The organism is Paenibacillus sp. P32E (assembly GCF_001909085.1).
Taxonomy (GTDB): domain Bacteria; phylum Bacillota; class Bacilli; order Paenibacillales; family Paenibacillaceae; genus Paenibacillus_AQ; species Paenibacillus_AQ helianthi.
In genome coordinates, this window is record NZ_LVYY01000019.1 from 1 (window position 1) to 57,671 (window position 57,671).

Below are 57,671 nucleotides of genomic sequence, written 5' to 3' on the forward strand. Positions count from 1 at the left end.
ATACAAATGATCATATATATGGACTAGCAGTTTACTCTAGTTTAGATCTTTTTCTTGAAAAGGTAGAAAGTTTACAGAATAACATCGATATTCGGCTGTTTCATTTAATATGGGAGCACAAGAGAAATATGAATTTCAGAGTGGAATTCCTCATTAATAATAAAAATTATGATTTTGATAAAATCTTGTTAGATAAATTGAATAAAATTGAGAATGATGCCCTTATAATTAGGAATTTAGTATTAAAATATAATAATACTAATAATAAGAGCATTATTACAAATATAAGAGAGAGACTCAAGCTTCTAGTGTATGAGGAAGCAGAGGTCTATAATGAGTTATTATGCTTTTTATGAATGAAAATGGATAATTCATATTTTGATTCCGTTTTTTTGATTTGATCATAATTGGGGAAATTAGTAAATAATCAAGTGAAAATGAATTACTTTCCGTAATTTTTTTCCGAGATTCATGTGTTCATCCCAACCTTGCTCTCTAACTTCCATTCTAGTGGGGCTGAGAGTTCACACAATATATTTTACAGACTCGTTTCATTTCCGGACCTTTTGGTAGCTCATTGAATTTAAAAATGCTTATTCCATCTGTGGGGATCTTCATGCTTATTCACCAAACATTAATTAAATCGAACGACAGCCGTTGAATAGCATATTCATTTAGGATTCTTAATAAAAAGCTTACAACAACATTAACCATCTCTATGCTCAGAGCGATGAGGTCAGGGGTTCGAGCCCCTGAGAGTCCATCCTAAAGAAACGGCAGAAATGCCGTTTTTTTGCTTTTTCGGGAAGCGGGAGGATGAAGCAGAAGTGGGGAACACAGATCTGTTTAAAACCACTGGTCTACTTCTTCTTAGAATAGAACGTTCATTATTTCACAAAACGTTTGTTTCATGAACAGTTGAGACAATCCATTTTTCATACCACTTGTGTCTTTCAACTTTCATATGTGAGGATTCCAAATTATATTTTCTTCACCCTCCTTAATAGCTTGTTGATAATAATTAACTTTTTTTCGTAGCAACATTATTTGCTGTGTGACTTCTTGAAGGTAATCTTCTGCCAATACTTGTTGATCTCTTATGATGTTATAGCGTTCTTCCACGGTATCTGATCCCTGTTCGCATAAATCGATGTATTGTTTGATATTCTCAAGCGACATACCTGTCATGCGCAGTGCTTTGACGATTTCAACATATTCCACGTCCTTTGAGGAAAAAAGACGTACATTCTGATGATTTCTGATTATATTTGGAAATAGCTCTTTTTTAGCATAGAACCTTACCGTATGGGGAGATAACCCTGTGAAATTTGCTACCTCATTAATGGTGTACATGATATGCTCCTTTCTCTTGACTGAGAGTAACTCTCAGGTTGTATATTTATCATAACTTATAAATGCTTGATAGAGAAAGGATAATGATTGGTGGAAAATAAGGTATGGTTTGTTACGGGAGCTTCGACTGGACTAGGGAAAGCCATAGTTTTAGAGCTAATAGCTAAAAAGTGCAAAGTAGTAGCAACATCGCGTAATCCGCTAGACATAGAACATTACCTGCCTGGCGCACTGGAGAATGACAATCTTTTGGTTTTACCGTTAGACGTCACAAACAGTCAGCACATTAAAAGTGTTGTTGAAGCAACCAAGCAAAAGTTTGGCGGAATTGATGTTCTTGTTAATAACGCAGGTTATGCCTACTTCTCACCTGTTGAAAATGCTGATGATCAGCAAATTGAAAATATGTTTGCTGTTAATTTCTGGGGAGTCAAGCACATGATAGATCATGTGCTACCAATTATGAGAGAGCAAAAGAGCGGAACTATTTTAAATATATCTTCTCTAGGCGGTTTACGTGCATTTGCAGGTTTCGGATACTATCATGCCACTAAGTTCGCTTTAGAAGGCTTTTCCGAAAGTTTAAGTCAAGAAGTTAAGCCTCTAGGAATTAATATTTCCTTGGTAGAACCAGGGGATTTTAACACGGATTTTGCAAGCAGATCTGCAACTGAAAATGTAAATATTATAGAAGCATATCAAGCAACGGCAGGTGAAAATATCAAAAGCCTTAGAAAATTATCTGGACACCAGCCGGGAGACCCTAACAAAGCTGCCAAGGTAATATATGATCTGGTGAATCGTGGTGATGTTCCTTTGCGAATTCTTTTAGGGAGTGATGCCTATCAGCGGGCAATGGAAAAGTTAACGGGAATGCAAAAAACATTTTCGACCTACCATGATATAACAATTAGCACCGATTATTAAAAGTAATGGGGGATTTCCTAAAGCCATGAATGGCTGGTTGGAATATCCTCTTTTTTTAACAGGATTGACGTAAGCGCTTGGTGTGGACGCTCCGCGAACGGACCGGTGTTCCAATCGCTGATTGAACGAGACTGTCAAACGCAATTGAAAATTCAGCATATGCTGTGCTGGATCAGCAGCTTACGGCGTTCTCTCGAATTCGTTAGTGAGGAGCTTGCAACCGTCCAGATACAACTGCTGTGCCAAGCCTTCTTTATTGACAAACAAGCTGTAATTGAATTTTGTCGAGCAATTCATTATTGGTTGCCGCAGCATCAACAACGAGCTTGTGGAGATTTTCAGTATTTTGCATGCGAGCTTCTTGGTAGGTTTTCAACTTCGTGTGTTCGTATTGGAGGAGGCATCTTAGCAGGAATTGTATACAGTTGTCCTTCACTAGTCTATAAAACGATGGAGGCTCAAAGATCATATTGACTTTCTAAAATCAGGTGGGTACAATGATACCGATAGGAAACATCGTTACCGTAAATGCGCGGTACTTAACTTTCATGAGAATCGAAAATTACTTTCGAGCAACGGTAACGGTGTTTCTATATTGCAACATAGTAATCTTATCTTGCAGGGAGGACAATACGATGAAAGCTGTACAACTGACAAACGGCTTCGGCTTTGAGGAATTAACCATGACGGAACTCGACAAACCAACGCCAGGTCCTAAGGAGGTGCTGATCCGCATGAGGGCAGCTTCTCTCAATTATCGGGATCTAGTGGTCCTCGGCGGATTAATGCCGATCGAAGTCAAATTTCCCTTCATTCCATTATCAGACGGAGCGGGAGAAATTGTAGCCATTGGCCCAGGAGTAACCAGATTTCAGGTCGGACAACGAGTAGCAGGTAATTTTCAACAGCGCTTCATTGGCGGCAACCCAAGACCAGGGGTGTTAGAAGAAAGTCTGGGAGGTCCGTTGAATGGAGTAGCGGCCGAGTATGTCGTGCTACATGAAGACGGAGTCGTCCCTATTCCCGATCACCTCACTTATGAGGAGGCCTCCACCCTGCCGATCGCGGCATTAACCGCATGGAGCATGCTAATCGAATACGGTGGTTTGCAAGCGGGTGATACTGTGCTGCTGCAAGGAACAGGCGGTGTCTCCATCTTCGGGCTACAATTCTCGCTTATGGCCGGAGCACGAGTCATCATCACGTCGAGCAGCAACGACAAGCTGGAACGAGCAAAAGCTCTTGGCGCATGGCAAACGATCAACTATTCGGAGGTTCCTGATTGGGATAAGGCAGCGTTAGAGTTGACTGGCGGCGTCGACCATGTTCTGGATGTTGGAGGAGCGGCAACGATGGGGAAATCCATAAATGCACTTCGAACAGGTGGGACCGTGAGTATGGTCGGGTTCTTATCGGGCTTGACCATTGCGGAATACGATGTCTCCAGTATCTTGCATAAAGCCGCAACGGTTCGCGGCAGTCAAGTCGGCAACCGGGATCACTTTGAAAAGATGAATCGAGCGATTGCCCATCATCGTTTACATCCCGTCATCGACCGTGTATTCCCTCTAAATCGAATAGGAGAAGCGCTCGCGCTCTTGGCTGAAGGAAAGCAATATTTTGGTAAAATCGTAGTCCAAATCTAAAGTCTCTCAAAAATGACATTGGAGGCGCAAGCTCACCGGCGAAGCATGGGCTTGCTGCGGAGTTCAGTCCGCAGGGAGAGTTTATCGGAAGCTAGCATGATCAGGAAGGCAAACTGTATGGCGTAACTACGGCTACAAGCCATAATGGATATTTATATATAGGAACGGCACCCGGAGGCAGCAAGGGCGTTCATCGTGTGCTTTTAACAAAATAAGGTTGGAATCTGGGAGGGTGCGAAATGAATCTGGATGATTTGGAGCTATCTTGGAATGAGAAGGAGAGTCTGTCCGGCAAAGTGGCCTTGGTGACAGGCGCTAGCAGCGGAATCGGGGCATCGATCGCCAGAAAACTGGTAAAGCACGGCGCCCATGTGACTGTAGTGGCACGTCGACGGGATCGATTGGATGAGCTGGTACAGGAATTGCAAAAAGAGGGATTGTACGAGGTTATGGCGGTACCTGCTGATATTCAAAAGGCTGAAGAAGTACAGCATGTGGTCAATGAAACGATTAATCGCTGGGGCCGTCTTGATATTATAGTTGCCAATGCCGGATTCGGGTATCGAAGTCCTTTGGTAGAAGTGGATCTGGAAAGATGGGAGGAGCTGTACAGGACGAATGTACACGGTCTAATGTTGACGCTGCACTACGGGCTTCCGCCAATGCTGGGTCAGGGCAAGGGAGATGTCATCATCATCTCCTCCATTGCCGGCAAGGAAGTGATTGCCGGAGGAGGTCCATACAGCGCTACCAAATACGGCGTTAACGCCATAGCGTCTGCATTACGTTTGGAGACAATCGATCAGGGGATTCGCGTTACGACGATTCAGCCCGGGGCGGTGGCAACCGAATTTTCTCAGGTGGCCGGGTATTCCGAGGATGAAATACGCGCGTTTGCTTCGAAAGTCCTGCCGTTACATCCCGATGATGTTGCAGAGGCGGCACTCTATGCATTGGAGCAGCCTGAGCATGTCAGTATTCCGGAACTAACCATCATGCCCTCAAGGCAAGCCCAGCGGTTCAAATAAAACGATGTCCAAATAGTAACAAAAGGTCCGTCCAGATTTGGCAACGGATCTTTTGTTTTTCCTACGCCGATGATTTTATCCAGAAGCTCCCGTGCGACTGCGATACCCTATTGAACGAGGGTGCTGAATCACATGGACTCTTAGCTCAGATGGTAGAGCAGTAGACTCTTAAGCTATTTGTCCAGGGTTCGAGCCCCTGAGAGTCCATCGGCAGAGATGCCGTTATTTTGCAGTTTCGGGAAGCGGGATGGTTATGCAGTGAATGGAGTGGAGTGGGGAGATTACAGACCTGCAACCGTCAACGACAATCGTCAACGGCAACTAATACGGCTACCGCCCACTGTTGCCGCCAACTGCTACCGGCAATTGCTACCGTCCAATGAGGACGCTCAATAATGGAACTGACACCGCCAACCCCAACCCCATGCGAACCATACCGTGCGGAGGAACTCAACTGTTCCGTGACCTAAGCCTTTGCCAAGTAATTCTCTGCGCCTGTGGTTGCTCTCATTCTCGAGATTGCTTCTTAACCATTCTCCGTACTGCTGCTCAAATCGCGACATACCGAACTCCTTCTTAATTCATAAACCCAAATTTAAGGTATCCCACAAAAAAACCGCCCCAAAACAATACCTCCTGAAGTATTATTCAGGCATGCATTGTATAAGAGCGGCGTGTGCTTCACAACCTACGTCTTGTAACGCGAACATTTTTAATGAATTCAATTTAAAATAAAAAGAATCGCTATTTGCTGCCGGCTTCCCATCTCAGATTCCAGTTATAATACTGATCCAATTCCTGGTGCCCGGCGAAATATTCTACGAGTCTCTCCACGCTGAAGGTCTCATCCTTCTGATTACGGATCATAGCGATGGCACACATCCCCTTATGATTGTTATGCTCATCCAGCCGGACCTCGATTTCCGGTCCGCCTTGCTGCTTGATGGTTACAATGGCGTCAGCCTCAGACCAGTTCGTGATGCCTTCATAGATAAAAGCAAAGATCACAATTCTGCTGATTTCGGAAAGATAATGGCCATTGATCCGCAGATTCTCGCCCGTGGCTATGGATCCGGTGCGGTCATCCCCGTCCAGGGAGATGTAAGGCGGCCTGTTCAAGCTTCCGAAGGATTCACCGAGTGCTTGGACAGAGCCCTTAATGCCATTTTTTAATTCAAACAGACAACCAAGGTCAAGGTCGATTCCTTTACTTCCGAACCATCCCGATGATTTTTTTTGATACCAGTTGAGATTGATCAGGATCTCGCCCAGGGATTCAGTCCCTTTCTGGAGATTGATCACCTCCCCGCGTTTCTTAAGCAGGATGGTATTGAGATTTAAAGGAGCGGCTGAAGGTGATGCTGGTGAAGAGGGGGGCAAATGGCCCGCCGTCTTAGGCCGTGACCGCAGCTCTGGGAGAGAGAGGGGGGACTGCTGCGATTGAATTACTGGGCTGGCGGGTTGAACTGACGGGAGGATGTTGTTGACCTGTATCCCATAACTTTTACATAAGGCAGCTAAGCCTCCTGCATATCCGGAACCCACAGCGCTGAACTTCCATTCATTATGATATCTATAGATTTCTCCTACGACAATAGCGGTCTCTACCGAAAAGGTTTTACCAAGCCTGTAGCGCAAAAGTTCCATTCCATCAGCAGCGTTGACGATCCGTAAATACACATCGCCCAATAGCGAGAAGTTTTGCAGCCGTTTCTCACCTTCATATATCGTTAGGGCAAATGCAATCCGTTCGTAGTCTGTAGGGATTTGACTGAGCTCGACAGCGATCTGTGTGTTATCGGCTAACCCCGAGCAGACTCTTTGATCGGACGGCAATATAGCTACGGATTGGTTCGGAGTAGAAGGATTACCATAATAAATAAGGTCCTCATCTTTAGAGACAGTCTGGGACGGCGTAAGCAAAAACACAGAAAAATCAACCTCAACCTCAGATCTTGTATTGTGCCAGCCCATTCCTACTATAATACGGGTAAGGAGTGGATCGTCTTTTGTTAAGTTGCATTTTTGTCCCTTTATTAGCTCAAATGTCATTAGAACCAGCCTTTCAAAAGATTAGTAGAACCTGGACAAAACCTGGAGAGGCTATTATCTGCCGCGTCTTCCGGCGTCGAGATTCGGACCATTCAGACTGGATAACATATCCAAGGACTGTTCGTAAATACGGACAATATCCTGTACCTTTTGGAATTCAGGATCCGAGGGACCCAAATTGTCCATGAACATCCGCTGCAGGATTTCTCTATAAAAGGAGATGCGGCTTCCGATAAGGCTACATTCGTAATCAATGACCTCTTCAACCGAATGCTGCTGAACAAATTCCATCAGGTCATCAGCCGGGTTAGCGTTATCGTTATCGTAAGGCTCCCGCTCATTGCGTGCGGCAATCGGAGTGTTCACATTATCAAGGTTAACCGTGGAACGTATATCAGTGAAGAGAATACCTTCTTTCGCCAGCATGACCTGAAAAGGCTTGTGCTTGAACAACTCTTGTGCGACAAGAGCACACATCGCCTGATTCCTCAGGAGGATACCGTCAAAGGGGTGAAGAACCCATCCTCTGTCATCCCGATACAGGCTGAACGTGAAGTATTCGCCTCCATACTCATATTTCAGATTGATATTCGTCTCTGAAGTAAGCTCATATTGAAATGCATCCATTCAGAATTCCGCCTCCTGCTTCTTCTATGTGATTATATTAGCATAGCAGAATATGGGGAATCTTGGGAGAGAGGATTTGTAATTTAGTAATGACAAACACTATACTCACTTTACAAAATATACATAATCTATGCGTTCACCCATAATATTTGCAACATTCTGATTCTCTCTTTTTTGATCTTTTACGAATCCGACACGCTCATACATTCGTTGAGCTGGGATTAGGTCATCATTCGTGAATAAAATAATTTTTCTCACATCATGTTGGAGAATTCTATTGACCGCTTCTTGAAGCTGCATGTTACCATAACCCTTGCCTTTGTGTTTTGACGCAATGCAATTATGACCAATTTCCGCATACTGAGGCATATTTCTCGGGTCCCATGAAACAAAGCCAATCGCTTCATCATTTAATGTTGTGATAAGCCCATATGTATCTGCAATTTCTAAATGGTCAAAGAAAAAATTATCAAAATCCTGCCAATCAGAAGAATAGCGTTGTTCATATCTGCGATCCAATGAGTACGCATCTGTCAATAATTCAAAGAGTATTCCCCGGCTAAAGTCGCTCACTTTTTTAAATATAACACTCATGGCTAATAACCCCCTGCATTCTCATAAATATTCATAACCACCTGCTGGATCGGCAGTTCCTTGACCGAAATATCGGAGAACCGGTGCTTCCGGGAGATATCTTCTAGGAAATCGCTGATTGAAATATAGGCCGTATCCACTTCAAGCGTAATCTGAAAGCCGGAAGGCCTATCGATTACCCTGGTATAGGCATTGTCGAAGACGGTATCCTGTACGGACTCTGCAAAAGTAAAACTGACTCGTTTCTTCTCCCCCAAAAAAAGCTTGAGTTGCTGAAGTGAATCATCAAATACCTTTTCCCCGTGGTTAATGACAATGACCCGGTGCGCGAGCTCCTCCACATCCTCAAGATCATGAGTGGTCAGGATACATGTCATATTCTGCTTTTTGTTCATCTGGTGAACGAATTCGCGGATTTTGACCTTGGCAATCACATCCAGCCCGATGGTAGGCTCATCGAGGAACAAAATATCCGGCTGGTGCAGCATAGCCATGACGAATTCGCATTTCATGCGTTCGCCAAGAGACAGCACTCGAGTGGGCTTTTCGATCACATGGGCAATATCCAGCAGCTCCGTTAGCTCTTCCAGACGGCTTTTAAAATCCGGAGTGGCGATCCCGTAGATTGCTCTGTTCATGTTAAAGCTGTCGATAGGGGGAATATCCCAGATAAGCTGGGATTTCTGACCGAATACGGCTCCAATTTTGCCGACATAGCGCTTTCTGTCCCGGGCAGGCGAATAACCCAGCACCTGAATTTCCCCGCTTGTAGGATACAGTGCTCCGCAGAGCATTTTGATTGCCGTTGATTTCCCTGCCCCGTTGGGTCCCAGAATGCCGCAAATTTCTCCCTGCTCAATAGCAAAGCTGATATCGTTGACCGCGTGGACCATGACTTCTTCGCGCTGGAAGAAGCTCTTGAAGGTCTGTCCCATACCTGCGCCACGCTTGTAGGTTTTATAAGTTTTGGTTAAATGCTTCACATCAATAACCGGCATCATCCGCCTACCCCCTCGTACAATCTGATCATATGCCGATAAATCCATACTCCCGCCGCCAGGAATAAGAAGCACGGCAGAATAGCCGCGAAATCGCTGGCCTGCGCCCGTCCAAGAAGAGCAGAGGCAGGGAAGAAGCCTATCATCCCCACCGGAATGATCATCGAGGCTACCGCCTGCACAGCCTTCGGGAAAATGGGCAATGGATATTTTCCAATGTGCAGCACACTGTCGGCAAGCTCGGAGATTCTCGAATTGCCTACCCATTTGAAGGACATAGCGGCCATCATTAGGGATAATCCTGCCAGGACAGCTGTCCCTGCGATGAATAATCCGGCGAACTGCAGCCAGTACAAGGCCGAAATAGCGCCTGCATGCGCAGCAGAGAATATAAATAGAGATATCCCGCCCAGTAACAAGCCGATACTGTCGGTAGAAAATGTAGTCGCAACAATATAAAACAGCGGATTTAGCGGCTTAAGAAGAATAACCTCGAAGCTTCCCTCACGGACATGCGACATGGTAGTCCATAGAACGCCGCCAAAAATAACACTTGAAAGCCCGCTGGACATGGTGAATACAGATTGGATTAGCAACACCTCATACAAGCTCCAGCCGGGAAAGCTGGTTCCCGCCCGGTAAATAAGCAGGGTCACCAGCGGAAACAGTATGTTGCCGACTAGTGTGATCAGGCTGCTGACGATAAAATTCATGCGATAGGCCACAGCGGATTGCGCAGCTGAATACATACACTGCTTGTAAACATCCAGATAGCGTTTCATGGTAAGAACTGTCCTTTCATGGGGTCATTCACGCACCGACAGCGGTAAACTGCTTCATAGCCTGGCGGCGAACGAGCTCGTTCAATCCGAACGTAATAAGCACTGCTATGGCCTGCATGCCTACAGCTTGCTGTATGGATAGCTCAAGGCCTCCAAGAGAATAATGGCCGGTGAACACCATAGCCGGCAGGTAAGCCATGTACTGAAACGGCAGGAAGAACTGGATCACCTGCAGCGAGTGCGGAAAGAAATCAAGCGGAATAAGCGCACCCGAAAAAATACCCGACACCAGCATAAACGCGCTTCGTATTCCGCTCGACTGTACAAGCCAAAATGAAGTCAGGCCAATCATGTAGTTCACATAAAAATTCATTAGAAAGGCAAGCAGCACCGACAGAAAAGTCCATGGAAGGCTTGCCGGACGCATATCTACTCCAAAAATAAAAATAAAGATCAGAAGGCACGGCAAAAATTCAAACAGGAAGCCTAAAGACCGATGGCCGAGTTTCTGAAATAATGCGAACGAACGGTGATGAATCGGGCGCAAATGAAAGGTGAGAAATTTACCGGTGCGGACAAGCATGGATAAGTTCCAGTCGGCAAAATCCATGATCAGGTAACCGATAAGCGCAGTAGCCCCAAAGTAGCGGATCATCTCGGGGAGTGCCATGCCGCCGAGCGAAGAATGATCTCCATATACCGCCGTCCAGATGAAATATTGCACCATAAAATATACAGGGCCGACGATAACGGACACCATAGAATGAGTGCGGTACGCACTCCACTCTTTGTAGGTCACGCCCGCTACCGTCCGGCAAATCAGCCAATTGTGCTTCAAGCTGTTCATTAGATCAGTCCTGACCAAATGATATTGGTTACATTGAACAAGCCTTCCGCGTACCAATTATCACCGACAAAAGGCACAAACCATACGGCAGCGAGCTGTTCTGTAGGGTCAATGACCATGCAGCAGGCTCCCGCACCTTCATGGAAATAGCTGGTCTCTGAGTAGAGGAAGGCAGGGCCTCTTCTCATATCGAGACCAATGCCGTAGCTCCGGTCTTTGACATCGTTACCCCAGCAGTAATCGGGAACCCCGTGCAGGGTGCGGGTTGTGATTTTTTCGACTGCTTTGCGGCCGACAATACGGGTATCGCCCAGGGTTCCCATGCCCAGGAGCATGTTGGCGAACCGGATGAGGTCAGCGGGTGTAGAGGCCAGGCCTCCCCCGGTTTTGGAAACCGTATCCCACAGCTGTTCCATTTGCGAGTCTTCAGGCTGATTACCGTTGATTCGATCGTTCAGCCGCTTTTCATGTCTTTCATTTCTTATAATAGCGCGTTTGGCCAATTCGGGCGTCAGTTCCCAAACCGTGTCCTTCATACCCAGAGGCTTCAGGATTTGCTCTTCTATGTACTGCTCAGCGGTTACACCGGTCACTTTTTTAATAATTTCTCCGAGCAGGCAGAAGCCGAAGGAGCAATATTGCCATTCTTCGCCTAATTTTTTATTGACCCCGCAGCTCAGCGCGGCTGTGATCCAGTCGGGATCACCGTCCTCAGGGGTATATTTTTCGAAATACTCTTCAATGAGCTGCCAATAAGACTTATGATAGGGGATGCTCCCTGCACAGTCGGGAAACAGGCCCGAGGTATGGGTCAGAAGGCTATAGATATCGATTTTATCAAACGGGGCCACATTCAACGGTTCAAGTATGGCGCCAACCGGGATGTCAAACCGAAGAATACCGTCCTCCACAAGCTTGGCGATAGCAACTGAGGTAATGGCTTTAGTAATGGACGCGATATTATGAACGGTTGTTGGTAAAAGCGGATCCGCCCTATCTTCCCGGAAAGAGAGCGGTCCCATAGCCCCGTGCATAAATGTCTTTCCATACCTGGAGACGCAGTAAGATGCGGCCTGGATCTTTTTTTGATCGATCAGGGTCTGGAAATGGGCATTCAAAACCTCAATTCTTGAAGTGTCGTAACCTGCCTCTGCCGGTGAGCAGTCGGTAACCCCTGGTGTAAATAGCATATGATATATGCCTCCTTATCTATTTTTACGTATGCGAAGTGGACCGCTCTAACTAAAGCGCTCTCAAAATAACTACGTTAAGTATATTTCCAAGGAATGGATGTTACAACAGAGAGTTTGTTTTATAACCAAACTTGCCCGGGGGATTATTCATCCTATAGGTGATAACGTATAGGAATTCATGATTTTATCGGGGAGATTTACTTCGTTGAAATGCTTTTTGAAATGGAAGGAAAAGGTTATATTAGATCTATGAGAGAATGCAGCCAAAGAGAGGGTGGAGCGGCTACATGGATTAATGTCCATAGCTCCTGTCAGGTAAACGCCATGCTGTTACGCACTTATATTCCACAAGCTCCTTTGTCAGGTTTTGTGGATTTTTTTTGGTATTTCGAAGGCTATACCTCACCGTATTCGCAGGAACTTACGCTGCCGGATGGTTCGATTGAACTTGTGTTCAACTTGAGTGGGGGGAAGATTAACCTATTAGACCGGGAAAATAAAGGCCTGGTGAGGGCATATGGCAGCTCTGTTATTTGTGGGCCGCATTCGAAGTCTTTCATCATTGATACTTCTGTGAAGTCTACAGTTTTGGGAGTACACTTCAAACCAGGCGGTGTTTATCCATTTCTTAAAATGCCAGTGGATGAAGTACATAATATTCATGTATCCCTGGATGCATTGTGGGGAGTACAAGCCCATGTTATGCATGAGAAGTTACTGTTAACCAAAACGGTGGATGATAAGTTCCAGCAGTTGGAGAAAAGCCTTATTAAGCTGGCTTCACAACCTCTGATACAGCATCCGGCAGTTCACTTTGCGCTTAACGAATTTCTGAGCTTGCCTTTAAAAAGACCCCTCTCGGATGTGATTGGACAAATTGGTATAAGCCATAGGAGATTTATTCAGATTTTTAAAGAAGAAGTGGGGTTGACTCCTAAGCTCTTCTGTCGTCTTCGCCGTTTTCAGGAGGTATTAAACCAAATAGACCAGGCTAAGAACGTCAATTGGCTAGATGTCGCTATGGCTTGCGGATATTATGATCAGATGCATTTTATTAAAGATTTTCAAGCGTTCTCCAGCCTCAATCCAACAGATTATTTCTCAAGACAAGACAGGCATCATAATCATGTTGGGATACTTAGCTAATAGGGGAAGGTCGGTCAATCATTAAATAAAGGTTCAATTTTTTACTATACGCATATGGGGAGGTCCGTTAGGATATTCATTGAGATGGATTAGTTACATATTTAGAGAAAAGGAAGGTGTCAATAATGAATACAGCAACTCCATTCCTATGGATTAAGAATACTGCTGAGGCGATTGGATTCTATAAGGAAGCTTTTGGTGCAGTGGAGCATTATCGCTTGACGGAGCCGGGAGGTAAAGTGGCTCATGCTGAAATTACAATCGGCGGTGCTAAAATATCCCTTGCAGGGGAATATCCTGAATATGGCATTCTCGGTCCGGAAACTATGGGGAACACAACGGTGGGTATCCAACTGCAGGTCGACGATGCGGATACGGTGTTTCAACAGGCGGTTGCGGCTGGAGCGATTATTGTTAATCCGATGACAGATCAATTCTATGGTGATCGAGCGGGAAGTGTAAAGGATCCGTTCGGACATTATTGGATGATCTACACTACTATTGAAGTCGTAAACCCGGAAGAAATGCAGAAACGGTTCGAAGCCTTATTTGAGAGTTAACACAATGAGTAGTGCTAAACCGCTTGAAAAAAACGATAGCAAGGCGTAGTGTTTTTATATCGCTTACTTGGAAAAAGACCGCACTTCATGGTGAAGGCAGTCTTTTTCTTTTTGAGTGCAATGGAAATCAATAAGTAAAGGGCCGCTGCTCTAGATGTGCTCCGCTAGTTGTACCTCGAAGCCGTCCGGATCAAGAACATACAAGAACCTTAGGTAAGGGTTAGGCATGATCGGTCCGCGTGCTAACGGGATGCCCTGGCTCGTCAAATGATCGATTGCCTCATCCAGCGACGCCACCTCGAAACCAACAGAGACACCGCACTCGGGCTTCAGAACTGTCTCATCCCCCTGAATCAGCTCGATCTTCGGCTGTCCCTCTCCTGTACCTAACATGACAATTTGTCTTCCTCTGCTCTCAAACCTGCGTTCAACCGGAAGCCCCAGAATCCTGTGATAGAAATCAAGGGAAGCTTCCAGATCGCGTACCCTAAGCGTAATCCAATTCAGGCTCAATTTCATAGATTTATATTCCCCCTTCATTTCAACCAGATTCGTATAAGGATGTTGATCTCTTGAACATAGGTTCAATCATAAGTTGATTTGGCTGGTTTGTAAAATTGTATGTTGACGGTAAGAATACTGGAGTTTATTTTTATATCCAAGACCCGGGTCAAATACAATCCGTCAACGATATAGATTGCTTGAAGCAAAGGAGCTATAAGAAATGATTGATTTTGAGTGGTACAGGAGCTTTTGCATGATTTATAAGTACAACTCTGTGTCCGAAGCAGCAAAAGTGCGGATGATGACGCAACCGGCAATGAGCCAGCACTTGGCCTCCTTGGAAGCTGAGGTGGGTGAAGTGTTATTCAATAGAACTTCGAGGAAAATAGTTCCAACGGAACGGGGGAAGCAGTTATATTCACAGCTGGCTCCGCTTATCGAATCGCTCGAGGAGACCACGATGAATTTTAAAATGGCTTCCTTACCTACGCTCACCTTTATTAAATTAGGGACGGCACATGAATTTTATACTGAAAAAGTACTTCCTCAGCTGCATAAATCCAATAGTTCGGTCATTTCAAATTTGGGAACCGCTGATCAACTGCTGGAGCTGCTGAAGGAAGATAAATTAGACCTCATTGTAACTTCGCAAAAAGTTCCTACCCCAGGTATTGAGTATCAATCTTTTATGGATGAAGAATTTGTTATTGTTGCCCCTATGCATTACAAGATACCGGATATAGATAGTCTGGAGCATAGTGAAGGTTGGCTCTCATCGCAAAACTGGATTAGCTATGGGCTTGATTTACCTATAATCAGAAGGATTTGGAGAGAGCACTTTAAGAAACGCCCTGTAATCAGGCCGATCCATATCATTCCTAATCTGCATATGATTCTAAAGGCTGTCGAGAATGGAATGGGTCTTAGTGTGCTTCCAACCTATCTGTTAAGAAATCTGGATGAAGAGAAAATGAAAGTTCTTTTTCCGGAATTAAGAGTGAACAATGAGTTGTTTTTCGCCTATAAACTAAAAGATAAACAACTGCCACAGATTCATGAGATGATGACAATCATACGTGAAAGTGAGTAGAGAGCACGGCTAGTATTTATTCGACCTATAAATATATTTATGTATAATCTACTATTTCATAATTTGTTTTATACTATTAACGGAATTAGAATGAAGGAGGCAGAAAAATAGTGTATTGGAGGCAATTATAATGGCAAAAAAAGTGTTGATCGTCGTAACTAATCATACGGAAATTCATGCAGGCAAACCGACTGGTATTTGGTTGTCCGAATTTGCCGAAGCCTATATGGGATTTACTAACCAAGGGTATGAGATTTTAGTGGCAAGCCCGCTTGGAGGAAAAGCACCAGTCGATCCTGGCAGTGTGGATGAGAATACACCCAAGGAAATTTTGGATGCCGAAAAATATCTGGAGAACACAACAAAGCTTGATGAAGTATCCGCCGAGGGCTTTAATGCTATTTTCTTACCGGGTGGTCACGGAACGATGTACGATCTGCCTGAGAATCAGGCCCTTCAGAAATTGCTGCGTGATTTCTATGAAGCAGACAAGATTGTAGCTGCCGTATGTCATGGGCCAGCAGGGCTGGTTGGAGCAACTTTGTCTTCTGGTCAACCACTTGTGGCCGGTAAACGTGTAAATGCTTTTACAGATCGTGAGGAGGCGGATACGACGCTCGATAAGCATCTGCCGTTCCTGCTCGAAAGCAAGCTGCGTGATCTAGGTGCTATCTATGTGGCTGCGCCGAATTGGACTTCTCATTACGAGGTGGATGGCAACCTGATTACGGGTCAAAATCCGCAGTCAACCGTAGCGGTCACCCAAGCAGTTATCGCTAAGCTGGGCTAATTCAGACCACAAGGTTTACAACGGCGTCAAGCTTAAAAACGACCCCTGAGCTGAAAAAAGCTCAGGGGTCTTCCTATTTCTCCCTTAAGTAATAGATGCTTCGTAGATGGCCTGGGTGGATTGTGCGAGCATGGTGCTAAACTCTTCGTCGGTTTGCTGATCGCTGAGCCCTTGTGATAATGCCCGGGAGAAGCTGGCAATCAGTCCATGGTTACGGGCCAGCTTGTCATTGGCCTCCGATTGAGTATAGCCGCCTGACAATGCAACGACCCGTACCACATGCGGATCTTCAATGAAATCACTGTAGAAATTGTCCTCTGTCGGTATGGAAAGTTTAAGCATAACCTTCACGTCTTTATCCAGAGCGGCTAGTTGGGTAGAGATCGCTTGTTTTAAAAGCTTCTCCGCTTGTTGTTTATCCTTACTATGGATATCCACTTCCGGTTCGATAATCGGCACCAGGCCAACACTGGCGATTTGGCGGGCGACGGCAAACTGCTGCTCTACAACTTTTTGTATGCCGGCCGGGTTCGCTTCCTTAATCAGTGAGCGCATCTTGGTTCCAAAGATATGTTTCTGGACAGCGCGCTTCAGAAGGTCATCCAGGCCGGGAATGGGTTTCATGAGCTGAACCCCGTTTTCAGGCTCGGCCAGGCCCTGGTCGATTTTCAAAAAAGGCACAATGCCTTTCTGATCCCAAAGATAATCGGCAGTGGCTTGCCCGTCAATGAAACGATCCATCGTATTCTCAAAAAGAATAGCTCCCAAAATGTACTTGGAATCAAATGCAGGGCTCTTGATAATACGTGTTCTCATCTCGTGCACCAATGCAAACATCTCTTCTTCATTGGAATAGCGGTCTTCCTGAATGCCATATTGCAGCAGAGCTTTTGGAGTACTTCCTCCGCTTTGATCCAAAGCCGCAATAAAACCCTTTCCTGTGTGAATCCGGTCCAATTGTTTCGTATTCATGAATGTGTCCCCTTTCCTTCGTAAAGTGAATGGCAGTGGTGTGCAATCATGTATAGTTTAGTTAGAATAAACGAACAATGCAAACTAGAGAATGAGGTATGAATGCCAATATGATATGGGAGTTGAATTCAATTGAGTATTGATTTGATCTGCACGATAGGCCCGGCAAGTTCTTCCCCCGCTGTTCTCAAGGAATTACTCCTGAGCGGTATGACCATCGCACGGCTGAATATGTCACACGGGAGCCATGAAGAGCATGGACGGGTTATTGAAGTATTGAGAGCCGCCGCCGCCGAATCGGGCCAGTCCGTGCGGATTATGGGTGACCTGCAGGGACCGAAAATCCGTCTGATGAGCGTGAAGGGGGAGCCCGTTCGATTGGAGGAGGGCCACACGTTTATCCTTGATCAGTCAGATGAACCGGGAGGGCAAGCGCGGGCAGCGCTCGATCATCCTGTCGTGATGGAAGATATTGTACAAGGTGCTTCCATCTTGATCAATGACGGTGAAGTGAAGCTTGAGGTGACGGATAAGCATCCGGGAAGGGTTACTACAAAGGTTATCGTTGGTGGAATGATCGGCAGCCATAAAGGCGTCAACCTTCCGGGAACGAAAATCCGCTTGCCGGCCATAACTGTAAAAGACAAACAGGATCTTGAGTTCCTGCTGGAGCATCATGTGGATTGGATCGCTTGTTCTTTTATCCGGGAAGCGTCGCATCTGGAGGAAATCCGGGCGTATGTTGCTGGACTGGGGAAATATAGCCAGCCGGGCCTTGTTTCCAAAATCGAAACCGTTCAAGCGATACAGAATTTCTCATCCATCATGGAGGCGTCTGACGGTATCATGATTGCACGCGGAGATCTTGGCGTTGAGCTGCCTTTTGAGCGAATCCCCTTCATTCAGAAAGCCATTCTTCGCGAGTGCAAGCAATCAAAGACCTATGTAATCACTGCTACCCAAATGCTGCAATCCATGGTCGAACATCCGGTTCCAACACGTGCAGAGGTAACCGATGTCTCTCAGGCAGTAATCGACGGGACTGATGCTGTGATGCTGTCAGCAGAAAGCTCTGTGGGCGATTATCCGGTGCAGAGCACAAGAGTCCTGAATACGGTCGCCAAATTTGCAGAGAACATGCGGGAGCAAGGGGAAAACGGTTATGAGCTGGGGGTGCTATGCACAGAGTCCCCGTTTGAGAATCTTTATAAGAAAACCGCAGTGAATAACCGGACGGACTAAATAGATGACCCGAGTTAATACATAATCACCCAACTCGTATTCCAAAGTGACAACAATGTCACGATCCCGCTCATGCTTATCATCTAAATCGCACGACAGTATGGGTTCCGGGCCATACAATTAGTGTGTTGGAACGGCTTGTTCGTTCTGATTGGGTTAACCCCAAATTTGAGAGAAGCAAGGAGAGGATCAGGTTTGAACCAGAATAGGAAACGAATATACCGTACGTGCTGCTGCCTAACCGCTGTGCTGATGCTGAGTTTTACCGGGGAAGCAGGGGCTGCGACGCAGCAATCTCAACCTGACTCGCCGGCCTCCGTCCAGCAGAATGCGTTATCCGGCAGGAATTCCAAGGGGGATTATACCGGCGGACCTCAGGATGCGAAGGAAGTAAAGGCATTTCTCGACGCTTTTTTTGCCCAGGATGCAGTTAAGGGAAAAGCCGGGAATGCTGCGGTATCCGTTGTTCAGGGCAGTAAAGTGCTTTTGTCCAAAAACTACGGGATTTCAGCTCCAGCCTTGAAGCCGGAGGAAGCGGGGATGAAGGATACATTTCGGATCGGCTCCGTCTCCAAAGTATTCACGGCTGCGGCCATTATGCAGCTTGTCGATCAGGGGAAACTCTCCCTTCAGGACAATATTGAAAAATACCTGGACGGCTACAAGGTGACGAATCCATTCGATACCCCTGTAACGATAGAGAATCTGTTAACGCATACCACAGGATTTGAAGTACGTGAACCTTCGGATGCCAGCTATTTGACCAACCCCTCCCAGCAGCCGGTATCCTTAAAAGAAAGCATCTTCGACGTGTTTCCCCCAGTGATCCGCAAACCGGGAACGGCCTATATGTATGATAATTTCGCTTCGCGGCTGCAAGGTTATATTGTCCAGCAGGTAAGCGGAGAACCTTTCGGGAGCTATATGCAAAAGCATCTGTTTGGCCCGCTCGGCATGAACTCAAGCAGCTTTGGCATGACTAAGGATTTGACCCGGAGGCTTGTCCCTTCTTACGACGAATCGGGCAGTCCTATCCCGGTGTATGGTTTTTCACCCAGTGAATGGCCGTAGGGCTTCATCTTTCAGGATTACAATTTGCTGGATACCTTGACTGTCAAAGAGAATATCCTGCTGCCCGTCTCACTCGGAAGGATAAAGAAGACAGCGGTGGAGGCAGAATATCAGGAAATTGCCGCTCAGCTTGGTATCGGTGAGATTGCCCACCAATATCCGCATGAAATTTCCGGCGGTCAGCGTCAGCGTACGTCAGCGGCACGGGCGCTGATCCACCGGCCGTCCATTGTATTTGCGGATGAGCCGACAGGCGCACTTGATTCCAAGGCAGCCTCAACTCTGTTGGGAATGATCGAAACTATTAACCTGCAGCGCAGCACTACGGTCATGATGGTGACTCATGATCCTGTAGCCTCCAGCTATTGCAGCCGGGTCGTGTTTTTGAAGGATGGCATCCTGTATTCCGAATTGTATCGCGGCAATAAGACGCGGCAAACGTTCTTCAAGGAGAAATTGAATGTCCAGGCTGTGCTCGGGGGGGATCATGTTGACACTGTTTGAGCTCCTGATCCGAGGTATGCGCAAAAATATTAAATACTATTACCTGTATTACTTTGCACTTATTTTCAGTACAGGCCTATATTTCGTGTTTGCTTCCCTACAAAATGACTCAATGGTCATGGCGGCGTCCTCCGCAGATGTTCAGTTTTCTTCCGTATTCATTGCGGCTGGAGTACTGGTGATTACGATCGTGGTTATATTCATGGTCTACGCCAACAGCCTTTTTCTAAAAAGACGTAGCAGGGAAATCGGTCTGTATCAAGTGGTAGGTCTGAAGCAGCGTGCTGCGGCATCTGCGCTCTATGCGAAATATATCAGCGAAGAAGAGTTCAGTCCGGATTTCGATGCTTATTATAAGGAGTCGCTCCGCAAATTCGGGCTGATCATTTGCATTGCCACTGGTGGTCGGACTGCTGCATTCCATCTTCGCTGTGAAAGCGGCTTCTGCGCTCAGTCTGTCCGATCTCACCTTCCCGGCCGCGGTTGCCATGATGGCCTACACGCTGATCTACTTCGTGTTCGCTGTGCTTACTGTGGGTTATTATCACCGCATTGTGAAGGCTGCGCTCTAGCAGCTCCGCGGCTGTGTTCATATCTTCGAAATCGGATAATACAAATTACATTCACAATACTTCTTATTACATCTGGCGTAATTGATGAGCTCGAAGCTGGATTTCTCTTCCAGATCGAATTGTATGGTGGGCATCCAGGTGTCAAAGATGTGCTTCCAGATGAGGCTTAAGGACTTCGAATTGATCTCCTCAGGCCGATGAGGGCCCATATAAGTGAACACACCGTATCTGTGGGGTGCAACATGCTTGAGTGACATATCCGGCGGAATGATGCTGCTCTGATTCACTTCGACAGAGGGCTGGTACCAGGTATAGCCCTGGAACGGCTCCGGAACGGTGGTATACCCGATATAAGTATCTTTGTTGACTGGATTAATGATTCTTGGACGGTCCTTATAGAAGAAGGCGACACCCAGCCGGTTGGCCGTCTGATTTGCCATATTGTCGTTCACATCCACCTGATATTCCAGTCCTGCAATGGAAAAGGGGGGCAACACGCTTGTGGAATGGAAGTAGACAAGACCTTCTCCTGCCCGGTGCAGAAAATCGGCATTGAACCTGTCCATGATCTGCAGTGGAGAAGGACTTCGCCGCCATTTGGCCGGGCTGATGTTGAATTCCTCCTTGAAGACTCTGGAATAGGTGCGTTCACAACCGAAGGAGTATTTGGAGGAGATGAACTCGATGCTGTTCCGTTCATGGATCAGATCTCCCAGCGACAAGGCGATCCGCCTTCTGCGCACATATTCCATCAGGCCGGTTGCCGTGGCCCCTTTCCAGATGCGGAGTAAATGGAATTTGGAGATGTTCACCTGCTCTGAGATACGGTCCAGGCTTAGCTCTTCGAGTAGATGATCCTCGATAAATTCCGTTGTATGATTGATCGTTTCCAGGAGATGAAGTTCCATATTTGCTCCTTTGCAAGTTGAACTTGTTGAATGATAACCCAGCAATTTTTGTCCGGTTCTTTAAATCTCAGTGTAGTATGATTCTACCATAAACGGAAAACACCAAAAGGGAATTTTTATAAGAAGAGGGAGGAGAGCTGGAAGGATGGATATTGCAGCGCAAGCAGAGCTGAGAGCACGCTACATAGCCGCACAGAACAGTTTTATTGGCAAGGTCAGCAGCGATCCGAATGTGATTGCTATTATTATCAGCGGGAGTCTGGCCTATGATGTGATTTGGGAAAAAAGCGATATAGATATGACCATGGTTGTCCGGGACCAGCCCCTTGCCACAACAACCTATTGTATCGACGAGGACGGTATTCTAATTAATGTGTATCTTGTGGTTCGCAGCGATTTCAAGCGGGGAATGGAACGGGCGCTGGGCGGGTCCTTTGCCCAATCCTACTACTCCAAGGGGAAGATGGTCTATTCCACGGATGACAGCCTGATCGAATACTTCGAAGACCTCAAGATCATAGGCAGTGATGATATTGCGATTTCCGCACTTCATATTGCAAGTCAGCTTGTATTTTTGCGCGACAAAACCCGGAAGTGGCTGACCGTCCGGCGGGATCTGCTGTATGCGCAGTATTACTTGTTAAAAGCTGCAGAGTCGGTTGCCCATATGGAGCTCTGCATCCGCGGTGAAGCCATATCCAGGGAAGCGATTCAGAGAGCACAGCTCTTGAATCCGGAGGTTCTTGCTCCATTGTATCAAGATGCGATGTCCCATCATATGAACGTAGCGGAAATTGAGAGCGGATTAGAATGTTTGGACAAGGTGCTGGAGCGGCATCTCCCCATCTTTTCTAGGCCGGTGCTTGAATTCATGAGGGATCAGGAGATCAAAACCGCAACGCTGATCAATAAGCATTTTCATGTGCAGAGTGACCAGCTGGTTGGTGTTATGGACTATCTGGTTCAGCAAGGCATCCTTGAAAAGGTCACCCAGACGATTCGGATCACGCCCAAAAGCAAGCCGGCTGTTGAGGAAGCAGGCTATCTATACATTCCGTAAATACGATTGCAGAAGGGAGCTTGAAGCATGTCCATTAGAACAACTATCGAGATCTCCGGGGCCAAGCAGAACAACCTGAAGAACATCTCCGTTGAAATCCCGCGGGACCAGTTAACGGTAATTACCGGGGTATCCGGCTCGGGGAAGTCCTCACTCGCTTTTGACGTCATTTACGGGGAGGGGCAAAGACGTTTTCTCGATTCCATTTCCACCTTCGCCAAAAGCCGGATCAGCCAGCTCAAAAAGGCAAAGGTCGATTATGTGCGCGGCTTGTCCCCGGTCATCGCGATTGAACAGAAAAAAAGCAATAACAATCCGCGTTCAACTGTAGGCACGGTTACGGATATCAACGATTATCTTCGTCTGCTGTATTCCACGGCGGGTGTAGGCAAATGTCCGGAATGCAGTCATTCCCTGAAGCAGCTGTCTGCCGCCCAGATCGCCGAGCGTATTTCCTCCTTGCCTTTTGGAACTGTGGTAGAGCTGCGGGCCCCCGTCTATAAAGTATACGGAGAAGACTACAGCTTCACCTTCCAGCAACTCCGGGACAAGGGGTACAAGAATCTGCTGGTGGATGGCGAGCCATTTTCACTGGCAGAAAAAACAGAACTGGACGAAGCGCAGGAATACCATATAGAAATGGTCATTGACCGCTTTCAGCTGAAGAAAGATACCTATATTCAATTGACCAAATCCATCGAAGCTGCAATGCTGGCACTGGAAGAGGATATTATGATTAAAGTGGTGGTTCCGGGAGGCGTTGCTCCGACCTTCTACCAGGATTTCGGCTGCCCGGAGCATCATTTCTTCCTGTGTGACATGCAGCCTTTTCATTTCTCTTTCAACACGCCTGTAAGCGCCTGCCATACCTGCCTCGGGGTAGGGATGTCTTATGTGGTGGAGCCCCGTTTTCTGGTAGTAGCACCGGAGAGAAGCATCAACAAGGGTGCGCTCAAAAGTACAGTGTTCAACCCTGCGGGCAAGGACAGCTATCGTTCTGTGCTGATGTACAGCTTGTCCCAGAAGTATCATTTCGATCTCGACACTCCTTTCTGCGATCTGCCGAAGGAAATTCATGAGCTTCTCTTCTACGGGACCAAAGGCGAGGTGCTCCCCATGCTCCAGCCCCCTAATTCAACGAAGAAGAACTGGATGATCGGACGTGACCGTCCATTCTGGGGGTTCGTTCACGAGATGGAGAGCTGGTACAAGCATTACATACGGAAAAGTTCTACCTCGGAAGCCTTCGAACCGACGTTCATCAAGGATTGTATGATTGAGAAGATCTGCCCGGAATGCCATGGAGCAAGGCTCAAGAAACAGCGCCTACAGGTTACCCTCGGAGAAGAAAACATTGACCAGCTATGCCGCAAACAGCTGCCTGAGCTGCTACATTCGCTGGAAGCATTGACGTTTGGGGCAGAGATTCAGGATGTGGCCTCCTCGATCATTCACGAGATCCGCACCAGGGTATCCCTGCTCGTTGATATCGGACTGCACTATATCAGTCTTAGCCGGAGAAGCGATAGTATTTCGGGCGGTGAGATGCAGCGGATCAAAATGTCGACCCAGATCAGCAGTGAGCTGATGGGAATGCTGTACGTCATGGACGAGCCAAGTATTGGCCTGCATCCCCGTGATTCCAGCCGCGTGATAGATACCATGAAGAAGCTGCGGGATATCGGCAATACCGTAATTGTGGTTGAGCATGATATGGATACCATACAGAGTGCGGATCATATTATCGAAATCGGCCCGGGTCCAGGAATTCATGGGGGTCAGGTTGTAGCGTGCGGGACCATTGAGGATATTATAGGTGAGCCCCTGTCAGTGACAGGCCAATATCTATCCGGAAAAGCCAGCATTCCCGTCCCCGGCAAGCGCAGAAGCCTGGGAGATGATTTTCTGAGCATTCAAGGCGCCCGGGAAAACAACCTGAAGAATGTGGATCTGGATATTCCACTGGGTGTGTTCATCTGTATTACCGGAGTATCCGGTTCAGGGAAAAGCTCATTGATTAACGAGATTCTGTTCAAGCAATTGAAAATCGACAAAACGGCTGCGCGGATTGTTGCAGGCGAGCATGATTTTCTGTTCGGTGCGGATCTGCTGAACAATGTCATTAATATTGACCAGACCCCTATTGGAAGGAACAGCAAATCGAACCCGGCAACCTACATAGGCATCTATGACAAAATCCGGGATCTCTTCGCCATGCAGCCGGAAGCGGTGGACAGGGGATACCAGGCAATTGACTTCAGTCTGACCCATGCAGGAGGCACCCGCTGTGAGCAATGCGCCGGAGACGGAGTAATCGTCACCAATCTGCAGTTTATGGCCGATATCGAAACGATTTGCCCGGTGTGCAAGGGGCAGCGGTTCTCGGAGGAGGGTCTGGAAATTAAGGTCCAGGGTAAAAGTATCGCCGATGTACTGGAGATGACGGTGGAGGAAGCCCGTGAATTCTTCAGCGGCCATAAGTACCTGAAGCATAAGCTGGAGATTATGGATGAGCTCGGACTTGGCTATATGCGCTTAGGTCAAAGCTCGACCACCCTGTCCGGCGGAGAGGCACAGCGTGTCAAGCTGGTGTATGAGCTGTCCAAAATCAAGAGGGGAGCCCGCAATTTGTATATCCTTGATGAGCCTACCACAGGGCTGCATCTGTCGGATATCCAAAAGCTGCTGCTGTCTCTGGGCAAACTGGTGGATAGCGGGCATACGGTTATCGTTGTTGAACATCATCTGGATGTCATGAAGTCCGCTGACTATATTATTGATATGGGCCCGGAAGGAGGCCATGACGGCGGGTATGTGGTTGCCGAAGGCACACCGGAGCAGGTAGCTGAAGTGGAAGCTTCCCACACAGGCAGGTTTTTGCGTTCGGTGCTGTGACCTGCTGGAATAGACTGCACTTCATATTCGGATGAAGGCAGTCTATTTTACTGCTCCAAGCAAGACGAATATTATGATCCACCGTAAATTATTCTTTTTAGAAAACCCGAAAAAATAAACCTTGATCTATGTTTTGTATCATGATATAATCTTTTATACGAGAGATTTATTCCGTTCTTCTGCGAATGAGCTAAAGGCGGTATGATTCGACCAATGATGTGGACTCTTAGCTCAGTTGGTAGAGCAGTAGACTCTTAATCTATTTGTCCAGGGTTCGAGCCCCTGAGAGTCCATCACAGAAGAAACGGCAGAAATGCCGTTTCTTTTTTTGTCTTCAAAGAGCTAATTTCAGAAATGGGCTGATAAGATTGAGAACTTACAACCTATAGAGCGCTTATCGTATTTAAGACGGAGATTCAGTTCGAATGATCAGGACCCTGCCCCAAAACATGAATAAGCCCTTCCGACTTCTGATTAGGGAAGCGGAAGGGCTAAAAAGGTTGCTTTCGTAACTAGCGTGTCTCCAGATAAGCAATGCCAAGCGCCCCGGTCACGGGGTTGCGGTAGGTCTCGCAGGCCACATCAAATACCTGGCCGATTAATTCCTTCGTCAATATATCCTCCGGCTTCCCGCAGGCGGCCACTTGGCCCTTTTTCATGACGTACAGATAATCACAGTATTCCGCAGCAAGGGTGAGGTCATGGAGTGCGGCGAGAATGCCGATGTCGAGCTTTTTAACGATATTTAGAATTTGCAGCTGGTATTTAATATCAAGATGATTAGTCGGCTCATCCAGAATCATGAATTCGGGCTGCTGGGCCAGAACGCGGGCGAGGATGACACGCTGTTTTTCACCACCGGATAGTGAATTATAGCTGCGGCCTGCATGGCCTTCCAGGTTGACCTTGCGCAGAGCGCCTGAGACAATGCTGAAGTCCTCTTGATTATCGGTCTCCAGCATCCCTTTATGCGGGGTTCTTCCCATAGCAACCATTTCCCGTACGGTGAAGTCAAAGCTGAGTTCGTTGAACTGGCCGACTACACCCAGCTTTTGCGCCACGATTCGGGGGCTTGATTTCATTACATTCATTTCAGACAGGAATACATCGCCTTGGCGGGGCTTGATCACTTTATAAATACTCTTGAGAAGTGTAGATTTGCCGCAGCCGTTCGGACCAATGAGGCCGACAAATTGCTTGTTTCTGACCTTCAGGGATACATCTTTTACAATATTCGCATCGGCAAAAGAGACGCTTAGGTGATCAACGTTCAAGTTCATTAGCTTTTCCCTCCAAATGCGTAGCCTTTTTTGATCAGCATGTACATGAACATCGGTGCGCCGATTAAGGCGGTAATGATCCCGATGGGGAGCTCTACATTTGGCACAATCGTCCGCGCAATGACATCTGTCCAGATCAGAAAGATCGCTCCGAACAGAATGGACGCGGGCAGCAGTCTCCGGTGATCCGAGCCAACCAGTCCTCTGACCAAATGGGGGATGATTAGACCCACGAATCCGATCATGCCGCAGCTTGCCACCATCACCCCTGTAATCAGCGCAGTAATCATCATATAGGCTTTGCGGTAAGCACCCAGATGAATGCCCAGGGTGACCGCTGCTTCATCGCCCAGCATCATAGCGTTCAAGACCCGGAATTGCATCAGAAAAAAGAAAACGGCAAGAAGGATGGCTATCGAGATTAGCGGAAGTTTGTCCCAGCTCGCAGCGGCCAGGCTGCCCATCGTCCAGAATGTAACGGTCTTGATGCCTTCTGCGTTGTTGGCAAAATAAACAATGAAATTCGCAAAGGCAGTGCATAAGGCGTTAATAACCATACCGGCCAGGACGAGCTTGACGGAGGTCATTTTGCCGCCCGCGCTTGCCAGAATCAGGACCAGCAGGGAAGCGCCGACGGCACCGGCGAAGGCCCAGAAGGCAACTCCTGTCTGGCCCAGTAATCCCATGGAACCAAAGCCGATCAGGATAGCGAACGTTGCTCCGAGGGAAGCGCCGGATGAAATACCCAGTATGTATGGATCAGCGAGAGGATTCTGAACCGCCGCCTGCATGATGGTTCCGCATAACGTGAGTCCGGCTCCGATGAACAAAGCCATCAGAACGCGGGGAAAGCGTATTTTCCAGATAATATCGACGAAGGAACCGGAAGTCAGTTCCTGTACATCTCCGATTTGAATACCCGTGAGGTGGTGGAGCAGGATCCGGTAGGATTGGGAGACGGGAATGTCAACCTGCCCAAAGGAGACCGCAGCCCCGGCAGACAATATTGTAATAATAAGCAGAATACCAATGACGGTCATAAAGCCGTAACGGGTGTGGATAATAGACTTCTTAGGTTCAGATTGTGCAGCTAGATCGGTTTGCATGGCATTCATTGGGCTCCTTAATCTATGTTTAATTTAAAATATAATCCATATTGAGAACCGTTGTCAATGAGAATTATTATCATTGACAACGGTTCTCACATTCTATATTCTACGGTTGTATCTTCTGCCAGATATCGGCTTGTCACAATAGTATGCAGGATACACAAATGTACATATAGAAAAGGGGATTAAGGTAATGAAGAATGTATTTAAAAGATATGTGCCGCTGCTCGCGGTTTTGGTAATGGCGGTAATGATAGCAGCATGTTCTTCCGACACGAAGAACGCAAATAAAGCGGCGGAATCGGCTGCGCCTTCAAGCAGTCCAGCTGCCACAGAGGAAGCTGCTCCAAGTACCAAAACAGTATATCCGCTTACCATTGAGAACTACACCAATAATGGTGAAGGAACGGAATGGAAAGCCAAATCACAGACTTTTGATAAGGCGCCTGAAAAAGTGGTAGCCAATACCCAGGGAGCTGCTGAGCTGCTGATCAAGCTGGGCTTGACCGACAAAATGGTCGGCGTTGCGGCCCTTTACGGTGCAGGTGACCCGGCGGTGCAGGAAGAATTCAAGAAGATCCCTGTGATCTCGAAAGAATATGCCAGTAAAGAGCTGGTTGTTGGAGCAAGTCCTGATCTTGTTCTGGGGCGCAGCGACCTGTATGCCGATGCAGATTGGGGCGTTGGGACGGTAGAAGGATTGAACGAACTGGGCATCAAGACATTCGTGCAGAATACTAGCGTTAAGGGGTCCACACTGGACAGCCTGTACAAGGATATTGAACAGATCGGCCAGATCTTTGATGTACAGGAGAACGCTGCTGCCTATATCGCTGAATTGAAAAAGCGTGCGCAGACGCTTAAGGATAAGTCTGCTGTCAGCGGAGAGAAGACCTTTGCATATGTATCCGACGGCGGCAATGGGGCCATTGCCATTTACAGCGGAAATGTTGACACGTTTGCAGGTGATGTACTCGGTTTGCTGGGACTCAAAAACAGTTTTGGTACAGTTACCGGAGATATCAGCAAAGAACAGCTGATTGCAACTAATCCGGATGTCCTGCTGCTCTCGGTATATACCGGAGGTGTGGATCCGGAGCAGACGTTGAAGGCATTCTACGCCGATCCGTCGCTACAAAGTCTGAATGCTGTCAAGAATAAGACGATTTATCCGATCGACTTCAACCAGTTCTGGGGCTACAGCTACTCGATTTTTGATGGAGCTGAGAAGCTGGCATCCGAAATAACCGCTAATAAATAAGAGTAGTAGAGAAATCCGCATACTAAAAGCAGATTGGGCCGTCATCCATGTGACGGTTCGATCTGCTTTTTGCTGCCTGTATAGATTGATCTTTAAAATTACCAATAAGGAAAAGTGACGGAGGAGAAGTTTGGAACTGTAGGAGCGGAAGCGTCCGCCTTTGTCTGCGGATTTCCACCGCGAACAGCGGTATAAATCAAGAAATCTGCAGACAACAGCGGCCGGAAGTCCAAACATTCTCCGTAGTTACGCCCCGATCCTTATTAGAAATTCTTAAAACTCAATCTATTATTTTTTAATTTTGAATATTCAACTATAAAGATATAGAATATAGTGATTGATAATTCGAGAACAACTTGGGGGAACAAGATAGTGGAACTTGGAATTAGTACATTTGTCGAAACAACACCCGATGTAATTACAGGGGAAACGATGAGCCACGCGGAGCGTCTGCGCGAAGTGGTGGAGGAGATTGTACTCGCGGATCAGGTGGGATTGGATGTATACGGGGTGGGTGAGCATCACCGTCCGGATTTTGCCGCTTCTTCACCTGCGGTTGTAATGGCAGCGGCTGCATCCCTGACGTCCAGAATCCGGTTGACCAGTGCTGTAATGATTCTGTCATCTGCCGATCCGGTGCGTGTTTTTCAGGATTTCGCCACACTGGACGGTCTGTCAAACGGACGGGCTGAGATTATGGTGGGCCGTGGTTCCTTCACAGAGTCCTTTCCATTATTCGGCTGTGATCTGAAAGACTATGAAACCTTATTCGGAGAGAAATTGGATCTGCTGATGAAGCTCCAGCAATCTGAGAAGGTGAGCTGGGAAGGCCAGCATAGACCTGCCATACATAACCTGGGAATTTATCCGCGTCCGGTGCAGCAGCCTTTGCCCGTATGGATAGCCAGCGCGGGAAGTCCTGAGTCTGCGGTCCGTGCAGGTGAACTTGGGCTGCCTTTTGCGCTGGCTATGATTGGACCGGTGCAGCCCCTGGATTTTGCGTCACAGGTCAAGCTCTATCAAGAAGCTGCTGCGCGTGCAGGCCATGACAGCTCGCGGCTGCCGATTGCGGCCCATGCGCATGGTTTTATCGCGGAGAATAGGCAGAAGGCGATTGAACAGTTCTTCCCTTCCACTTATGCCCGGACCAATGTCAGAGCGGTGGAGAAAGGTCTTCCGCCATATCACCGTTCAGATTATGATGCGGCATGCAGCTTCGGCGGAGCTTTATATGTGGGAGACCCTGAAACTGTAGCAGAGAAGATCATTCATCTGCGTAAGCATGTGGGCATCACGAGATTTCTGCTGCATGTTCCGCACGGCACGATGCCCCATGCCGAGGTGATGGAAGCGATCAGGCTGCTCGGTACCGAAGTAGCTCCGCGTGTCCGTGAGGAAGTAGCGCTTTGGGAGAAGAACAATCTGTAAGATACGGCAATTGAAATGGCAGTTAAGCAACCTGGGAGGTGGCGGCTCTGATAAGAGAGCAAATGAATGTCTGGAAACGGCACTGGCAGGAGCTTATTCAGGCGCTTGAGCAAAAGGGTGCAGATACTCAATTCAGCGTGGGTCCTCCTGCGGCAGAAAGCGGGCTTGCTGAAGTGGAGTCGAGGCTCGGAATCCGGCTCCCGCCAGAGCTGCGCACTCTGCTGAAGGAGGGGGCAAGCCAAGCTTATGTCTATTGGAGTCTGCCGGATGCTGCAATTCTTCCCTTTGAGGTGAGCGGAGGGCTAGGCTGGGATGTGGACCAGCTGGATTTTTTTGTTTCTAACGAAGAAGAATATACCGGGGAGCAGCAGCGTTATCTGAGCTTTCATCTGGCAGGCAACGGGGATGAGCTGCTGCTGGATTTGCTTAGCGCTTCTGGAACCGCAGTCGTCCATTGGGCACATGAGACGGCAGAATATCTGCTGCTGGCACTGTCGGTCACAGAGTTCGTCGACAAGATTACGGCGCTCGGTTGTGTAGGTGCAGAGGAATGGCAATACCCGGAATTTTGCAGTGAGTCAGGGTTGGACCTGGAAAAGCAGGCCAGCAGACAATGGAGAGCCTGGTTGCATGAATATTTGACATTGACTCTGGGGCAGGCACAGAAGGAGCTGCCTTTACTTCTTCGCTATGCTGAGATGTTCGGAACGGATCAGGAGATTGCTGAAGCCTTTGGTCCGTATAACGCCGGTGAGGTACTGAAGGCTTTTTTGAAACGGGCAGAACAGGAACGTAACAGCCATAATAAAGAGGCTATCCTTTGTCTTGCCGGCGATGTGCTTAAGGAACAGGCAGCAGACTTTGTGCGTTCCCTGTGGTCAGAGACTTCATCCGTTAAGGTAAGCCGGAGTACGCTGGCTTATCTGTCTGCTCAGTGTCTGCCAGGCGATGAAGGGCTGGAGCATGTCTTCCGCATGCTGGAGGTGTCTGCGACACCGGCGAAGCCTAGCGGGTATGCGGCGAACTCGCTGCTGCAGAATTTTCACAGCCGCAGGGTGCTGGTGTGGATGGAGGACAAGGTCGCTTTTCCTTATGGCGGGTGGGATGCATTGTATGCTCACTCACAGCCCGCACCGTCTGACATTGTGCAGTGGCTTGGGGGCAGTGATGTTCAGCGCCAGATCGTCATTGCTGCGTTCCCTGCCCTCTATGACAAGGGAGCTGGGAGCTTCGGTCGTGCAGAATTGCTGCAGATCCGCAGCCTGCTGGAACAGGCACTGGAAGAAGCTGTGCTGAAAAAGGAAAAGCAGGCGGTCCGTGATGCACTGGGGCGGCTGCCCTAAGCATTGTTTTTTAACATTTTTATTTACAATATTGTCTATTACATGTCTTGTCCATAACAAGATGTCGCTTCCCGCCTTGGGATGGTATGATAGGAAGTGGGGTGAATATGAAAATGAACAATAAGTCAACGACTGATGAAGCAATGAACGAGGTAGAAACCGGCGAAGAAGCAACCAGCGATGAAACAACCAGCGAACAGCAACCCATGACTGATGAGCAAATGGCTGAGCTTGTACAGGCGGTTCACCATAATGGTATGGTTGCGCTGAAGATGCATTTCAATGAGGTTCAGGGCCAAGTGATGAATCTGGAGGCTTACGGTCCGGTATTTGTATTCCATGTGATGGATGAGGCGAAGGATGTTTACTCCTGCGGGTTTTTCCTGCGCGAGCTGATCGCCAGATTCCAGACGAACAACAGTCCGAATATCTGGATGGCTTCGTTTTTCATCGACTTGATGAAGGTCAAGGGAGGCAAAGCCCTCACACCGCCGCCAACCAGTGAAGAAGAAGCCAAGGCCATGATCGATAATGTACTTGTGCCGCATTGTATTGCAGCCGTACGTGAAGAATTTGCTCCAGAGCAGGTTCATGCCGGGCTGGCCTGGAATGAAACCCATGGTCCAGTGTTTGAAGCCGGATTTCCGGCACTAACCGAAGGCAATAACGTCTGCGCCATTCCGCTGCATATGCTATTAATTCATCTGCAGCTGAACCGCGATCCGTCGGAACTGCTGCTGCAGGGATTGTACAATATCCGGAAAGAACACGGGTTGGATTAATCCCAATGCTGTATTTTCTGTGAATCCTTCTCGAAGAACAGACCGCATCCTGTATAGGATTGCGGTCTGTTTTTGTGCAGCTATTGATTCAGCGTGAAGCGGAGCCAATGGTTTTGTTAACATCAACTATCTTAAAATTTAACAAAGTACTGCCCGTGATTTTACAGATGCCTCTTAAAGTTAAAGAGATTAAAAACCAGGGAGGTATATATGTTAATCAAACATCCAAAACGGATATTAAGCGCATTCATGGGTTCAGTCATGCTGTTCATGACGCTGCCGGTATCCCATACTGTTCACGCAGCACCTGCCGTAACCATCGGAGAAAGGGACTTGGTCAATGAATCTGATCCCTCCCCAAATGTAACCGTTCTTACCGCCGCAGGTGCCGTTTATGACCCCAACACAGTGACGCTCGCTACTTACGTATGGGAGCATGGCAAGAGTATGAACAAAATCGGCAGCTACTCCACAGGTTATTCCGATTTGGAAGGCGGAGTTGCGGAGATCGTTAAATATAACAGCGACAATCAGAAGTTCTATCTGATAAACGGCCAGGAAAAACAGATTGATATAGTCAGCCTTAAGCCGCTGGTAACCGGAGGGGAAACCCAGCTGACGCTGGATAAACGGATCGATGTCAGTTCGATGATTGACGGCTTCACCTTCGGAGATATTACCAGTATTGATATCGATACAGAACTGAACAGGATTGCAATTGCCGTGCAGGAAGCAGACTATCAGAAATCCGGCGCAGTACTGCTGCTGGACTATGACGGGAAGTACCTTACGCACTATACAGCAGGCGTTCAGCCGGATATGGTCACCTTCACACCTGACCACAAATATTTGCTGGCCGCTGATGAAGGAGAACCGAGACAAGGCTATACCGCCCCGGCTGTTGACCCTAAAGGCTCTGTTACTCTAATCAATCTGCAGGCGAAAACAGCCAAGGTCATTGATTTCACCGGTTTCGACAGCAGTCAAGCGCGGAGTACCCTTTTAGCAGATAACGTGATTCTCAAAAAGCAAACCGCACCTTCTGTGGATCTGGAGCCGGAATATATCGCCGTGTCCGCTGACAGCAAGCATGCGTTCATTTCCCTGCAGGAGGCGAATGCCTTAGCAACGCTGGATGTGGAGACGGGTGCTTTTACAAGCATCAAAGGTCTAGGCTTTAAGGACCACAGTATTCCCGGCAACGAGCTGGATATGCGCAGAGACAGCAAAATCAATATCAAAACTGAACCGGGTATTCTCGGCATGTACAATCCGGATGGGATTGCCACTTATACCGCTGGAGGTAAAACCTATGTAATCACAGCGAATGAAGGGGATTCCCGGGACTGGAGCGGTTATAGCAATGAGAAGGATGTTACGCTAGGCAAAGGTCAGGATGGCGATGCCACCAAAAGTATGAAGGTGACCACTTTTGACACTTCCGATTATGAGGTGGGACCTGCGGGAGCCGGATTTGTAAGCGGGAAGACTTATCTTTTCGGCGCACGTTCCTTTTCGGTCTGGAATGCGCAGGATATGTCCCTGGTCTACGATAGCGGAGCGGATTTCGAGAAAATCACGGCAACGTTGCTTCCAAAAGGCTTCAACTGGTCTAATGACGACTTTGTCTTTGAGAAAAGGAGCGCCAAAAAAGGCCCTGAGCCGGAGGATGTCAAGGTTGGGGTCGTGGACGGGAAACCTTATGCCTTTATAGGCCTGGAGCGGGTCGGCGGCAATATGATGTACGATCTGTCAAAGATCAGCGCTCCGGTCTTCTACGACTATTTGAATACAAGAGATCTGGAGCATTCGGTGGATTATTCTGGAGCCAAACCGGCCTACCTGGCTGCTGGGGATGTCTCTCCTGAAGGCCAGAATTTCATTGCGGCAGAATACAGCCCAACGGGTTATCCCCTATTGCTGGTTGCTAATGAAGTTTCGGGAACGGTCTCTATCGTAGAGATTCCAGAAGGCAAGTACACACCCGAAGAACCAGAGACACCGGCAAACCCGACACCGGTAGCAACTGCATCTCCAACTCCTACAGTATCAGCATCGGCGTCACCAGCAGCTTCGGCAACGCCGGTACCCACGCCAACGGCCGCACCAACCTCAGTACCGGCACAAGCAACGGTAAACCCTAGTGCTTCACCGCAAGCAGCGGCAACCGTTACGGATACTGTGGCTGTGACCGCTATGACTCTGAATGCAGAGACAGGAGAAGCGGCAGGCAAATTGACGGACGAAGCTGCCCGGAAGCTGCTGGATAATGTAAAGGCGAGCGAGAAGGCGGGTAAACAAGCCATGGTGGAGATTCGCGGGGAAGCTTCGCAGGGAGCGTCCAAAGTAACGTTAGAGCTGAGCGGCACCTTCCTGGCACAGCTGTCTGCTGACACCCGGGCTGACCTGAAAATCAGCAGCGGGCTTGCATCCATTACTTTTGGCAGCAAGGTTATCGGAACCATCAGCAAGGCAGCCTCAGGCCAAGCGATTAAGATCAGTGTTGGGCGGGCCTCAGGGACGGATGGGAGCAGTACCCGTGACCTGGTCGGCAGCAGACCGGTTTATACTTTTACCATAACTGGCGGGACAACTGGCATCACAAGCTTTGGAGGTGAATCGGTTAAAGTCCAAATGCCTTATACACGAGGAGCAGCAGAGAACGCTAATGCAGTCGTAGTGTTATATTTGGACAACAGTGGAAATGCCATACCTGTAATCAGCAAATATAATGAAGCTGCACAAACGGTTGATTTTAGAACCAGTCATTTCTCCGCCTTTGCCATTGGCTATCATGCTGCGGGGTTCAGCGACACCTTGAATCACTGGGCAAAGGATAGCATTGATTTTACAGCGGCGAGAGGATGGTTTACGGGAGTTGGACATAATACTTTTGCACCGGATCAGACGGTAACCCGGGGAATGCTTGCTGCAATTCTGGGTAAAATGTCGGGTGCCGAGCTGTCAATGGGAGCGGCCTTCACCGATGTTGCGGCAGCGAAATATTATTCGCCTTATGTGGCCTGGGCCGCATCGAACGGTATAGTTCAGGGTACTCGCAACAATACCTTTGAACCTGACCGGGCCGTTACGAGGGAGGAACTGGCGGTCATCCTGAATAATTATCTAAAATTTTCGAAACTGCCAGCGGGGAATTTGAGTACTCCTGCTACTTTTGCGGACAATGGGCAGATTTCAGCATGGGCCAGTGAAGCCGTCAAAGCGATTCAAGGCTATGGCCTCATCAGCGGCAAAACAGGAAATATCTTTGATCCCAAAGGCACTGCAACCAGAGCCGAGGTAGCCACTGTTTTGAAACGGATGATTGAAGGCAGCTTTGCAAAATAGCATAATTAGACAAAGAAGAACAGACCACGCTAATGCAAAGTGCGGTCTGTTCTTTTTTAAAAGATAAAGTGGGTTCGGATGTTTAGCCTTTAGCTTTTCTCGGCCAAATGAAATACGAGCTTGTGATGATCAGATCAATACCCACCACAACTGACCATAGGGATACTATGCTTAAGAGCGCATCCGTACGGGCAGGGTCGTCAATCCAGATAATGAGGCCATATAGAATCCCTCCCCCCAGCAGAAAAGAGAGCACATGCTTCACCCAGCCTTTGAAGGAATGCCTGGCATGATCCAGGCCATATCGTTTGACCGGAGCAGGTCCCAGCTTCGTGACATAATAGCGGAAACGTTCATCTGCCCAGTAGATCATGCTTTTGCCAAACACGATAGATACGGAAATATAAATGGCAGCAAGCGCATGTGCCGTGGTGGCAGCAGCACCGTTGTACAAATCAACTCCTGCAATAATTAGCAGAATGATGTCCAGGACCGGGGTTAAGGCGAGAAAGAACAACCCCAGCTTCCTCCGTTTGAATAAATAACGTGCCGAGAAACCGGCAAGAACGACAACCCAGAATAGAACTTCGCAGGCGACAATCGCCCAGGCAACCCAATTCATAATCCACCCCTTGTGTATAATCATGTATTTGATACATCGGATTATAACAGCTGAATTTAAATAATACAATTGTATTATTTAAATTGCGCTCGAAGTTTTCTTCATGATACAATATAGACATGCCAAAAATTGTAGATCATTCAGAGAGAAAATCGCATATTGCAGAAGCAACCTGGCGCGTCATCATGAATCAGGGGATGAAAGGGGCGACAGTACGGAACATTGCGCAGGAAGCAGGCGTTTCGCTGGGAGCTCTGCGCCATTACTTCTCAACACAGCATGAGCTGATTGCTTTTGCCATGAATCTTGTAAAGGAACGGGTCGATGTCAGAATCAATGCCCTGCTTACCCTCGATCTCCCGCCTAAACAGCTGATTACGAAGATTCTGATGGAATTGATTCCTGTAGATGACCATACTATGGCCGAGATGGAGGTATGGTTTGCTTTTGTCTTTCATCGTAAGTATGTGGGGGATCACTATGACGAAGTAGACGATGGGGTATATTCCGCTATACACATGCTGGTCGGGTATCTGCATGAACAGGGGCTGCTGAGACAGGGCCTGGATAAGGACAATGAACTTGAACGGCTGTATGCGCTGGTTGATGGGCTGGCTCTGCATGCGATGCTGGAGCCTGAGCGGCTGGATAAGCAGCGGATCCTTAGAGTGGTGACCAGTCATATGGATTCTATTTGTAACGAATAAATTCGGGAAGCTGAGAGGAGCAGGTTATGGAACCCGTAAAAATCACCTACGAGTCGATAGACGATTATATTGCCAAAGCCCCTTTTGAGGTGCAGGACAAGCTTGAAGCGGTAAGAAAAGTAATCCGTGAGTCTGCGCCGGAAGCTGAGGAGAAAATTAGCTACCAGATGCCGACCTTCTTCTTGCATGGGAATCTGGTGCACTTCGCAGCATTTAAGAAGCATATCGGATTTTATCCGGCACCCCGCGGGATTGAGGCTTTTCAGGAGGAACTGGCGCAGTACAAGGGGGCAAAGGGGTCCGTGCAGTTTCCGCTGGATGAGCCGCTGCCACTCGATCTGATCAGCCGGATTGTAAAGTTCAGAGCCGATGAGAATAGGGAGAAGGCGGCGGCAAAGGCAAAGAAATAAACGAGGCAGATCATACCGGCAGCGGACAAAAAAAAGGAACCCCAAAGTTGGGTTCCTTTTTTGCTAATGTAAGTTAACAGGGAGCCGAAGCGGCACTTACAGTTGCTTATCGTCTACGCTGTTCAGCCAGCCTTCAATATCACCAATCACGGAGCTGATGCAGCCGTCTTCAAAGGGAGATTTCAGTCCGGCCAGCTCGACCAATTGAAGGAAAGACAGGCTTCCGCCAGCCTGACAGAGCCGCAGGTAGTCGGCCCATGCTGATTGGAAATCCTCATTTGACCGTTTCCAGAACTGGAAGGCGCAGAGCTGAGCCAATGTGTAGTCAATATAGTAGAACGGAGAGCGGAAGATATGGGCCTGCTTATGCCAGAATCCCCCTTGCTCCAGATAATCATTGCCGTCATAGTCGCGCAGGGGCAGGTATTTCTTCTCAATTTCGCGCCAGGCCAGTTTGCGCTCGGCAGGTGTGGCATCCGGGTTGGCATAGACAAAATGCTGGAATTCATCTACCGCAACCCCATAGGGGATGAACTGCAGACTGTCACCCAGATGGTTGAAACGGTATTTGGCAGCATCCTCCTCGAAGAACAGGTCCATCCATGGCCATGCGAAAAACTCCATGCTCATGGAGTGGATTTCCGCCGCTTCATAGGTTGGAAAAGCATACTCAGGCAATTGGATATGACGGCTCTGGTATACTTGGAATGCATGCCCCACTTCGTGGGTCAGCACATCGATATCCCCGGAGGTTCCGTTGAAGTTGGAGAAAATAAATGGAGCCTCGTACTGGCTGAGATAGGTGCAGTAACCGCCAGATTGTTTGCCTTTTTTGCTGACCAGATCCATCAGTTCATTCTCCAGCATGAAGCTGAAAAACTGATCGGTCTCAGGGGACAGCTCTTTGTACATTTTGGCCCCGTTTGCGATGATCCAATCGGGATCGCCTTTGGGAGTGGCGTTGCCGTTGTTGAAATTTAGACTTTCATCATAAAATTTCAGCTCCGCAAGACCCAGACGCTCAGCCTGGCGTTCCTTCAGCTTGCGGGAAGCAGGCACGATATGCTCCTGCACCTGCTTGCGGAAATTAGCGACCATTTCAGCATTGTAGTCCGTACGCATCATCCGGTCATAGCCGAGTTCAACGAAGCTATGGTACCCAAGCTTTTTGGCAATACGGGTCCGCACCTGGACAAGCTCGTCGAAGATACGGTCAAATTCCGGCTCATGTTCAGCCATAAAGTGGTATCTGGCCGCAGATGCACGCTTGCGCATATCCCGGTCTGTTGACAGCTCGAATGGGGCGAGCTGGGACAACGTCCGTTCTTCCCCTTCGAACTGGATTTTGGCGGAAGCGATAAGCTGGGAATACTCAGTGGACAGCTTATTCTCGAGCTGGAGGTCCTCTATGATGTCGGGGCTGAATGTCCGCAGCGAGATTTCGGCAATCTGCAGCAGCTGTGTACCCCACTCCTGTTCAAACGCTGCTCTGAACTTAGAGTTCACGAGGGCTCTGAAGTAGTCCGTTATGTACTCCTGAATCACCGGCCCCACTTCATCCATGTAATCTTGTTCAGCTTTGTAGAATTCATCCTCTGTGTTGATCGAGTGTCTGATGCTGGCCAAAGTCTCCATGGTGCCAAATTCATTACGCAGCTTATTAATCGCGGTAAAAGCGGCTCGCTGCTCTTCCAGACTTTCAGCACTAAGACCTTTAAGAAGCTTGGTAAAGCCGGCCTTTAGCTTCTCGACATCCGGCCGTTCGTACGGGTATTCGCTAAATTTCATGTAATCATCAACATCCTTTCGGGTAACTGTGAGAAACATATCGTTTTTATTATAGTATCTGGAAGAAATTAAATCACTAATTTATGCTTGTAATTCCATGTGAAGGTAATCCTGTGGATATCAGATAGGAGGAGAACAGATGAAATACGAATCGGCCAGTCCCGAGGAATATATCAGCCAGCTGCCTGAGGAACGGAAGGAAGCCATAATGAAGCTAAGACAGATACTGAGGGACAACTTGCCTGTGGGGTTTCAGGAAACCATGTCTTATGGAATGATAACCTATGTTGTTCCCCATCAGCTGTATCCGCCTGGTTATCATGTTAACCCCGATCAGCCGCTCCCTTTTGTCAGTATAGCCTCGCAGAAGAATTTCATTGCACTCTACCATATGGGGATATACATGGTACCCGGGCTGCTGGCTTGGTTCAAGGAAGAGTATCCGAGGCATGTTCAAACCAGGCTCGATATGGGGAAATCCTGTGTGCGGTTCAAAAAAACAAATAGCATCCCGTATGATCTTATTGCACAGCTAAGCAGCAAGATTACTGTGGATGAGTATATTCGAATGGTTGAGAGCGAAGTGAAGAGGGCTAAGAAGAACTAGCGGATCTACACTATAGGATGCTGTTTCAAAAAATGCAGGATTGCATCATTTACCAATACGGGGTTCTCTCTCAGCATATGCGGCCGGTGGCTGCCTCCAGGAACAACAAGATACTGAGAGTTCTCTACCAGAGCAGTCAAGTGCCGGAGCTGGGATTCCTGTACAAAGAGATCATGCTCCCCGGCGATAAACAGGGAAGGGCAATCGATGCTGTGGATCTGCTCCTCGGTTAGTTGCGGGAATAACCGCCAGTCTGCGGCGCTCTGCCGCATGAATTCCTGCCAGTTTCCGCGGTGCGCCTCCTCATGCCGTTCGAGCATTTGTTGGATGATGACGTCCTTGCCGTGTGCAGCAAGCCATTCCGGCTCGTACTCATCCGCACCGGACGGCTCTTTGAACCCGCTAGAACCGATGGTCGTCATTGAAAATACACGCTCCGGCGCATTTAACGCAACAGCCATGGCCACTCCTGCCCCCAGGCTATAACCGATTAAATGCGCTTTGGGGATGGACAACTGCTCCATAAACGCAGTAATATCATCCGCCAGCTGTGGGGTGCTCCAGGCCAGATTATTGCACCGGGTTCTGCCATGTCCCCTGAAATCCGGAAAATAGCAGGTGTACGCATTCTGAAAATCAAGGATTTGACTCGCAAATGCCAGTATTCCCCTTGAATAAGCGCTGTGCAGAAAGATAACAGGCTCTCCGGTACCCATCTTTTCATAGAACAACTCTAAGTCACCCAATTGAATATATGGCACGATATCCTCCTTGTAAGAACAAATGTTCCTTCCATTGTACTCCTGGAATATGGATATGTCACGCTCATGAAATCGTGTATAAATTGGAATGTGAATGAATGGCAGACAGAATGTTCTGTGGGCAAAAACATTTTTCAGTAGAACTTGGCATATGTCTTGTACAGTAAATAACTTACAATTAAAAGAGACAATGCCAAGGGAGAGGGATACATATGGGGACTCGTTATAGAGACTATACATCAGATGACATGATGAAAGTGAGCCGGTTCTTGTCACATGCCCATTCAAAATTAAATCGGCCGAGCAGCTGGACGATTGCCCGTTTTGAATTCGAGATTTTTTTCTATAAGTGGAGGGCGGGCTTGCTCCCCGAGTGGGAACAAAATATCGGACTGTGGGAACGCGACAATGGGGAACTGGCCGCTATGGTTTGCAGGGATGGGGATTTCTACTTTCAATTGGATACAGATCATCCGCAGGAGGAGCTGCTGTGTGAGATGTTAGAATTCATCGAAGCGAAGTCTGCTCCGGCTGCCGTGAAGCTTGCAGTGCCAAAGGGGATGTCAAAGCTGCAAGAGTTGGTCCAGGGCAGGGGATATGTGCATCTTCCGAACGAGAGCGATAATATTATCTCCATCACGCTGGAGAAGGATTTTCCGGTGAATATTCCTGTTGGCTTTTTGCTTCAATGCGGGGAAGAGGTGTCAGACCAGGCTAAAGCGCAAGGCCACATAATGGCGTTTAACTACCCGGGAACTGTACATGCAGAGCAGATGCTGGTGTTATACGGGGGTATCCGTCAAGCACCGGGCTACCGTCCGGCTCTGGACTTGTCTCTGATTAATGAGCAGGGGGAGGTCGTGGCATTTTGTAACGCTTTTGTGGATGAGGTGAACCGGATAGGAATTCTTGAACCGGTGGGAACCCATGCGGATTACAGACTGAGAGGGCTGGGCCGGGCGGTAATCTATGAAGCGCTGAACCGTCTGCGGTCTCTCGGCATGATTAAGGGATATACAGGTCCCATGCAGCCATTTTACCAGCGCCTCGGATTTCAGATGGATGTGGAGTTCGAGGTGTGGCAGAAGCTATGAGAGATAGACCTTTCGAACAAAACTGTCAGGATCTCAATCATAAGAATCAGACTGGATCCTATATACAGCCCAAAGGCAGCCTTGAATTGGAAAATAAAGTTCTGGACTGCCTTTGGTTTGTTGAAATTAAACAGACTAAGGATGTGTTTTCTAATTCCTTTATCTTTGGCATATGGCAACAGGATGTTGCAGATGAATTGAGCTATCTTGCCCGTTAGTTGAACGTGAAATGTAGATAGGGTTCATCATTAATCAGGGATAGCTCCATATCCTTCAGGTATTCTAGCTGTTGTTCCGTTAATTGGCTCTTATCAGCATAGATGGAGTGATACGTAAAAGAGTATAGGTGTCTGAGTTGAATAAAGTAATCAATATCCTGAGTGAAGTTCGTATCTGGGTTCCCCCGAACATATCCCTCCATAAATTCTTGGTAAAAACGTCTTATGAAATTGTTTCTTTCGTTCTTTATTATAGCTTGTGTAGTGTGGTAAATTACGATCGCTAAATCATAAGCGTACCAATGATACTCGCTGTCTCCGAAATCAATGATACTAAGTGAATTTTCTCTGATTAGCAAATTTCCATGATGAAGATCTCCGTGAATTAGGCCAAAGTTATCAGTTGAAACAGAGAGCTTTTTTAACACTTCAATGTGTTTAAACCACTTCTCAATCAGGAACGTGGGTAGCTGAGCTGATTCAAATTGGAGTAATATTTTGTTTTCATTCCAACAAGGGAACGCATGGTTAGCTGTATATGCTTTTGAAGCAGTGTGGATATGTCCCATTGCCTCGCCCCATCTTTCAAACAATGGTGCTCTCCACATCTCATTGTTGGTTTGGTGGATATGTAAGCCGTTTATCTTTTCATAACAAACGAAGTAGTAGTCATCATTAATACGTTGAATAAAATCTTTTCCTTGTTTACGTAATGGTCTAGCCACATTAAGTCCCCTCGAAAGAAGGTAATCCAGCCATTCCGATTCAGCTAATGATTTCAGTTCACTAACAACAGAATCTTCCAAAATCTTAACAATAAATTTTGTGTTACTTCCAACTTCAAATACATTGTTATTGTATCCGCCTATTAGCTTGTAGTCCGAGAGGTCTAAATCCAATAGAGATAATACTTCCTTTATAAGCCCTTGTTCCATCTCCCATCCCCCAGTAATATCCAATATATAGATCCAGTAATCCTGAATAATATTCAACACAAATTATCTATGGATTCAGTTCCACAAATATTTCATTTTCCTATACCCAACATCCCATATTTTTTCGTTCCCCTCGATGGTTATCTTGAGTTCGCTCCCAGCCTCGATAGGAATCTCGAAAATCGCCGGAAACAGATCTGGATCACTACGTTGAACTTCTCCAGAACTGGTCAATACCTCGCGTCCATCGACGGAAACACGGATGCTTCCGGAATAATCCGTTGGTTCAGGTATTCCGTAATACAAGGAGAAAATAATCTTCTCTTTATACGAATACATAAACGTTTCTGAATTCCCACCTGCAACGCCATACATATTATAGCGGGGTTTTACGTTTTGAGCGCTTATTTTAAAGCTATTCAGGCTTTTTCCAGTTGATGAATTTCCAGAGCTGTCCATCAATTCGTTTATGGCCACAAAGGGACCTTCTTCTTTGGTGGACGCTTTATCTACAATCTCACACAATCCCCATACCCCTAATAAAAGAACCATACAGGAAATGGCGGTTATCAAAAAATTGCGCCAATTGTTTTTTGAACGAACACCAAGCTTGTATGCCCCAAAACCGACTGCTGCACCTAATGTATTTTGAATGGCATCGTTAATATCGAAGCTGCCCAGAAACGAAAGGGCCTGTATGGTTTCCATTACGAGAATCGAAAAAAAGAACATTGTAATGAATCGAAGAAACGTAGTCCGATATAACAATAAAATCAATATACCGTATGGGATGAAAGCTACGATATTTCCAAATCCAACAAAATCCATGAGGGTAGGGTGTAGAAGATCAGATATAGTAGGCAATTTAAAGAAACTATCTGGTAAAAAAATAAAGGTGTAGCCATTCGTTCGCTCTGCGGCACCCATTCTACCGAATGCGAAAAATAAAAAATAAAGAATTATGATTGTATAGAGCATGGTTATGGTAAAAATAACTTTACGCTGTTTTGACATGGTTAACTCCTTTGTCGGGTGTATACGTCCTGTAAAACTGAACTTGCTGCCCCAACCCATTTTACTATAATTACCACTAACTTGCCCGTTACTTCAATGAAAAAAGCAGACTGCAATACAATCTGCTCATTTCCGCTATCGTTCCTCGTTAGAACAGCCTGCAGGATCTCGCCGACAGGCTGTGTAATTAACCGAAATGTCGCGATCTGATCGAGAATTGAACGGCGGTCCGGTCGGGACTGTACAATGGCGGATGCGCTCCTCCACGATCTCCATGTCCGGATACTCGTTGCGGTGCTCGCTAAGATAGGCAATCTCTTCTTTTGACAGTTTCGATTTGATCCGTCGTTGTTGGGATAGCAGATGCGTCCTGCCTCTGATGTCCATAGCCTCGATAACTTTCTCAGTCGTCAACGGCTTGGAATTCGCTTCGCCTTTTCCGTTAAACAGCTCCACTAGTTTTGCAGCCAGCGCCTCCGCCGCTTCTTGCTTAAAGCCTGTTTTGACGGTAAACTACAGGGACTGAGTGGAGATCGAATATGCGTACGATTAGTGAGGAGAACAGGAGAAATAATGGTGACTGTTTCGAACTTTTTCTTTCGTACTTCGGTTTTATCATTAATTTCCTGCCGTTCCCTCATTCCGTTACTCGATATCCACCCTTTAATTGTCATGGAATGGCGGGTATCCGAACTCAATACCAAGTTATTTTTCAAAATTTACGCTTCCGAATCCATGAGACCGATGAATTCCCGGATCGGCTGTCGTCTATATAAACGAATGCATAAATGAACACAAACTAATTTGACGAAGAGGTGTTTTGAAAATGGCATTAACGTCCACATTCACGAGCATCAACCTGCCTGTAAAAAACGTAGAACAATCGAAAGCGTTCTTCACCGGACTCGGATTCGAGCTCAACCCGCAATTCCCCGAGAATGAGAATTCGGTAGCCATCGTGATCGGCGACAACCTGCAGGTCATGCTGATCAATCAAGCATTCTTTAATACGCTCACAGAGAAGGAATCCGTCGATACGGGCAAGTATGCGCAGATGACGATCGCATTGGCCTTCGAGAGCCGGGAAAAGGTCGATGAAATTGTGAATACCGCGGTCTCCATGGGCGGGAAATTGCACGCTGAACCTGAAGATCATGGGTTCATGTATCATTGGGGCTTCGTGGACTTGGACGGCCATCTGTGGGCCATTAACTACATGAACATGGATGCGGCACAAGGTTGAGGCTAACGGAGAGCACGCTGTACTAGGGTTCAAAAAGAAAGACGCCGGGCATCTTCCCCGGCGTCTTTCTTCGATGATTAGTTTTGTTCGGTATAGGCTTTGAAATTGTCTATGATCGCATGCCAGCCTGCTTGCTGGAACTCGGCGGGGTTGGAGCTTTATCATCTTTGTATTTTCAATTGCAGTGGAAGGCGGCGTTTTTGACAGCTCTGGCTGATGTTTTGCGGTCTGGACCCAAGGCCAGAGACGCTGGCATTACGCAGATATTATCCTATTTGAATTGGGCCTGAAGCCATTCTGCCGACTGCTGCATGTAACCTAGCTGATCCGCAGCATCAAAATGCTCAATCGCTACCGTATCCTTGTACCCGATGGATTTTAGCCGCTCCAGGATCTCTGGTATCGGAATGCAACCGGAGCCGACAGGGGCCGGGAACAGCTTCGTCCCGTTTGTGGTGATCTTCGGCGTTTCCAAACGATGCTCCTCCAGTGAGCGGTCTTTGCAGTGGACATGTACAATTCTCGATTCCAGCCTTCCGAAGGCTGCTAGCGCATCCTCACCCTGATAGATGAAATTGCCAGTGTCGAAGGTACAGCCCAGCTTCGGAACCTTATCCATAAACCATAGTAATTCTTCGGAAGTGGAAAATGGCGCACGGCTGTCATCGAAATCCTCCAAAGTGATTACCATACCTTTGGACTCCGCGTATTCGCACATCTCCCGGAGCGCTGCAACCATTCGCTGCAGCGAGCTGTTCCGCAGCTCCTCGCTGGCTGATTCCTCAATGAAACCCGGAATCACAAGTACCTTGTCCGCCCCCAAATACTCTGCCGTGTCAATAAAATCCAGTCCAGGCTGCACATCGGAAGCATTGCCAAAATCAAAAAAAGCGTACATTGAAGCTATCGAAATTCCAGCTTGCTCCAGCTGATTTTTCATGGCCCCGCGGCTGGGCTGTACCTCGTCCAAATCCAGCTCGACCGCCTGGATGCCCCATTCGCGCGCCCGGCTTAGTACCTCGGGTACCGACAGCCCGGATTGCTTGCTTGCGGTAACAATATGGTTGTAAAACACAGATATTTTCATACATGCGCTCCTTCCGTCCTATCAGAGTCTTGCAATCGCTTCCTTGAATTAGTATAGGGGATATTCAGCAGGGGTTCCACTGTGGAATTCAGCATGGAGGACAGGTGTCCTTTTATTGTTCCCGTAATTGCTCTAATATGATGAACAGTAATTCTGATACAGAGGAGAGATTCAACTTGAATACAGTAAAGCTCAGTTTTATCGGTGCGGGATTTCATGCATCTACCAATATTTACCCTTCTGCTATCCAAGCAGGGGCTGAAATTACCGCGATATCGACCCGTGATCTGGAGCGTTCGAGGGCCGCACTTCAGCGGTTTGGCAGCAGAGGCAAGCCCTATGACGATTACCGGAAAATGCTCCGGGATGAAGAAAGCGATGGGGTGGTGGTAGTCGCGCAGCCGCAGGATCAAAGTTCATTGGTGCTGGACTGCATCCATGCCGGAAAAAATGTATATGTGGACAAACCACTAGGCTGGAATGGTCCGGAAGCTCTTCAGCTAGCAGATGCAGCCGAACAGGCCGGAGTAGTGCTGATGGTCGGATTCATGAAGCGTTATGCTCCCGTCTATATGAAGCTGAAGGAGCTAATTACAGGAGGGACATTGGGCGGCGCCCGCTCCTTCCAGGCGCGGTTTGCAGTAGACAGCACACCTTTCTGTAAAGACGAGGAGCAGTTCATGAAGCTTGCTGCTATCCATATTGTAGATTTACTGCGTTTTTTGTTTGGCGAAGCGGTACAGATTTCAGGATTTACAAACAATGATAACGCACAAATCTCCCAGAGCATTTCACTGAAATTCGCAAATGGCATTGTGGGCAGTGTTTATTTTGCCGGGATGAGTGCCTGGTCCAGAGAAAGTGAGAGCCTGATGGTTACCTTCGATCACGGGTTTGCCTGTGCAGATGAAGTGGTGAAGCTAACCGTTCATCATTCACTTACAGCCAGCGGACTGCCTTGGCAATCGCTTGCCGAGCAGGATACCGTGTTCACCCCTTCAGCATCCGCAATGTCTGGCGGTTACAGAGATCTATATCTGCGAGGCTTCGTTGGCGAAATGGCGCACTACATGAAATGCTGCCGGGAAGGGTTGACCCCTGTCTCCAGCGGACGGGATAATGTGAAGACCATGGAGCTGTGTGATGCTATTCTGTCAGCACTGATGTAAATGGGTTTACTCTGGGGGAGAGTTCAATGATCACAGAGCTGAATGCGGCAACATCGCGGTAAAAGCTATAGTTAGTGGAATGAATCCGGGCTGGGTATTCGCAGAGCTGCGAATCGAAGCCTATGCATCGATATAGTCATCCTGCCCCTCTTAAGAAGCAGCATAATGCCATCTGGATGCAGCTTACGCAAAGCCTATTGAAGATGCGCTTTTACAAAAATATACTGTAATTGCAGGCAGAAGGGCGGGAGGGACGCAGATGAAAATCACCATTGAGAGCATACCGGAAGACAGCGAGCCTGAGATTATTTTGAGGTGCAATGATCCCGATGAAGAGGTGCTGAAGCTGCTGCATTCCATTCCATCCATGACGGCATCCAAGAAGCTGATCGGCATGACCGATCTTCAAATGCATATCATCGACCCGAAGGAGGTGTATTATTTCGAGGCTGTGGATCACAAGGTGTTTATCTATTGTGCCAAGAAGGTCTATGAATCCAGGTTGAAGCTGTATGAGATTGAGCTGGCCTATGCGCACAGGGATTTTTTTAGAGCCTCCAAATCAACCATCCTGAATATTGCCAAAATCAAGTCCGTCAGCCCGGTCCTTTACGGAAGATTCGAAGCTTTGCTGCACAATAGCGAAAAGGTCTTCATTTCACGGCAATATGTTCCGGTACTGAAACAAAAACTAGGACTCTGAGGAGGCTCCATGATGAAAACCGGCAAATTCGTATCCTGTATCTTGAAGGATTTGTTCGCAGCATGTGGATGTGTGACGATTCTGGTGGCCATTGTGCTGACCTTGAACTCGACCGGTTCCGTCGGTACATCAATATTATGGCAGATTATTATGGCGGCTGCGGCGTTTACCTGCTTCAAATACGCTTTGGTGAGTACACAAGGGCTTAGTAAACATGCGCAAACACTGAGCTTCTATATCTGTTTTGTGCTTGGCGATGTTTTTGTAATCCTATGGCTGTGGTTCTTCAGTTCCGGACCGTTCAGGGAAAAGGGGCTGCTGCTTCCCTTCGTGATTACCGTCCTGGTGATTAAAGGCATGGTGTACGCAATGCTGCACATCGATGGGAAGAAGGAAGCCAAGCAGCTGAATGAAAAGCTGAGCGAGTATCAGAGCGGCGGCAACAATTTATGAAGGAGTGACTGCCACCTAATCAGAACTCCATACGTAAGTAGAGAGACATATACCTTCCTATGGAGATGATGATATGCTTCTCAATCAAACTTCTATTATTCCTCTTGCAGCTTCGGATTTCCCGGAGAACGGACTTCATCCTTCCTGGGACCAGTTCCGGCAGCGTTATGAGTGGCTTGAACCTCAAATTCATGCCTTTGTAGCTGAGGAAAATGCCGGGGAACGGTTGGCCCGGGATGAGGGCTTCTTGCTTAAGAACTATGCCGGAAATGCGGAAAAGCCTGTATTCTACGGAGTTCCTGTAGGTATCAAAGACCTGCTGCATGTGGAGGGATGGCCTACCCGGGCCGGGTCCGGCTTACCGGCTGAGGTGTTGACCGGCCCGGAAGGGTCGTTGATCCGGCGCCTCCGCTCACTGGGTGCGCTGATCGCAGGAAAGACGGTTACCGAGGAATTTGCTTATAATGGTCCTATTGCCACGCGTAATCCCCATCATACGGATCATACTCCAGGTGGCTCAAGTGCAGGCTCAGCAGCAGCGGTTGCTGCCGGATTATGTCCGCTGGCGGTTGGCACCCAGACCCTCCGTTCGGTGATCGCCCCAGCGTCCTTTTGCGGTGTGGTGGGCTTCAAGCCAAGCTATGGCAGAGTGCCGCTGGATGGAGTTGTTTTGCTGGCCCCTTCTTTTGATACCGTGGGGTTCTTCACACAGAATGTACCGGATATGCAGGTTGCTGCAGCCTCGCTTCTCCCGGACTGGAGGAACCAGCATCAGCAAGCCTGCAGCAAACCGGTACTTGGCATCCCCCAAGGAGTATACATGGAGCTGATGAGTAGTGAGGTCAAAGAAGCTTTTAACGCACAAATCTTAAGTCTTCAGCAGCAAGGTTATGAGGTAAAGCAAGTAAGTATGCCATGGGAGGATGAGTTTATCTACGGAAATGCCATGCTGCGGTTTCTGGAAGGTGAAATGGCCCGGGAGCATGCCCTGTGGTTCGGTCGATACGCAGAGTGCTATGGCAATCCCGTAAGGGAGGCTATTCTACGGGGCCGGGAAATCTCCGATACGGAGCTGGGGATGTGCCGCCGGAAGCAGTACAGACTGCGCCGGGAGCTGGAGAATGTCCAAGCAGCACAGGGAGTGGACCTCTGGGTATCGCCAGCACAGGGTGGAACTGCACCTAAGATCGGTGAGGGCACCGGGTGGTCCGGGATGACCGCTATCTGGACCTTCGCGGGTTGTCCTACCATCAGTCTGCCATCAGCCAGTATTAACAGCCTGCCGCTTGGCTTTCAGTGCGTAGGGAGTTATGGGGAAGATGAGGCATTGCTGGCTTGGGTGCAGGGAATTGCTGAGCATTTGTAAGTCATTTACGGATGAACGAAAGTCTGCTGTTATTCAATTTTGAAAATTCGTTATTTTCGTAGCAGAAACCGCATATTGATCTCGCCGCTGCCTGCTGTGTTTGGCTTAAGGCCCAGGCGGAAGGCGTTTTTCTTCAATCTGGCTTTGACCTGGCAAGGCGAGAGCGAAGGACAGCTCTGCAGCAGCTGGGCGGCTGCACCGGAGACGATGGGGGTAGAGATGCTGGTGCCGGACAACACGAAATATTGTTGCCCAAACCGCAGGTACGGGAAATTACGGGCCAACTGGGAGCCGGGGGCGCGAAGCGAAATGACAGATTCCCCCGGGGCGACAAGATCCGGTTTGATCTTGCCGCAGGGTGCCGGGCCACGGCTGGAATAGAGGGTAATGCGGTCATCTTTTTGGGTGAGGGTCCGGCGGTCATCTACAGCGCCTACAGTAATAGCGGACGGACTGATGCCCGGTGACTCAATGGTTTTGCGTCCGGGTCCGCTGTTTCCAGCGGCGATTACAACAGTAAGTCCGGCTTTGACTGCTTTTTCTACAGCCTGGCAGAGCAGATCGTCTTGGCATGATGTGCTCACAGGTCCGCCGAAAGACATCGATAGAATGCGCAGCTTCAGACATTTACGCTGCGCAACACACCATTCGATCCCTTTAATAATCGTTGAGTCGTAGCCATCTCCGTTGATATCCAGTACTTTAACACCTACGATCCCCGCCTCAGGTGCTGGACCTCTATACTTCCCTTTACTGAGCCAGCCGTTGCCTGCCGCATCCCCGGTAATATGAGTGCCATGACCGTTGTCGTCATAGGGGCGCTTGCGGTGATTGATGAAATCCTTGAACGCCACGATGCGGTTCACGGGCCGGACCAGATCGGGATGAGGGAACACTCCGGTGTCAAGCACAGCAATGTTGATCCCTTTTCCGGTAAGCCCTCTTGAGCGCTTCACAGCAGTTGCACCGATCGATGGGGTGGCAATATCCAGCGACATGCTTTTAATGTCATCCAGGTATATCTTATGAACGCCCTCCCAGCAGCACATCCGTTCCAGGCATTTCATTGAAATATGTGAGGAAACCGCATTGAGCATTGGAATGCGATGTTTGACAGACATGACGTGTGAGCCTAAATGCTTGTGTAAGGCTTGCATCCTGCTCTGGATTAACTTGTGATTGAATTGAATAATAACAGGCAGCGTCGCTGATCCCTTACTGGAATGAACCGTTTTGCGAATCCGGTTTCTCAGCGGACGGTTCATTTTGGAAGCATACTGCTTCATCCACATTTTTTCGCCCATGGCTATCGTGTCACCTCTCCGATACAGGGTATGCGCGGAAAGGGATATGGGTACATTTCTATAAATCTGAGACAATACCACATTTCTGGAAGAGTAGTAGGCAAGAACGCGGTTCACTGCAAGCGCAAATTGCATCTAATACTCTATCCTATCAGAAAGTGGTGAAACAAATGAAAGCTCCTGACAAGAAAGCAATCCTGGCAAAAAAAGCTTTAATGGCAAAAAAAGCTATGATGGCCCGCAAGGCAAATGCAAAGAAGGTAGTGAAGAGACGCAGAATCAGACAGACTTTTGACAGATTTGTAGTTCTTGCTACAAGCCTGGGCAATGTGAATAAGGATTCCTCCGGATGGACAGCTTCCTTGACCAGCGGTACAGTAACGGTAACTGCCGATTTTGACGATTTTGGTGTGGCAAGATTTCCTACCATCACGACTTTAACAACGGTACCCTATACTTTGAGAATAAGAGATGATGCAGGTAATCTCTTAACGACCAAGTCTGTCTCTGCCAACCGCGAGTTTTATGTTGCCAGATTCTAAGCCTAGCGACTCTTTGAGATGAGCTTAAACGGCGCGTACCAGGCGGTGCGCGTTTTTTGGTACGCTTAATAAGCATTTGTACAGTGAGTTCCTGTGATCAACTAGTGATAGAGTCGTCAGGACCAATAGCATTTCAAAATTATCGGTCACCATGATATTCTTAACGAATACGAACCCTGAATTTATCCTGCGTTGAGGAGATGTAGAATTGAAAAGCTATTTTGTACATAACGGAGCTGTGGTGCTGCATGTGCTGGAGAATGGAGAGCCTTCTTCCACGATGCCATCGCTGCTTGTGATAGGCGGACTGTGGGAGCCTGCGGAGCGGGCCATTCCGCTATTGTCGAATTTACCGGGACATACCGTATCCTTCAGCTTCCGGGGACGCGGACTCAGCTCAACACCTTATGGCGGCTATGATCTAGAGGATCATTTATCAGATATTGCCGCTATCGTTGCCCATACCAGAATTGAACATTACTGCGTACTGGGGTTTTCCAGAGGCGCTTCCTACGCGCTTGGCTGGAGTCTACAGAATCAAGAACAGATAAAAGGGCTTATTCTTGTAGACCAGCCGCCGATCCATCGAAGTGTATCACCGGAAACCGTGGATTTCTGGTGTGGTCTGACTTATCAGCAGGTGCCTATACTCAATTATATGCGGCGGGAAGCGCTGGAGGGGCTGGGACGTGATGCAGAGGAGCTGGACTTCACTTCACAGCTGGCTCAGCTTATGCTTCCAGTAACCTTGTTTGCCGGAAGAAATAAGGCGGCAGAGATTCCATCCGATATCTCTGAGGAGACCTTGGACAAGTACAAGCAGTACCTTTCCCCGTTTCACGTTGTGGAATTTCTTCACTCCGGGCATATGATTCCCGACGAGGAGCAGCAGAAATATATTGCTGAAGTCATTTTGTTTCTATATGAGAGGGGGCTGGCCGATGTATGAGTGGATCAAGGGTTATAGCCGGGTGGAATACAGTGAGCAGGCAGAGAGGCTTGATTTCGGCAAGCGTTCAAGCTTCCGTATGGAGAAAATGGAGCTGGAATCATCGCCTTCCGGTATGACTGCAGCCGCGCAGTATTTCACTGCCGGGAATGCCTGGTTGTCGGAAGTATATAGAATAGGCATTCCAGCACAGGATGAGAGGATCCGCCAGCTTATCCTTACAGAAATAGCACCGCATTTTGCAGATGTGAAGCAGTGTATACGCGAAGGAAGCGTTGAAACGATCTATCTACAGGAGTTGAAGCCGGAATCACGGCAGCTGTTCGGGGATACGCAAACCGGAATTCTGCCGGTGCTGGAAGATCTCTATAGGCATCATGATATGAGTGACAGAATCAGCGGGGGTAAGCGGACGATCATCAATTATATGGTAAATCCGGATGCCCTGGAGCCTTATGAAGCGCCGGACACCGAAACACTGCAAAACCTGCTGAAAATTGCTTATTCAGACCTGCCGGATGGGGAATACAATGTGATGCCGCTCGGCTGGTTCTTTGACGAGAATTTGCGCCATTCTGCTGCGCTTCGCTTTTTTGCCGGATTTGTTCCCCATCTGATGCTTAGGGTGGATGAAGACACTGGTGAGGTCATCCTGCTTCAGATGTCCGGCAAGGAATTCGCCCGCAAGGTCCTGCTGAATTCGGCACGTCCCCAGCCTCCACGGCGAAAGGACAGCCATTTATATGTGGATATGGGCCATAGGGTCGTGTATGCAATTGATCTAAGCGGACAGTATCCGGTGAGCAACTGGCAAGAGCTTACAGAGAAACAGGCCTATTGGCTGAAGGAAGGCATGAATTTTAACGACTTCAATCATGAAACGGCAGAGCCGGTCCCGGCAAATATCGGGTTCTTTTATGACCAGGATTCTATTCAGTCCATAGTCGATAGGATCAATCAGGAGCTGGAGGATATCCGGGAGCAAAATTAACTCAGTTGTATCTCTTGACGGTATAGAGTCCCTAGCAGCCCGCAGAGTTTCTGCGGGCTGCTCTAGCATGGAGAATGCTTTGCATTCTACTCATTCTTTACCTATAAATCCGCCAGTCATTTGCATATAATGGAAGTTAATGATTGCAAGGAGTTACAAAAAGAGTGGACATGCAAATGGAGAAGGTTCTGAGTAGGTTTACAACGATTTGTAGTGAAGAGTTAGAAGCAAGCCTGACAGGGATATACCTGCATGGCTCCTTGGCCATGGGCTGACCGCTTTTTCCAGATATATACTGGGTGAAATAAATAAGAAGAAAATAGAAGAGAGGTGTACACATTGAGTATACAAGCAGCAGAAGAAGTGCTCTCATTCTATACGCTTCAGGAGCCGATAGTTGAATTTATCAGACATAATGAAAATATGACGTTTAAGGTTACGGATCTAAAGGAAGGCAGACTATACTTGCTGCGTATTCATAGTCCGTCAACAGCAGGCCTGCTCGGGATTCAGCATACGCAGCAGGGCTTGGAATCAGAAATGTACATCCTGCAGGAGCTGTCCAAGGACCAGGCACTTCATGTGCAGAAGCCGGTAGCCAACCGGACCGGAGGGCTCGTAACCCAATATGTAAACGATGGCAAGGATATTTGTTATGCTACCCTGCTGGAATGGATAGAGGGCGCTACGCTCACTTTACAAGAAGACAACATGGAGCAAATTGCTTATCAGCTGGGGGAAAAGCTCGCTGCATTTCATCATTTCTCCCGTCATACTGAGCTTCCTGGTCTGCAAAGACCGGTGTATGATGCAGAAAGGATTGATACTGCGGTTGAAGAATTGAAATACGGCGTAGATTCAGATCTGTACAGTCAGGAACAATATGAGATCATTGTCCAGGTCCTCGGAATGATAAAAAGGCAGCTCCAAGTGCTGGAGACCCTTCCAGGGCAATGGGGGCTTGTACACGCGGATGTGCAGCTTGGGAATGTGATTATCACCGAAAGCGGGCCTTGTTTAATAGACTTTGGTTTTTGCGGGTATGGCTACTATCTATTTGATCTGGGCAGCGCGGGGACTGTTCTTCCCGGTGAGCTGCGTCAGCTTTTTTTACAGGGCTATGCTTCAGCAGCAGATTTTTCATGGGAGCAAATAAGGTATATTGAGGGGCAGATATTTATGGATACTTTTATCAGCTATCTTTTCTTTATACATGACTCCACACGCAATAACTGGATCAAAGAGAGTGCGGCAAAGCTTTGTAATACCCTATGCAAAGATTTTATTGCAGGCAAAGAAGTATTTTACTCATTCTAAACTTGAAAGGGTCCTTGAAACGGCAAGGAGGAACTAAAAATGAATATAGCAGAAGGCGCAGCCATCATACCGCTAGAAATCGAGGGCATCATTTTGAATTCCACTTTGGTGTGGGACGAACATAGGGCGATCCTGATCGATGCGGGTTTTTACGGGCATGGCACACAGATAGTAGAAGGCATGAAGCGGGCCGGCGTAGCTGTCGAGCGGTTATCTGCCGTGATTTTGACCCATCAGGATATTGATCATATTGGCGGTGTGCAGGACCTGATGGAATTAGCAGATAGACCGCTGGTGGTGTATGCCCACGCACTGGATCAGCCTTTCATCGAAGGAACGGTTCCGCTATTAAAAAGAGAACTGCCTCCACAGCTGCAGCATATGTTCGACCTTCCTTATCATGTAAAGGTGAATCATACGCTAAATGACGGGGATGTGCTTGATTTTTGTGGTGGTGTTGAAGTGATTTTTACTCCTGGGCATACCCCGGGACATATCAGTTTGTATTTGCAGACAAGCAGGATACTGATTGCCGGAGACGCATTGCCTTCCGTAAACGGGGAGCTGCAAACCCCAACCAATCAAACCACACCTGACCTGCCGGCAGCGTTCAACTCCCTGAATAAATTGCTGGATTACGACATTGACCAAATTGTCTGCTATCATGGCGGGCTGTGTACGGAGAATGTACAGGAGCAGCTCAGGCGTATAGTGGAGCACTCATCCGGTGAGACCGCTTTTTCAAATAAGGAGGAATCTGAGCTGTGAATGGATTACTGGGAATGAAGATTGGCGAAGGCGGATGTGCGGAAATTTACGAGTGGGAAGATACGTCAAAGGTTATCAAGCTTGCCAAGAGCAATACCGGAATGGATGCCTTGGCTAGAGAGTTCAGCAATACGCAAGCGGCTTGGGAAAAAGGACTGACTGTGCCGCGCCCCTACGAATTAACCGAAGTCGATGGCCGTCCGGGGATGGTGACAGAGCGCATCTATGGGGAGTCGCTAATGGAACGGTTCATACAGCTGTTCATGCAGGTGTCTGCAGACAGGAAATGGACGGACAGTGACGATGAGAATATCCGCATCACCGCCCGCAGCCTAAGCCACATTCATAGCCAGGTGATCCCTTCGATGCCACCGCAGCGCGAAGCGCTGAAATGGAATATCCATTCAGCCCGTTATCTGACTTCAGATGAGAAGAAGCGGGTCGTTGAGCGGCTGGATCGCCTGCCTTTGAAGTACCAGCTCTGTCATGGAGACCCCAACCCGGGAAATATCCTGATACGGGATAGCGAACCTGTAGTTATCGACTGGATGAATGCTTCGACCGGTAACCCCGAAGCGGATCTCGGTGAATACATCATCATGATCCGCTATTCGGTTCTGCCGCCGGGTCTGCCTGCGGATGTGCCGGATTTCTTTGACTCCGTAAGAGAACATATCATCCGGGTATTCAGCGAAGAATACGAACGGCTGACGGGGATTGCTTACCGTGAGGTGGAACAGTGGCTGGTTCCGCTCGCTGCACGTAAATTGGACGTTGATTCTATCGTCGAGGAAGAGAAGCAAAGGCTGCTGGAGTTTATCAGAGCGGAGCTTTAAGTGAACAATGAAACAGTCCAGCCAGTGGCAGGAAATCTAACACGGATACCATTCGGTAGCAAGATTTATTCTTTTGTCAATATTATAGTAGGGTTGGACCCCAAATGTTAGTGATTGGATACAATCTGGTTCAGGGATTTTGGATGCAATGACAATAAACCTGACATATCCATTCAAAAGACGGGGCTTACACGTTATAATATGGCCTAAAGATGCTACCCGAAAGGTCTGAGGAAGAATGAGCCTGGAAACCTTAAATGAACGAGTGAAAACGGATCTTTCCTATCTTGCCTATGGAGGCGCAGACTGGGTGCGGCCGCTGAGCCATCCGGCAGGCCATGTATATGATGTTGTAATTGTGGGCGGTGGGCAAAGCGGCCTCGGAGCGGCTTTTGGACTGCTCCGTGAACGGATATCGAACATTCTGCTGATCGATGAGAACAGTGAAGGGCTGGAAGGACCTTGGGAAACTTACGCCCGGATGGTCACGCTGCGAACACCGAAACATTTAACCTCGGTTGATCTGGGGATTCCTTCATTAACCTTCCGCTCCTGGTGGGAGGCGCAGAACGGGGCTGAGAGCTGGGAGGCCGTCGATAAAATCCCGCGCGGCGACTGGATGGATTATTTGCGCTGGTACCGGAGGGTTCTGGACCTGCCCGTGGTCAATGAGGTCCGGCTAGAGCTGATAGAACCTGGTGAAGATGGAATTCACCGCCTTCATATCTCAGGTGCTGGAGCGCCGAAGGAGCATTTGCTGGCGCGTAAGGTAGTGTTGGCTACAGGTATCCAGGGGGGAGGCGAATGGCATGTGCCCCCGATGGTAGCTGACCATCTGCCGAAAGCCATGTATGCCCATACCTCAGAGGATATGG

55 protein-coding genes, 2 tRNA genes and 2 pseudogenes (1 of these 59 running past the window's edge) are annotated in these 57,671 nt (G+C 48.0%); 38 read left to right on the forward strand and 21 right to left on the reverse strand.

Annotated elements, in window-relative coordinates:
- A partial coding sequence (locus tag A3848_RS32680; protein ID WP_218619006.1) for a hypothetical protein occupies positions 1–356 on the forward strand: 356 nt, incomplete at its 5' end.
- Between the two features lie 604 nt (positions 357–960).
- Here the strand turns inward: A3848_RS32680 and A3848_RS18135 are convergent.
- Positions 961–1,353, reverse strand: a complete 393-nt coding sequence (locus tag A3848_RS18135) for a MerR family transcriptional regulator (protein WP_074086320.1) — start codon at positions 1,351–1,353, stop codon at positions 961–963.
- Positions 1,354–1,443: 90 nt separating this feature from the next.
- On the opposite strand from A3848_RS18135, the gene A3848_RS18140 reads away from it, so the two are divergent.
- The 4 genes from A3848_RS18140 (at position 1,444) to A3848_RS18165 (ending at position 5,161) form a co-directional block, all read left to right on the forward strand.
- Positions 1,444–2,280 carry an oxidoreductase gene (locus A3848_RS18140; protein WP_083612218.1) on the forward strand — a complete coding sequence of 279 codons (837 nt, stop codon included), beginning with the start codon at positions 1,444–1,446 and terminating at the stop codon, positions 2,278–2,280.
- A 635-nt stretch (positions 2,281–2,915) separates the two neighbouring features.
- A complete protein-coding gene (locus A3848_RS18150) occupies positions 2,916–3,926 on the forward strand; it encodes a zinc-dependent alcohol dehydrogenase family protein (RefSeq protein WP_074086323.1) in 1,011 nt (336 codons plus the stop codon).
- Positions 3,927–4,165: 239 nt separating this feature from the next.
- Positions 4,166–4,954, forward strand: coding sequence for an SDR family oxidoreductase (locus A3848_RS18160; RefSeq protein ID WP_074086324.1), 789 nt, complete (start codon positions 4,166–4,168; stop codon positions 4,952–4,954).
- Positions 4,955–5,088: 134 nt separating this feature from the next.
- A tRNA-Lys gene (locus A3848_RS18165) sits at positions 5,089–5,161 on the forward strand.
- 221 nt (positions 5,162–5,382) lie between these two features.
- Here the strand turns inward: A3848_RS18165 and A3848_RS33025 are convergent.
- From A3848_RS33025 to A3848_RS18205, 8 genes and pseudogenes are all read right to left on the reverse strand, one after another.
- Positions 5,383–5,517, reverse strand: a pseudogene (locus tag A3848_RS33025) (transcriptional regulator); the annotation flags it as partial.
- Between the two features lie 181 nt (positions 5,518–5,698).
- A complete protein-coding gene (locus A3848_RS18175; protein ID WP_074086325.1) occupies positions 5,699–7,006 on the reverse strand; it encodes a TerD family protein in 1,308 nt (435 codons plus the stop codon).
- Positions 7,007–7,060: 54 nt separating this feature from the next.
- The gene (locus A3848_RS18180; RefSeq protein ID WP_074086326.1) at positions 7,061–7,633 is read right to left on the reverse strand and encodes a hypothetical protein; all 573 of its coding nucleotides are present in this window, start codon (positions 7,631–7,633) and stop codon (positions 7,061–7,063) included.
- 105 nt (positions 7,634–7,738) lie between these two features.
- The gene (locus tag A3848_RS18185) at positions 7,739–8,227 is read right to left on the reverse strand and encodes a GNAT family N-acetyltransferase (protein ID WP_074086327.1); all 489 of its coding nucleotides are present in this window, start codon (positions 8,225–8,227) and stop codon (positions 7,739–7,741) included.
- Between the two features lie 2 nt (positions 8,228–8,229).
- The gene (locus A3848_RS18190) at positions 8,230–9,228 is read right to left on the reverse strand and encodes an ABC transporter ATP-binding protein (protein ID WP_074086328.1); all 999 of its coding nucleotides are present in this window, start codon (positions 9,226–9,228) and stop codon (positions 8,230–8,232) included.
- Positions 9,225–10,007, reverse strand: a complete 783-nt coding sequence (locus A3848_RS18195) for an ABC transporter permease (protein WP_074086329.1) — start codon at positions 10,005–10,007, stop codon at positions 9,225–9,227. Before A3848_RS18195 ends, A3848_RS18190 begins: the two co-directional genes overlap by 4 nt.
- A gap of 28 nt (positions 10,008–10,035) precedes the next feature.
- A complete protein-coding gene (locus A3848_RS18200; protein ID WP_074086330.1) occupies positions 10,036–10,854 on the reverse strand; it encodes an ABC transporter permease in 819 nt (272 codons plus the stop codon).
- Positions 10,854–12,044 carry a serine hydrolase domain-containing protein gene (locus A3848_RS18205; RefSeq protein WP_074086331.1) on the reverse strand — a complete coding sequence of 397 codons (1,191 nt, stop codon included), beginning with the start codon at positions 12,042–12,044 and terminating at the stop codon, positions 10,854–10,856. Before A3848_RS18205 ends, A3848_RS18200 begins: the two co-directional genes overlap by 1 nt.
- A gap of 225 nt (positions 12,045–12,269) precedes the next feature.
- Here A3848_RS18205 and A3848_RS18210 point away from each other — a divergent pair, with 225 nt between their 5' ends.
- Together A3848_RS18210 and A3848_RS18215 are read left to right on the forward strand one after the other, a co-directional pair.
- Entirely contained in the window at positions 12,270–13,193 is a 924-nt protein-coding gene (locus A3848_RS18210) for a helix-turn-helix domain-containing protein (RefSeq protein WP_178382033.1), read from the forward strand.
- Positions 13,194–13,318: 125 nt separating this feature from the next.
- A complete protein-coding gene (locus tag A3848_RS18215; protein WP_178382034.1) occupies positions 13,319–13,753 on the forward strand; it encodes a VOC family protein in 435 nt (144 codons plus the stop codon).
- Between the two features lie 150 nt (positions 13,754–13,903).
- Here the strand turns inward: A3848_RS18215 and A3848_RS18220 are convergent, their stop codons facing one another.
- Positions 13,904–14,272: a VOC family protein gene (locus A3848_RS18220; RefSeq protein WP_074086333.1), complete on the reverse strand. Its 369-nt coding sequence runs from the start codon at positions 14,270–14,272 to the stop codon at positions 13,904–13,906.
- Between the two features lie 205 nt (positions 14,273–14,477).
- On the opposite strand from A3848_RS18220, the gene A3848_RS18225 reads away from it, so the two are divergent.
- Both A3848_RS18225 and A3848_RS18230 read left to right on the forward strand, forming a co-directional pair.
- Positions 14,478–15,347, forward strand: a complete 870-nt coding sequence (locus A3848_RS18225; RefSeq protein ID WP_074086334.1) for a LysR family transcriptional regulator — start codon at positions 14,478–14,480, stop codon at positions 15,345–15,347.
- 130 nt (positions 15,348–15,477) lie between these two features.
- Positions 15,478–16,137: a type 1 glutamine amidotransferase domain-containing protein gene (locus A3848_RS18230; protein ID WP_074086335.1), complete on the forward strand. Its 660-nt coding sequence runs from the start codon at positions 15,478–15,480 to the stop codon at positions 16,135–16,137.
- An 84-nt stretch (positions 16,138–16,221) separates the two neighbouring features.
- Here A3848_RS18230 and A3848_RS18235 read toward each other — a convergent pair whose 3' ends face one another.
- The gene (locus A3848_RS18235; RefSeq protein ID WP_074086336.1) at positions 16,222–17,109 is read right to left on the reverse strand and encodes a fructose bisphosphate aldolase; all 888 of its coding nucleotides are present in this window, start codon (positions 17,107–17,109) and stop codon (positions 16,222–16,224) included.
- 132 nt (positions 17,110–17,241) lie between these two features.
- Here A3848_RS18235 and pyk point away from each other — a divergent pair, with 132 nt between their 5' ends.
- From pyk to A3848_RS18255, 4 genes and pseudogenes are all read left to right on the forward strand, one after another.
- A complete protein-coding gene (pyk, locus tag A3848_RS18240; RefSeq protein WP_074086337.1) occupies positions 17,242–18,351 on the forward strand; it encodes a pyruvate kinase in 1,110 nt (369 codons plus the stop codon).
- A 195-nt stretch (positions 18,352–18,546) separates the two neighbouring features.
- The gene (locus A3848_RS18245) at positions 18,547–19,422 is read left to right on the forward strand and encodes a serine hydrolase domain-containing protein (RefSeq protein WP_143192424.1); all 876 of its coding nucleotides are present in this window, start codon (positions 18,547–18,549) and stop codon (positions 19,420–19,422) included.
- A pseudogene (locus A3848_RS18250) lies at positions 19,423–19,926 on the forward strand (ABC transporter ATP-binding protein); the annotation flags it as partial. It lies immediately after the preceding gene.
- A gap of 392 nt (positions 19,927–20,318) precedes the next feature.
- Complete coding sequence (locus tag A3848_RS18255; protein ID WP_074086339.1) at positions 20,319–20,498, forward strand: hypothetical protein; 180 nt, start codon at positions 20,319–20,321, stop codon at positions 20,496–20,498.
- A gap of 17 nt (positions 20,499–20,515) precedes the next feature.
- On the opposite strand, the gene A3848_RS18260 is transcribed toward A3848_RS18255, so the two are convergent.
- The gene (locus tag A3848_RS18260; RefSeq protein WP_074086340.1) at positions 20,516–21,406 is read right to left on the reverse strand and encodes a helix-turn-helix domain-containing protein; all 891 of its coding nucleotides are present in this window, start codon (positions 21,404–21,406) and stop codon (positions 20,516–20,518) included.
- A 145-nt stretch (positions 21,407–21,551) separates the two neighbouring features.
- On the opposite strand from A3848_RS18260, the gene A3848_RS18265 reads away from it, so the two are divergent.
- The 3 genes from A3848_RS18265 (at position 21,552) to A3848_RS18275 (ending at position 25,654) form a co-directional block, all read left to right on the forward strand.
- A complete protein-coding gene (locus A3848_RS18265; protein ID WP_074086341.1) occupies positions 21,552–22,466 on the forward strand; it encodes a nucleotidyltransferase in 915 nt (304 codons plus the stop codon).
- A 27-nt stretch (positions 22,467–22,493) separates the two neighbouring features.
- A complete protein-coding gene (gene uvrA, locus A3848_RS18270) occupies positions 22,494–25,361 on the forward strand; it encodes an excinuclease ABC subunit UvrA (RefSeq protein ID WP_074086342.1) in 2,868 nt (955 codons plus the stop codon).
- Positions 25,362–25,581: 220 nt separating this feature from the next.
- Positions 25,582–25,654, forward strand: a tRNA-Lys gene (locus A3848_RS18275).
- A gap of 219 nt (positions 25,655–25,873) precedes the next feature.
- Here A3848_RS18275 and A3848_RS18280 read toward each other — a convergent pair.
- Both A3848_RS18280 and A3848_RS18285 read right to left on the reverse strand, forming a co-directional pair.
- Positions 25,874–26,641: an ABC transporter ATP-binding protein gene (locus A3848_RS18280; RefSeq protein ID WP_074086343.1), complete on the reverse strand. Its 768-nt coding sequence runs from the start codon at positions 26,639–26,641 to the stop codon at positions 25,874–25,876.
- The gene (locus tag A3848_RS18285; protein WP_074086390.1) at positions 26,641–27,747 is read right to left on the reverse strand and encodes a FecCD family ABC transporter permease; all 1,107 of its coding nucleotides are present in this window, start codon (positions 27,745–27,747) and stop codon (positions 26,641–26,643) included. Before A3848_RS18285 ends, A3848_RS18280 begins: the two co-directional genes overlap by 1 nt.
- A 196-nt stretch (positions 27,748–27,943) precedes the next feature.
- Between A3848_RS18285 and A3848_RS18290 the strand changes: the two genes are divergently transcribed.
- The 5 genes from A3848_RS18290 (at position 27,944) to A3848_RS18310 (ending at position 35,912) form a co-directional block, all read left to right on the forward strand.
- Positions 27,944–29,011, forward strand: coding sequence for an ABC transporter substrate-binding protein (locus A3848_RS18290; protein ID WP_074086344.1), 1,068 nt, complete (start codon positions 27,944–27,946; stop codon positions 29,009–29,011).
- A gap of 372 nt (positions 29,012–29,383) precedes the next feature.
- Positions 29,384–30,439 (forward strand): LLM class flavin-dependent oxidoreductase, encoded by a 1,056-nt coding sequence (locus A3848_RS18295; protein ID WP_074086345.1) that lies wholly within the window; start codon positions 29,384–29,386, stop codon positions 30,437–30,439.
- 62 nt (positions 30,440–30,501) lie between these two features.
- Positions 30,502–31,782, forward strand: a complete 1,281-nt coding sequence (locus A3848_RS18300) for an SMI1/KNR4 family protein (protein ID WP_074086346.1) — start codon at positions 30,502–30,504, stop codon at positions 31,780–31,782.
- Between the two features lie 107 nt (positions 31,783–31,889).
- The gene (locus A3848_RS18305; RefSeq protein ID WP_074086347.1) at positions 31,890–32,564 is read left to right on the forward strand and encodes a hypothetical protein; all 675 of its coding nucleotides are present in this window, start codon (positions 31,890–31,892) and stop codon (positions 32,562–32,564) included.
- 210 nt (positions 32,565–32,774) lie between these two features.
- On the forward strand, positions 32,775–35,912 hold the full coding sequence (locus A3848_RS18310; RefSeq protein ID WP_074086348.1) for a choice-of-anchor I family protein: 3,138 nt from the start codon (positions 32,775–32,777) through the stop codon (positions 35,910–35,912).
- A gap of 82 nt (positions 35,913–35,994) precedes the next feature.
- Here A3848_RS18310 and A3848_RS18315 read toward each other — a convergent pair whose 3' ends face one another.
- Positions 35,995–36,534: a hypothetical protein gene (locus A3848_RS18315; RefSeq protein ID WP_074086349.1), complete on the reverse strand. Its 540-nt coding sequence runs from the start codon at positions 36,532–36,534 to the stop codon at positions 35,995–35,997.
- Between the two features lie 119 nt (positions 36,535–36,653).
- On the opposite strand from A3848_RS18315, the gene A3848_RS18320 reads away from it, so the two are divergent.
- Both A3848_RS18320 and A3848_RS18325 read left to right on the forward strand, forming a co-directional pair.
- Positions 36,654–37,241 (forward strand): TetR/AcrR family transcriptional regulator, encoded by a 588-nt coding sequence (locus A3848_RS18320; protein ID WP_074086350.1) that lies wholly within the window; start codon positions 36,654–36,656, stop codon positions 37,239–37,241.
- Between the two features lie 26 nt (positions 37,242–37,267).
- The gene (locus A3848_RS18325; RefSeq protein WP_074086351.1) at positions 37,268–37,651 is read left to right on the forward strand and encodes an iron chaperone; all 384 of its coding nucleotides are present in this window, start codon (positions 37,268–37,270) and stop codon (positions 37,649–37,651) included.
- Positions 37,652–37,747: 96 nt separating this feature from the next.
- On the opposite strand, the gene A3848_RS18330 is transcribed toward A3848_RS18325, so the two are convergent.
- Positions 37,748–39,439 (reverse strand): M3 family oligoendopeptidase, encoded by a 1,692-nt coding sequence (locus A3848_RS18330; protein WP_074086352.1) that lies wholly within the window; start codon positions 39,437–39,439, stop codon positions 37,748–37,750.
- Between the two features lie 139 nt (positions 39,440–39,578).
- On the opposite strand from A3848_RS18330, the gene A3848_RS18335 reads away from it, so the two are divergent.
- Positions 39,579–40,046 (forward strand): DUF1801 domain-containing protein, encoded by a 468-nt coding sequence (locus A3848_RS18335; RefSeq protein ID WP_074086353.1) that lies wholly within the window; start codon positions 39,579–39,581, stop codon positions 40,044–40,046.
- 5 nt (positions 40,047–40,051) lie between these two features.
- On the opposite strand, the gene A3848_RS18340 is transcribed toward A3848_RS18335, so the two are convergent.
- Positions 40,052–40,807, reverse strand: coding sequence for an alpha/beta fold hydrolase (locus tag A3848_RS18340; RefSeq protein WP_178382035.1), 756 nt, complete (start codon positions 40,805–40,807; stop codon positions 40,052–40,054).
- Positions 40,808–41,019: 212 nt separating this feature from the next.
- Here A3848_RS18340 and A3848_RS18345 point away from each other — a divergent pair, with 212 nt between their 5' ends.
- Both A3848_RS18345 and A3848_RS18350 read left to right on the forward strand, forming a co-directional pair.
- Positions 41,020–41,901, forward strand: coding sequence for a GNAT family N-acetyltransferase (locus A3848_RS18345; protein ID WP_074086354.1), 882 nt, complete (start codon positions 41,020–41,022; stop codon positions 41,899–41,901).
- Positions 41,886–42,119, forward strand: a complete 234-nt coding sequence (locus tag A3848_RS18350) for a hypothetical protein (RefSeq protein ID WP_143192425.1) — start codon at positions 41,886–41,888, stop codon at positions 42,117–42,119. Before A3848_RS18345 ends, A3848_RS18350 begins: the two co-directional genes overlap by 16 nt.
- Here A3848_RS18350 and A3848_RS18355 read toward each other — a convergent pair.
- Positions 42,116–43,114: a phosphotransferase enzyme family protein gene (locus tag A3848_RS18355; protein WP_178382036.1), complete on the reverse strand. Its 999-nt coding sequence runs from the start codon at positions 43,112–43,114 to the stop codon at positions 42,116–42,118. The two genes, A3848_RS18350 and A3848_RS18355, sit on opposite strands and share 4 nt — an antisense overlap.
- Before the next feature lie 15 nt (positions 43,115–43,129).
- Positions 43,130–44,068 (reverse strand): VanZ family protein, encoded by a 939-nt coding sequence (locus A3848_RS18360; protein WP_074086357.1) that lies wholly within the window; start codon positions 44,066–44,068, stop codon positions 43,130–43,132.
- Positions 44,069–44,894: 826 nt separating this feature from the next.
- Between A3848_RS18360 and A3848_RS18365 the strand changes: the two genes are divergently transcribed.
- Positions 44,895–45,311, forward strand: coding sequence for a VOC family protein (locus A3848_RS18365; RefSeq protein ID WP_074086358.1), 417 nt, complete (start codon positions 44,895–44,897; stop codon positions 45,309–45,311).
- A gap of 271 nt (positions 45,312–45,582) precedes the next feature.
- Here A3848_RS18365 and A3848_RS18375 read toward each other — a convergent pair whose 3' ends face one another.
- The gene (locus tag A3848_RS18375) at positions 45,583–46,398 is read right to left on the reverse strand and encodes a sugar phosphate isomerase/epimerase family protein (RefSeq protein ID WP_074086359.1); all 816 of its coding nucleotides are present in this window, start codon (positions 46,396–46,398) and stop codon (positions 45,583–45,585) included.
- 176 nt (positions 46,399–46,574) lie between these two features.
- Here A3848_RS18375 and A3848_RS18380 point away from each other — a divergent pair, with 176 nt between their 5' ends.
- The 4 genes from A3848_RS18380 to A3848_RS18395 all read left to right on the forward strand — a co-directional run bounded on the left by A3848_RS18380 (position 46,575) and on the right by A3848_RS18395 (position 50,089).
- Entirely contained in the window at positions 46,575–47,567 is a 993-nt protein-coding gene (locus A3848_RS18380) for a Gfo/Idh/MocA family protein (protein WP_074086360.1), read from the forward strand.
- 259 nt (positions 47,568–47,826) lie between these two features.
- Positions 47,827–48,270 (forward strand): LytTR family DNA-binding domain-containing protein, encoded by a 444-nt coding sequence (locus A3848_RS18385; RefSeq protein ID WP_074086361.1) that lies wholly within the window; start codon positions 47,827–47,829, stop codon positions 48,268–48,270.
- Positions 48,271–48,282: 12 nt separating this feature from the next.
- A complete protein-coding gene (locus A3848_RS18390) occupies positions 48,283–48,723 on the forward strand; it encodes a DUF3021 family protein (RefSeq protein WP_074086362.1) in 441 nt (146 codons plus the stop codon).
- Positions 48,724–48,796: 73 nt separating this feature from the next.
- Positions 48,797–50,089 carry an amidase gene (locus tag A3848_RS18395; RefSeq protein ID WP_074086363.1) on the forward strand — a complete coding sequence of 431 codons (1,293 nt, stop codon included), beginning with the start codon at positions 48,797–48,799 and terminating at the stop codon, positions 50,087–50,089.
- A gap of 50 nt (positions 50,090–50,139) precedes the next feature.
- Here the strand turns inward: A3848_RS18395 and A3848_RS18400 are convergent, their stop codons facing one another.
- Positions 50,140–51,393, reverse strand: a complete 1,254-nt coding sequence (locus A3848_RS18400; RefSeq protein ID WP_074086364.1) for a S8 family peptidase — start codon at positions 51,391–51,393, stop codon at positions 50,140–50,142.
- Between the two features lie 215 nt (positions 51,394–51,608).
- Between A3848_RS18400 and A3848_RS18405 the strand changes: the two genes are divergently transcribed.
- The 7 genes from A3848_RS18405 to A3848_RS18435 all read left to right on the forward strand — a co-directional run.
- The gene (locus A3848_RS18405; RefSeq protein WP_143192427.1) at positions 51,609–51,935 is read left to right on the forward strand and encodes a hypothetical protein; all 327 of its coding nucleotides are present in this window, start codon (positions 51,609–51,611) and stop codon (positions 51,933–51,935) included.
- 208 nt (positions 51,936–52,143) lie between these two features.
- The gene (locus A3848_RS18410) at positions 52,144–52,884 is read left to right on the forward strand and encodes an alpha/beta fold hydrolase (RefSeq protein WP_074086366.1); all 741 of its coding nucleotides are present in this window, start codon (positions 52,144–52,146) and stop codon (positions 52,882–52,884) included.
- The gene (locus A3848_RS18415; RefSeq protein ID WP_074086367.1) at positions 52,877–53,875 is read left to right on the forward strand and encodes a hypothetical protein; all 999 of its coding nucleotides are present in this window, start codon (positions 52,877–52,879) and stop codon (positions 53,873–53,875) included. The genes A3848_RS18410 and A3848_RS18415 overlap by 8 nt, the downstream gene beginning before the upstream one ends.
- A 339-nt stretch (positions 53,876–54,214) precedes the next feature.
- Positions 54,215–55,192, forward strand: coding sequence for a phosphotransferase enzyme family protein (locus A3848_RS18420; protein ID WP_074086368.1), 978 nt, complete (start codon positions 54,215–54,217; stop codon positions 55,190–55,192).
- 39 nt (positions 55,193–55,231) lie between these two features.
- The gene (locus A3848_RS18425; RefSeq protein ID WP_074086369.1) at positions 55,232–55,960 is read left to right on the forward strand and encodes an MBL fold metallo-hydrolase; all 729 of its coding nucleotides are present in this window, start codon (positions 55,232–55,234) and stop codon (positions 55,958–55,960) included.
- Complete coding sequence (locus tag A3848_RS18430; RefSeq protein ID WP_143192428.1) at positions 55,957–56,796, forward strand: phosphotransferase; 840 nt, start codon at positions 55,957–55,959, stop codon at positions 56,794–56,796. The genes A3848_RS18425 and A3848_RS18430 overlap by 4 nt, the downstream gene beginning before the upstream one ends.
- A 238-nt stretch (positions 56,797–57,034) precedes the next feature.
- A protein-coding gene (locus A3848_RS18435; protein WP_074086370.1) for an FAD/NAD(P)-binding protein crosses the window boundary here: on the forward strand, positions 57,035–57,671 show its 5' portion. 788 nt of this gene lie beyond the right edge of the window; the window shows 637 of its 1,425 coding nt (coding positions 1–637); it begins with the start codon at positions 57,035–57,037; its stop codon lies beyond the right edge, outside the window.

Bases quoted from the DNA above. Each gene is read 5' to 3' on its own strand.
- A3848_RS18390 (WP_074086362.1), top strand. From the start codon at position 48,283: ATGAAAACCGGCAAATTCGTATCCTGTATCTTGAAGGATTTGTTCGCA.
- A3848_RS18375 (WP_074086359.1), bottom strand. From the start codon at position 46,398: ATGAAAATATCTGTGTTTTACAACCATATTGTTACCGCAAGCAAGCAA.
- A3848_RS18185 (WP_074086327.1), bottom strand. From the start codon at position 8,227: ATGAGTGTTATATTTAAAAAAGTGAGCGACTTTAGCCGGGGAATACTC.
- A3848_RS18395 (WP_074086363.1), top strand. From the start codon at position 48,797: ATGCTTCTCAATCAAACTTCTATTATTCCTCTTGCAGCTTCGGATTTC.
- A3848_RS18225 (WP_074086334.1), top strand. From the start codon at position 14,478: ATGATTGATTTTGAGTGGTACAGGAGCTTTTGCATGATTTATAAGTAC.
- A3848_RS18280 (WP_074086343.1), bottom strand. From the start codon at position 26,641: ATGAACTTGAACGTTGATCACCTAAGCGTCTCTTTTGCCGATGCGAAT.
- A3848_RS18180 (WP_074086326.1), bottom strand. From the start codon at position 7,633: ATGGATGCATTTCAATATGAGCTTACTTCAGAGACGAATATCAATCTG.
- A3848_RS18210 (WP_178382033.1), top strand. From the start codon at position 12,270: ATGGAAGGAAAAGGTTATATTAGATCTATGAGAGAATGCAGCCAAAGA.
- A3848_RS18190 (WP_074086328.1), bottom strand. From the start codon at position 9,228: ATGATGCCGGTTATTGATGTGAAGCATTTAACCAAAACTTATAAAACC.
- A3848_RS18290 (WP_074086344.1), top strand. From the start codon at position 27,944: ATGAAGAATGTATTTAAAAGATATGTGCCGCTGCTCGCGGTTTTGGTA.
- A3848_RS18425 (WP_074086369.1), top strand. From the start codon at position 55,232: ATGAATATAGCAGAAGGCGCAGCCATCATACCGCTAGAAATCGAGGGC.
- A3848_RS18220 (WP_074086333.1), bottom strand. From the start codon at position 14,272: ATGAAATTGAGCCTGAATTGGATTACGCTTAGGGTACGCGATCTGGAA.
- A3848_RS18215 (WP_178382034.1), top strand. From the start codon at position 13,319: ATGAATACAGCAACTCCATTCCTATGGATTAAGAATACTGCTGAGGCG.
- A3848_RS18325 (WP_074086351.1), top strand. From the start codon at position 37,268: ATGGAACCCGTAAAAATCACCTACGAGTCGATAGACGATTATATTGCC.
- uvrA (WP_074086342.1), top strand. From the start codon at position 22,494: ATGTCCATTAGAACAACTATCGAGATCTCCGGGGCCAAGCAGAACAAC.
- A3848_RS18200 (WP_074086330.1), bottom strand. From the start codon at position 10,854: ATGAACAGCTTGAAGCACAATTGGCTGATTTGCCGGACGGTAGCGGGC.
- A3848_RS18330 (WP_074086352.1), bottom strand. From the start codon at position 39,439: ATGAAATTTAGCGAATACCCGTACGAACGGCCGGATGTCGAGAAGCTA.
- A3848_RS18300 (WP_074086346.1), top strand. From the start codon at position 30,502: ATGAATGTCTGGAAACGGCACTGGCAGGAGCTTATTCAGGCGCTTGAG.
- A3848_RS18230 (WP_074086335.1), top strand. From the start codon at position 15,478: ATGGCAAAAAAAGTGTTGATCGTCGTAACTAATCATACGGAAATTCAT.
- A3848_RS18235 (WP_074086336.1), bottom strand. From the start codon at position 17,109: ATGAATACGAAACAATTGGACCGGATTCACACAGGAAAGGGTTTTATT.
- A3848_RS18405 (WP_143192427.1), top strand. From the start codon at position 51,609: ATGGCAAAAAAAGCTATGATGGCCCGCAAGGCAAATGCAAAGAAGGTA.
- A3848_RS18365 (WP_074086358.1), top strand. From the start codon at position 44,895: ATGGCATTAACGTCCACATTCACGAGCATCAACCTGCCTGTAAAAAAC.
- A3848_RS18335 (WP_074086353.1), top strand. From the start codon at position 39,579: ATGAAATACGAATCGGCCAGTCCCGAGGAATATATCAGCCAGCTGCCT.
- A3848_RS18175 (WP_074086325.1), bottom strand. From the start codon at position 7,006: ATGACATTTGAGCTAATAAAGGGACAAAAATGCAACTTAACAAAAGAC.
- A3848_RS18415 (WP_074086367.1), top strand. From the start codon at position 52,877: ATGTATGAGTGGATCAAGGGTTATAGCCGGGTGGAATACAGTGAGCAG.
- A3848_RS18310 (WP_074086348.1), top strand. From the start codon at position 32,775: ATGTTAATCAAACATCCAAAACGGATATTAAGCGCATTCATGGGTTCA.
- A3848_RS18305 (WP_074086347.1), top strand. From the start codon at position 31,890: ATGAAAATGAACAATAAGTCAACGACTGATGAAGCAATGAACGAGGTA.
- A3848_RS18205 (WP_074086331.1), bottom strand. From the start codon at position 12,044: ATGCTATTTACACCAGGGGTTACCGACTGCTCACCGGCAGAGGCAGGT.
- A3848_RS18400 (WP_074086364.1), bottom strand. From the start codon at position 51,393: ATGGGCGAAAAAATGTGGATGAAGCAGTATGCTTCCAAAATGAACCGT.
- A3848_RS18320 (WP_074086350.1), top strand. From the start codon at position 36,654: ATGCCAAAAATTGTAGATCATTCAGAGAGAAAATCGCATATTGCAGAA.
- A3848_RS18135 (WP_074086320.1), bottom strand. From the start codon at position 1,353: ATGTACACCATTAATGAGGTAGCAAATTTCACAGGGTTATCTCCCCAT.
- A3848_RS18285 (WP_074086390.1), bottom strand. From the start codon at position 27,747: ATGCAAACCGATCTAGCTGCACAATCTGAACCTAAGAAGTCTATTATC.
- A3848_RS18265 (WP_074086341.1), top strand. From the start codon at position 21,552: ATGGATATTGCAGCGCAAGCAGAGCTGAGAGCACGCTACATAGCCGCA.
- A3848_RS18315 (WP_074086349.1), bottom strand. From the start codon at position 36,534: ATGAATTGGGTTGCCTGGGCGATTGTCGCCTGCGAAGTTCTATTCTGG.
- A3848_RS18345 (WP_074086354.1), top strand. From the start codon at position 41,020: ATGGGGACTCGTTATAGAGACTATACATCAGATGACATGATGAAAGTG.
- A3848_RS18385 (WP_074086361.1), top strand. From the start codon at position 47,827: ATGAAAATCACCATTGAGAGCATACCGGAAGACAGCGAGCCTGAGATT.
- A3848_RS18195 (WP_074086329.1), bottom strand. From the start codon at position 10,007: ATGAAACGCTATCTGGATGTTTACAAGCAGTGTATGTATTCAGCTGCG.
- A3848_RS18360 (WP_074086357.1), bottom strand. From the start codon at position 44,068: ATGTCAAAACAGCGTAAAGTTATTTTTACCATAACCATGCTCTATACA.
- A3848_RS18150 (WP_074086323.1), top strand. From the start codon at position 2,916: ATGAAAGCTGTACAACTGACAAACGGCTTCGGCTTTGAGGAATTAACC.
- A3848_RS18160 (WP_074086324.1), top strand. From the start codon at position 4,166: ATGAATCTGGATGATTTGGAGCTATCTTGGAATGAGAAGGAGAGTCTG.
- A3848_RS18260 (WP_074086340.1), bottom strand. From the start codon at position 21,406: ATGGAACTTCATCTCCTGGAAACGATCAATCATACAACGGAATTTATC.